General features: G+C 69.3%; 57 protein-coding genes and 1 riboswitch (2 of these 58 running past the window's edge). Of the genes, 27 read left to right on the top strand and 30 right to left on the bottom strand.

Features of this window, described 5'->3' with window-relative positions; genetic code table 11:
• Both ACFWYW_RS39275 and ACFWYW_RS39270 read right to left on the bottom strand, forming a co-directional pair.
• Window positions 1-580, bottom strand: the 5' portion of a protein-coding gene (locus ACFWYW_RS39275; RefSeq protein ID WP_379616249.1) for a DUF1365 family protein. Its footprint begins 38 nt before the window's first position; only the first 580 of its 618 coding nucleotides appear in the window; the start codon lies at window positions 578-580; its stop codon lies beyond the left edge, outside the window.
• Window positions 577-1,782 (bottom strand): NAD(P)/FAD-dependent oxidoreductase, encoded by a 1,206-nt coding sequence (locus ACFWYW_RS39270; protein WP_379616251.1) that lies wholly within the window; start codon window positions 1,780-1,782, stop codon window positions 577-579. The genes ACFWYW_RS39275 and ACFWYW_RS39270 overlap by 4 nt, the downstream gene beginning before the upstream one ends.
• Before the next feature lie 306 nt (window positions 1,783-2,088).
• On the opposite strand from ACFWYW_RS39270, the gene ACFWYW_RS39265 reads away from it, so the two are divergent.
• The 3 genes from ACFWYW_RS39265 to ACFWYW_RS39255 all read left to right on the top strand — a co-directional run bounded on the left by ACFWYW_RS39265 (window position 2,089) and on the right by ACFWYW_RS39255 (window position 4,794).
• Window positions 2,089-3,108 carry a hypothetical protein gene (locus ACFWYW_RS39265; protein WP_379616253.1) on the top strand — a complete coding sequence of 340 codons (1,020 nt, stop codon included), beginning with the start codon at window positions 2,089-2,091 and terminating at the stop codon, window positions 3,106-3,108.
• A 4-nt stretch (window positions 3,109-3,112) separates the two neighbouring features.
• Complete coding sequence (locus ACFWYW_RS39260) at window positions 3,113-3,523, top strand: MarR family winged helix-turn-helix transcriptional regulator (protein WP_379616255.1); 411 nt, start codon at window positions 3,113-3,115, stop codon at window positions 3,521-3,523.
• A gap of 452 nt (window positions 3,524-3,975) precedes the next feature.
• Window positions 3,976-4,794 (top strand): methyltransferase domain-containing protein, encoded by an 819-nt coding sequence (locus tag ACFWYW_RS39255; protein WP_379616257.1) that lies wholly within the window; start codon window positions 3,976-3,978, stop codon window positions 4,792-4,794.
• Between the two features lie 231 nt (window positions 4,795-5,025).
• Here the strand turns inward: ACFWYW_RS39255 and ACFWYW_RS39250 are convergent, their stop codons facing one another.
• The 5 genes from ACFWYW_RS39250 to ACFWYW_RS39230 all read right to left on the bottom strand — a co-directional run bounded on the left by ACFWYW_RS39250 (window position 5,026) and on the right by ACFWYW_RS39230 (window position 9,548).
• A complete protein-coding gene (locus ACFWYW_RS39250; RefSeq protein ID WP_379616259.1) occupies window positions 5,026-5,232 on the bottom strand; it encodes a hypothetical protein in 207 nt (68 codons plus the stop codon).
• A gap of 61 nt (window positions 5,233-5,293) precedes the next feature.
• Window positions 5,294-6,112: a histidine kinase gene (locus ACFWYW_RS39245; protein ID WP_379641211.1), complete on the bottom strand. Its 819-nt coding sequence runs from the start codon at window positions 6,110-6,112 to the stop codon at window positions 5,294-5,296.
• Between the two features lie 231 nt (window positions 6,113-6,343).
• Window positions 6,344-7,207: an SAM-dependent methyltransferase gene (locus ACFWYW_RS39240; protein ID WP_379616263.1), complete on the bottom strand. Its 864-nt coding sequence runs from the start codon at window positions 7,205-7,207 to the stop codon at window positions 6,344-6,346.
• Window positions 7,204-8,856 carry an FAD-dependent monooxygenase gene (locus ACFWYW_RS39235; protein ID WP_379616265.1) on the bottom strand — a complete coding sequence of 551 codons (1,653 nt, stop codon included), beginning with the start codon at window positions 8,854-8,856 and terminating at the stop codon, window positions 7,204-7,206. Before ACFWYW_RS39235 ends, ACFWYW_RS39240 begins: the two co-directional genes overlap by 4 nt.
• 83 nt (window positions 8,857-8,939) lie before the next feature.
• Window positions 8,940-9,548, bottom strand: a complete 609-nt coding sequence (locus ACFWYW_RS39230; protein WP_379616267.1) for a TetR/AcrR family transcriptional regulator — start codon at window positions 9,546-9,548, stop codon at window positions 8,940-8,942.
• 95 nt (window positions 9,549-9,643) lie between these two features.
• Between ACFWYW_RS39230 and ACFWYW_RS39225 the strand changes: the two genes are divergently transcribed.
• The 4 genes from ACFWYW_RS39225 to ACFWYW_RS39210 all read left to right on the top strand — a co-directional run bounded on the left by ACFWYW_RS39225 (window position 9,644) and on the right by ACFWYW_RS39210 (window position 12,426).
• Entirely contained in the window at window positions 9,644-10,012 is a 369-nt protein-coding gene (locus ACFWYW_RS39225) for a DoxX family protein (RefSeq protein WP_379616269.1), read from the top strand.
• Between the two features lie 110 nt (window positions 10,013-10,122).
• Window positions 10,123-10,389, top strand: coding sequence for a hypothetical protein (locus ACFWYW_RS39220; protein ID WP_379616271.1), 267 nt, complete (start codon window positions 10,123-10,125; stop codon window positions 10,387-10,389).
• 65 nt (window positions 10,390-10,454) lie between these two features.
• Window positions 10,455-11,615, top strand: a complete 1,161-nt coding sequence (locus ACFWYW_RS39215; RefSeq protein WP_379616273.1) for a DUF418 domain-containing protein — start codon at window positions 10,455-10,457, stop codon at window positions 11,613-11,615.
• A 226-nt stretch (window positions 11,616-11,841) separates the two neighbouring features.
• Window positions 11,842-12,426, top strand: coding sequence for a GyrI-like domain-containing protein (locus ACFWYW_RS39210; RefSeq protein WP_379616275.1), 585 nt, complete (start codon window positions 11,842-11,844; stop codon window positions 12,424-12,426).
• Window positions 12,427-12,541: 115 nt separating this feature from the next.
• Here ACFWYW_RS39210 and ACFWYW_RS39205 read toward each other — a convergent pair whose 3' ends face one another.
• From ACFWYW_RS39205 to ACFWYW_RS39190, 4 genes are all read right to left on the bottom strand, one after another.
• Complete coding sequence (locus ACFWYW_RS39205) at window positions 12,542-13,744, bottom strand: cytochrome P450 (protein ID WP_379616277.1); 1,203 nt, start codon at window positions 13,742-13,744, stop codon at window positions 12,542-12,544.
• Between the two features lie 247 nt (window positions 13,745-13,991).
• The gene (locus ACFWYW_RS39200; RefSeq protein WP_379616279.1) at window positions 13,992-14,531 is read right to left on the bottom strand and encodes a TetR/AcrR family transcriptional regulator; all 540 of its coding nucleotides are present in this window, start codon (window positions 14,529-14,531) and stop codon (window positions 13,992-13,994) included.
• A 325-nt stretch (window positions 14,532-14,856) separates the two neighbouring features.
• Window positions 14,857-15,771, bottom strand: a complete 915-nt coding sequence (locus ACFWYW_RS39195; RefSeq protein ID WP_379616281.1) for a D-alanyl-D-alanine carboxypeptidase family protein — start codon at window positions 15,769-15,771, stop codon at window positions 14,857-14,859.
• Between the two features lie 12 nt (window positions 15,772-15,783).
• Window positions 15,784-15,927: riboswitch (cyclic di-AMP (ydaO/yuaA leader) on the bottom strand.
• A 142-nt stretch (window positions 15,928-16,069) separates the two neighbouring features.
• Window positions 16,070-16,681 (bottom strand): TetR/AcrR family transcriptional regulator, encoded by a 612-nt coding sequence (locus tag ACFWYW_RS39190; RefSeq protein WP_379616283.1) that lies wholly within the window; start codon window positions 16,679-16,681, stop codon window positions 16,070-16,072.
• Between the two features lie 104 nt (window positions 16,682-16,785).
• Between ACFWYW_RS39190 and ACFWYW_RS39185 the strand changes: the two genes are divergently transcribed.
• Entirely contained in the window at window positions 16,786-18,309 is a 1,524-nt protein-coding gene (locus tag ACFWYW_RS39185) for a tannase/feruloyl esterase family alpha/beta hydrolase (RefSeq protein WP_379616454.1), read from the top strand.
• Window positions 18,310-18,478: 169 nt separating this feature from the next.
• A complete protein-coding gene (locus ACFWYW_RS39180) occupies window positions 18,479-18,829 on the top strand; it encodes a hypothetical protein (protein WP_379616285.1) in 351 nt (116 codons plus the stop codon).
• Window positions 18,830-18,847: 18 nt separating this feature from the next.
• On the opposite strand, the gene ACFWYW_RS39175 is transcribed toward ACFWYW_RS39180, so the two are convergent.
• Entirely contained in the window at window positions 18,848-19,822 is a 975-nt protein-coding gene (locus ACFWYW_RS39175) for an SMP-30/gluconolactonase/LRE family protein (protein WP_379616287.1), read from the bottom strand.
• Between the two features lie 105 nt (window positions 19,823-19,927).
• Between ACFWYW_RS39175 and ACFWYW_RS39170 the strand changes: the two genes are divergently transcribed.
• Window positions 19,928-20,371 carry a MarR family winged helix-turn-helix transcriptional regulator gene (locus ACFWYW_RS39170; RefSeq protein ID WP_379616289.1) on the top strand — a complete coding sequence of 148 codons (444 nt, stop codon included), beginning with the start codon at window positions 19,928-19,930 and terminating at the stop codon, window positions 20,369-20,371.
• 63 nt (window positions 20,372-20,434) lie between these two features.
• Here ACFWYW_RS39170 and ACFWYW_RS39165 read toward each other — a convergent pair whose 3' ends face one another.
• A complete protein-coding gene (locus ACFWYW_RS39165; protein WP_379616291.1) occupies window positions 20,435-21,625 on the bottom strand; it encodes a hypothetical protein in 1,191 nt (396 codons plus the stop codon).
• 270 nt (window positions 21,626-21,895) lie between these two features.
• Between ACFWYW_RS39165 and ACFWYW_RS39160 the strand changes: the two genes are divergently transcribed.
• Window positions 21,896-22,231: a hypothetical protein gene (locus tag ACFWYW_RS39160; RefSeq protein ID WP_379616293.1), complete on the top strand. Its 336-nt coding sequence runs from the start codon at window positions 21,896-21,898 to the stop codon at window positions 22,229-22,231.
• A gap of 292 nt (window positions 22,232-22,523) precedes the next feature.
• Here the strand turns inward: ACFWYW_RS39160 and ACFWYW_RS39155 are convergent, their stop codons facing one another.
• The 3 genes from ACFWYW_RS39155 to ACFWYW_RS39145 all read right to left on the bottom strand — a co-directional run bounded on the left by ACFWYW_RS39155 (window position 22,524) and on the right by ACFWYW_RS39145 (window position 25,682).
• Window positions 22,524-24,014 (bottom strand): hypothetical protein, encoded by a 1,491-nt coding sequence (locus tag ACFWYW_RS39155; protein WP_379616294.1) that lies wholly within the window; start codon window positions 24,012-24,014, stop codon window positions 22,524-22,526.
• Window positions 24,015-24,261: 247 nt separating this feature from the next.
• Entirely contained in the window at window positions 24,262-25,170 is a 909-nt protein-coding gene (locus ACFWYW_RS39150; protein ID WP_379616296.1) for a hypothetical protein, read from the bottom strand.
• A gap of 161 nt (window positions 25,171-25,331) precedes the next feature.
• Window positions 25,332-25,682 carry a VOC family protein gene (locus ACFWYW_RS39145; protein ID WP_379616298.1) on the bottom strand — a complete coding sequence of 117 codons (351 nt, stop codon included), beginning with the start codon at window positions 25,680-25,682 and terminating at the stop codon, window positions 25,332-25,334.
• 57 nt (window positions 25,683-25,739) lie between these two features.
• On the opposite strand from ACFWYW_RS39145, the gene ACFWYW_RS39140 reads away from it, so the two are divergent.
• Both ACFWYW_RS39140 and ACFWYW_RS39135 read left to right on the top strand, forming a co-directional pair.
• Entirely contained in the window at window positions 25,740-26,270 is a 531-nt protein-coding gene (locus tag ACFWYW_RS39140; RefSeq protein WP_379616300.1) for a helix-turn-helix domain-containing protein, read from the top strand.
• Window positions 26,271-26,369: 99 nt separating this feature from the next.
• Window positions 26,370-27,347, top strand: coding sequence for a TAXI family TRAP transporter solute-binding subunit (locus tag ACFWYW_RS39135; RefSeq protein WP_379616302.1), 978 nt, complete (start codon window positions 26,370-26,372; stop codon window positions 27,345-27,347).
• 11 nt (window positions 27,348-27,358) lie between these two features.
• Here ACFWYW_RS39135 and ACFWYW_RS39130 read toward each other — a convergent pair whose 3' ends face one another.
• The gene (locus ACFWYW_RS39130; RefSeq protein WP_379616304.1) at window positions 27,359-28,774 is read right to left on the bottom strand and encodes an ATP-binding protein; all 1,416 of its coding nucleotides are present in this window, start codon (window positions 28,772-28,774) and stop codon (window positions 27,359-27,361) included.
• A 6-nt stretch (window positions 28,775-28,780) separates the two neighbouring features.
• Window positions 28,781-29,443, bottom strand: a complete 663-nt coding sequence (locus ACFWYW_RS39125; RefSeq protein ID WP_379616306.1) for a response regulator transcription factor — start codon at window positions 29,441-29,443, stop codon at window positions 28,781-28,783.
• A 144-nt stretch (window positions 29,444-29,587) separates the two neighbouring features.
• Here ACFWYW_RS39125 and ACFWYW_RS39120 point away from each other — a divergent pair, with 144 nt between their 5' ends.
• From ACFWYW_RS39120 to ACFWYW_RS39105, 4 genes are all read left to right on the top strand, one after another.
• Complete coding sequence (locus ACFWYW_RS39120) at window positions 29,588-30,589, top strand: tripartite tricarboxylate transporter substrate-binding protein (protein WP_379616308.1); 1,002 nt, start codon at window positions 29,588-29,590, stop codon at window positions 30,587-30,589.
• A gap of 1 nt (window position 30,590) precedes the next feature.
• The gene (locus ACFWYW_RS39115) at window positions 30,591-31,052 is read left to right on the top strand and encodes a tripartite tricarboxylate transporter TctB family protein (protein WP_379616311.1); all 462 of its coding nucleotides are present in this window, start codon (window positions 30,591-30,593) and stop codon (window positions 31,050-31,052) included.
• A 1-nt stretch (window position 31,053) separates the two neighbouring features.
• Complete coding sequence (locus ACFWYW_RS39110; protein ID WP_379616313.1) at window positions 31,054-32,559, top strand: tripartite tricarboxylate transporter permease; 1,506 nt, start codon at window positions 31,054-31,056, stop codon at window positions 32,557-32,559.
• A 207-nt stretch (window positions 32,560-32,766) separates the two neighbouring features.
• Window positions 32,767-33,588 carry a hypothetical protein gene (locus ACFWYW_RS39105; RefSeq protein WP_379616315.1) on the top strand — a complete coding sequence of 274 codons (822 nt, stop codon included), beginning with the start codon at window positions 32,767-32,769 and terminating at the stop codon, window positions 33,586-33,588.
• A 411-nt stretch (window positions 33,589-33,999) separates the two neighbouring features.
• Here ACFWYW_RS39105 and ACFWYW_RS39100 read toward each other — a convergent pair whose 3' ends face one another.
• Window positions 34,000-34,569: a DUF6506 family protein gene (locus ACFWYW_RS39100; protein ID WP_379616317.1), complete on the bottom strand. Its 570-nt coding sequence runs from the start codon at window positions 34,567-34,569 to the stop codon at window positions 34,000-34,002.
• A gap of 84 nt (window positions 34,570-34,653) precedes the next feature.
• Window positions 34,654-35,043: a hypothetical protein gene (locus ACFWYW_RS39095; RefSeq protein ID WP_379616319.1), complete on the bottom strand. Its 390-nt coding sequence runs from the start codon at window positions 35,041-35,043 to the stop codon at window positions 34,654-34,656.
• A gap of 113 nt (window positions 35,044-35,156) precedes the next feature.
• On the opposite strand from ACFWYW_RS39095, the gene ACFWYW_RS39090 reads away from it, so the two are divergent.
• Window positions 35,157-35,675: an SMI1/KNR4 family protein gene (locus ACFWYW_RS39090; protein WP_379616321.1), complete on the top strand. Its 519-nt coding sequence runs from the start codon at window positions 35,157-35,159 to the stop codon at window positions 35,673-35,675.
• A complete protein-coding gene (locus tag ACFWYW_RS39085) occupies window positions 35,672-36,211 on the top strand; it encodes a transposase (RefSeq protein ID WP_379641219.1) in 540 nt (179 codons plus the stop codon). Before ACFWYW_RS39090 ends, ACFWYW_RS39085 begins: the two co-directional genes overlap by 4 nt.
• Window positions 36,212-36,371: 160 nt before the next feature.
• Here the strand turns inward: ACFWYW_RS39085 and ACFWYW_RS39080 are convergent, their stop codons facing one another.
• Together ACFWYW_RS39080 and ACFWYW_RS39075 are read right to left on the bottom strand one after the other, a co-directional pair.
• Window positions 36,372-36,995: a response regulator transcription factor gene (locus ACFWYW_RS39080; protein ID WP_379616323.1), complete on the bottom strand. Its 624-nt coding sequence runs from the start codon at window positions 36,993-36,995 to the stop codon at window positions 36,372-36,374.
• Complete coding sequence (locus ACFWYW_RS39075) at window positions 36,992-38,194, bottom strand: sensor histidine kinase (protein ID WP_379641209.1); 1,203 nt, start codon at window positions 38,192-38,194, stop codon at window positions 36,992-36,994. The genes ACFWYW_RS39080 and ACFWYW_RS39075 overlap by 4 nt, the downstream gene beginning before the upstream one ends.
• Before the next feature lie 147 nt (window positions 38,195-38,341).
• Here ACFWYW_RS39075 and ACFWYW_RS39070 point away from each other — a divergent pair, with 147 nt between their 5' ends.
• Both ACFWYW_RS39070 and ACFWYW_RS39065 read left to right on the top strand, forming a co-directional pair.
• Window positions 38,342-39,409 carry an FtsX-like permease family protein gene (locus tag ACFWYW_RS39070; protein ID WP_379616327.1) on the top strand — a complete coding sequence of 356 codons (1,068 nt, stop codon included), beginning with the start codon at window positions 38,342-38,344 and terminating at the stop codon, window positions 39,407-39,409.
• Complete coding sequence (locus tag ACFWYW_RS39065) at window positions 39,406-40,092, top strand: ABC transporter ATP-binding protein (protein WP_379616329.1); 687 nt, start codon at window positions 39,406-39,408, stop codon at window positions 40,090-40,092. The genes ACFWYW_RS39070 and ACFWYW_RS39065 overlap by 4 nt, the downstream gene beginning before the upstream one ends.
• 72 nt (window positions 40,093-40,164) lie before the next feature.
• Here the strand turns inward: ACFWYW_RS39065 and ACFWYW_RS39060 are convergent, their stop codons facing one another.
• On the bottom strand, window positions 40,165-40,311 hold the full coding sequence (locus ACFWYW_RS39060; RefSeq protein ID WP_379616331.1) for a hypothetical protein: 147 nt from the start codon (window positions 40,309-40,311) through the stop codon (window positions 40,165-40,167).
• 99 nt (window positions 40,312-40,410) lie between these two features.
• Here ACFWYW_RS39060 and ACFWYW_RS39055 point away from each other — a divergent pair, with 99 nt between their 5' ends.
• From ACFWYW_RS39055 to ACFWYW_RS39040, 4 genes are all read left to right on the top strand, one after another.
• Window positions 40,411-41,052 (top strand): histidine phosphatase family protein, encoded by a 642-nt coding sequence (locus ACFWYW_RS39055; protein ID WP_379616333.1) that lies wholly within the window; start codon window positions 40,411-40,413, stop codon window positions 41,050-41,052.
• A 93-nt stretch (window positions 41,053-41,145) separates the two neighbouring features.
• Complete coding sequence (locus tag ACFWYW_RS39050; protein WP_379616335.1) at window positions 41,146-41,274, top strand: hypothetical protein; 129 nt, start codon at window positions 41,146-41,148, stop codon at window positions 41,272-41,274.
• 441 nt (window positions 41,275-41,715) lie between these two features.
• Window positions 41,716-42,576: a S1 family peptidase gene (locus ACFWYW_RS39045; protein WP_379616337.1), complete on the top strand. Its 861-nt coding sequence runs from the start codon at window positions 41,716-41,718 to the stop codon at window positions 42,574-42,576.
• 160 nt (window positions 42,577-42,736) lie between these two features.
• A complete protein-coding gene (locus ACFWYW_RS39040) occupies window positions 42,737-43,762 on the top strand; it encodes an NAD(P)/FAD-dependent oxidoreductase (protein WP_379616339.1) in 1,026 nt (341 codons plus the stop codon).
• A gap of 169 nt (window positions 43,763-43,931) precedes the next feature.
• Here ACFWYW_RS39040 and ACFWYW_RS39035 read toward each other — a convergent pair whose 3' ends face one another.
• Complete coding sequence (locus ACFWYW_RS39035; RefSeq protein WP_379616341.1) at window positions 43,932-44,594, bottom strand: response regulator; 663 nt, start codon at window positions 44,592-44,594, stop codon at window positions 43,932-43,934.
• On the bottom strand, window positions 44,591-45,886 hold the full coding sequence (locus ACFWYW_RS39030) for a sensor histidine kinase (RefSeq protein ID WP_379616343.1): 1,296 nt from the start codon (window positions 45,884-45,886) through the stop codon (window positions 44,591-44,593). Before ACFWYW_RS39030 ends, ACFWYW_RS39035 begins: the two co-directional genes overlap by 4 nt.
• Window positions 45,887-45,999: 113 nt before the next feature.
• Here ACFWYW_RS39030 and ACFWYW_RS39025 point away from each other — a divergent pair, with 113 nt between their 5' ends.
• The gene (locus tag ACFWYW_RS39025; protein ID WP_379616345.1) at window positions 46,000-47,400 is read left to right on the top strand and encodes a S41 family peptidase; all 1,401 of its coding nucleotides are present in this window, start codon (window positions 46,000-46,002) and stop codon (window positions 47,398-47,400) included.
• A 120-nt stretch (window positions 47,401-47,520) separates the two neighbouring features.
• On the top strand, window positions 47,521-48,198 hold the full coding sequence (locus ACFWYW_RS39020) for a DUF998 domain-containing protein (protein WP_379616347.1): 678 nt from the start codon (window positions 47,521-47,523) through the stop codon (window positions 48,196-48,198).
• Between the two features lie 114 nt (window positions 48,199-48,312).
• Here the strand turns inward: ACFWYW_RS39020 and ACFWYW_RS39015 are convergent, their stop codons facing one another.
• From ACFWYW_RS39015 to ACFWYW_RS38995, 5 genes are all read right to left on the bottom strand, one after another.
• Entirely contained in the window at window positions 48,313-50,121 is a 1,809-nt protein-coding gene (locus ACFWYW_RS39015) for an ABC transporter ATP-binding protein (protein ID WP_379616349.1), read from the bottom strand.
• Complete coding sequence (locus ACFWYW_RS39010; RefSeq protein ID WP_379616351.1) at window positions 50,122-51,885, bottom strand: ABC transporter ATP-binding protein; 1,764 nt, start codon at window positions 51,883-51,885, stop codon at window positions 50,122-50,124.
• Window positions 51,886-52,198: 313 nt separating this feature from the next.
• Window positions 52,199-53,671: a protein kinase gene (locus ACFWYW_RS39005; RefSeq protein ID WP_379616353.1), complete on the bottom strand. Its 1,473-nt coding sequence runs from the start codon at window positions 53,669-53,671 to the stop codon at window positions 52,199-52,201.
• A 188-nt stretch (window positions 53,672-53,859) separates the two neighbouring features.
• Entirely contained in the window at window positions 53,860-54,675 is an 816-nt protein-coding gene (locus tag ACFWYW_RS39000) for a siderophore-interacting protein (RefSeq protein WP_379616355.1), read from the bottom strand.
• 73 nt (window positions 54,676-54,748) lie between these two features.
• A protein-coding gene (locus ACFWYW_RS38995; RefSeq protein WP_379616357.1) for an alpha/beta hydrolase crosses the window boundary here: on the bottom strand, window positions 54,749-55,015 show its 3' end. It continues 702 nt past the right edge of the window; 267 of the gene's 969 nt are visible here — the last part of the coding sequence; its start codon lies beyond the right edge, outside the window; it ends in the stop codon at window positions 54,749-54,751.

The raw sequence follows: 55,015 nt of genomic DNA, 5'->3' as shown, positions 1-55,015 counted from the left end.
GCAGATACAGGCCGATCCCCTGGCGGCGGATGCGAACGCTGGTGAAGATCGGCGCCAGGATGTGCCGCGCCTTCATGGCCGCCACCCTGCGTCCGCGCACACTGGCTGCGAAAGGCGGCCTGCCCTGCCGGTGCAGGGTGACCGTCAAACAGAGCCGCTCATCGGGGATCGGCAGATCGATGCGGTAGAAGCCGTCCACCCCGTTGAAAGGCGAGACGCGAAAGTCCTTGGCGACCTCGCGTGCGCCGGGCCGCAGAAGGTAGCGGTGGCGCCCACCGTAGGTGTTGCGCACCTCGGCGACCGTGGCCGCGAGCCGTCCACCGAAAAAGCACCAATGCACCCGCAAGGGGTCGAAGGCCCAGCCCAGCAGCCGGTGGTGGGCCAGGGTCAGCACCCGGTCGGCGGCCAGCTCGTGGCTGGCCAGGAACGCGTCGAGGTCACCGCGGCCCGCGGGCGGCGCGACCGGCGACCTGCGCGGCCAATCATCGGCGTCGACCAGGCACAACGCGGTGCGGTAGCGGAAGGCGTTGCGCACCGGCTCGGCCCTGGCATGGGTGATCACACACTCGTAGAGGATCACCAGTCACCGCCCAGCGCCTGAGCGGCCAGCAGCCCGGAGCGGCAGCCGTCCTCGTGGAAGCCCCAGCCGTGATACGCGCCGGCGAAGGCGATCCGAGCGTCGTTGAGCGAGGGCAGCCGCCGCTGCGCGGCGACCGACTCGGGGGTGTAGGCGGGGTGTTCGTAGACCGTGCGCGCGATCTGGTGGTGTTCGGCGATGGGTTCACCCAGGCTGACCAGGTACGGCTGGCCCTGCAGCCGGTTCATGTCATAACTCACCCGCACGCCTGGCGTAGCGCCGGATCGGCAGTCCATGCGCAGGTTCCAGGAAGCCCGGGCGTTCACGGCCGTGGGAAGGACCGTGGTGTCGGTGTGCAGAACGGCTTCATTGCGCGAGTAGGTGAAGGCGCCGAGCACCTCGCGCTCGGCGGGTGTCGGCTCGGCCAGCAGGCGCAGCGCCTGGTCGGGATGGGTGGCCACGACCGCGGCCGCGAAGGTGTGCCTGCCGTCGGCGACCAATTCCACGCCCTCGCCCGAACGGCGCAGCCCACGCACCAGGCAGCTCGTCCGCACGGCCGACAGCTGCTTGGCAATGTGCTCGACATAAGTGCGCGAACCACCGGCAACGGTGCGCCAGCGCGGGGAGCCGCCCACCGACAGCATGCCGTGGTTACGGAGGAAGGCGAACAAGTAGCGGGCGGGATAGTGCCGGGCCATGGCCGGTGCACACGACCAGACCGCCGAGATGAGCGGCGTCAGGTAGTGCGCGTCGAAGTAGGGAGAAAAGCCTGCGGCGAACGCGGCGACCGTTCGCTCGTTTCTCGCCGCCAGCTCCCGGCGCGCCGCACGGTGGAAACGCGGCACTTCGCTGAGCATGCGCAAGTACGGCAGCCGGAGGCGGGGCTGGGCGAGCAACCCTGTCAACCCCCTGCCGCCCGCGTACTCCAGCCCGCACCCGGCGCACGAAACGGACAGGCTCATCTCCGATTCGCGAGTCTGCACGCCGAGCTCGCTGAGCAGCCGCGTCAGCAGCGGATAGGTCCGGCGGTTGTGCACGATGAAGCCGCTGTCCACGGCGCCGGTCGGAACGTCGTGGGTATGGGCGTGGCCGCCGAGCCGCTCGTCGGCTTCAAAAAGAGTCACGTCGTGCTCGCGTTGCAGCACGTAGGCCGCAGTGAGACCGGCGATGCCGCTGCCGATCACCGCGATCCTGCGTCGTTCCATGATCACTTCCTCAGAAGTCCGGGCGAGGGCGGACGTTGACCTGGGATGGCCGGCTGGGGGGGGACGAAGGCGGCCCCAACATCGGGCTCGTCCGGGAATGCGGGCGCGGGCGGACCCCGATCTCTGCTGACATCCGCGTTTCCTGCTCCGGGGCCGAGCAGCCCCACCCTGCGTGAGCGGACGCGCAGGTCCTGGTCGAACGGCACGACAAAGGCCTTCACATACGCCTATTCGGAGCCAACAGGCCGGCGGTTGCCTTCCAGGAGGAATTTGTTCAGCAGGCTGAGCATCCGCATAATACTCAGCATGCTGAACAATTGGGGTGTGGGCCGGATTCTCGCCGTGGGCGTGCTGGCCGGCGCGGTCACCACCGCCCTGGTCTGGCTGCTCGGCCAGCGCCTGCACGGCGTCACGCTCCTGCCCGACCAGGGTGTGTCCTGGTACTACTGGAAGCTGCCCGAGCCGACCCTGTGGACCCGGCTGTCGGCGTGGCTCCCCTACGCGGCCCACCAGCTCGCCCTGTGGGCCCTCATCTACTACGCGCAAACCAGGGTGCGCCGCTACACGCGCGGCCTGCATCCGGTGAACGTGGTGGCACTCGGCGTCAACGCCGCCTTCATCGCCCTGCACATGGCCCAGACGCAACTGTTCTACGACGGCCTGGCCCAGGACGTGTCCATCTTCAGTTCCCAGGGATCGGTGATCTTGCTGCTGGTGGTCGTCCTGCTCATGGAGAACCACCGACGCGGCATGTTCTTCGGCAAACCGGCCCCGATCGGCGCCCAGGTGGTGCGGTTCGCTCGCCGCTACCACGGCTACCTGTTCAGCTGGGCAGCCGTCTACACCTTCTGGTACCACCCCATGGAGGCCACCAGCGGCCACCTGATCGGCTTCTTCTACATGTTCCTGTTGCTCCTTCAGGGCAGCCTGTTCCTCACCCGCGCCCACACCAACCGGTGGTGGACCCTCACCCTGGAACTGGCCGTCGCCGTCCACGGCACACTCGTCGCCGTCATGACCAGCGGACCGGACGGGGCATGGCCGATGTTCCTGTTCGGTTTCCTCGGTGTTTTCGTCATCACCCAGATGCACGGCGTGGGTCTGACGCGCGGGCTGCGCTGGTCGCTGGGGCTGGCCTACGCCTTCAGCTCCCTCCTGGTGTACGGCTTGCGCCACGACCTGTCCGGCGTGCTGGCCGTGGGCCGGATCCCAGCGATCGAATACCTCGTAGTGGCCGTGCTCGCCGGGATGATCTGGCTCGGAGTGTCGATCGCGAAGAGGCTGCGATCCCCTGAGCCGGTTCACGATCGCGAGGTGGGACAATGAGCGGGTGGCCGACATCGACTCCTGGCCCACCGGCCGGCTGCTGTCGGTGGCCGCGCGCCTGGTGGAGGGGCGCTTCCATGACTTCCTCGCCGCCCACGGACTGACCCACGCCGGCCTGATCGCCCTGCATCACCTGGCCGAAGGGCCGCTCACCCAGCGTGAACTGGCGGGGCTGTGCCGCGTGACCGACCAGACGATGAGCCGGACGATCGAGCACCTGCGGCGCACCGGCTACGTCGCCAAGCAGGCAGACCAGCGCGACCGGCGGCGCGTCTCGGTAACCATCACCGAGGCAGGCACCGCGACCCTGGCACTCGCCCACGAGGCCGAACACACCTCGGATCAGCTGCTCGGCGCCGTAGACGACTACGAGCAGTTCAGACAGCAGTTGATCAAACTAATCGCCATCGCCTGAGCAGACAGCACCGGTCCGCATTCACCTCTGGTGACTTGCCACAACCTGGAGGCCGGCACGCTGGACGCCTACATCGCCGTGCGGCCGCTGGTGCTGCACTGGCTCATTGACCTGCACAACCGCGAAGACGAGCACGGCGCCACCAGCCCCCGCCATCTCTGGTACCGACCACCTGCTGCACACGTACTAGGGGCCACACACAGCCACTGTGCAGGATCGGACGATCCATCTGGGCAGAGGGCGAGTGCGCACGGTGGCGACGAGAAATAGGGCACCCAGGCTTTGGAAGCTTGAGGGCAGCGGCCGGGGAGGGCGGTGGAGGTTTCATTGCAAGTTGGGGAGGTTGGCGGACAAGGTGAAACTCGCCCGCCCCGGACTGCGATCAACGGTACGAGAGTGTGTCCCGGCTCAGCATCCGTCGCTGCGCCGACCGTGATCTCAGGAGGCGTGCCATGACCTTGGTCGACAATCCGTTCAGCCCGTCGGCGATGCGCGACAGACTGTCCTGCGTTCGCCGGCCCCCCGTGACGCTGGGGGCGCCGCTGCTGCTCGGGCTTCTCGCGACGAGCGCACCGCTCACGGCCTACGAAAGCGCCGTCGTCGCCGAAGAGGCCATGATGATGAGCGGTGGCTTCCTGGTACGGCTGCGCGGATGGCGTCGCTGGCTGGCACGGATGCTGTACGACTGGCGCTTTGGTGTCAGCACCACCGAGTTCGTCGACCTTGGCGATTTCGGGCTTGAGCATCCTGAACGCGTCTACTATTCCCCCGCCCACTGGGGCACCCTGCGCCGAGCCCTGCCCATCCGAGACATCGACGAGCGCGACGTTTTCCTCGACCTGGGCTCCGGTAAAGGCAGAATGGTTCTGGAGGCCGCCAGCCGATACGCCTTCAAGCGGGTGATCGGCGTCGAGCTCTCACCCGACCTCACCGACATCGCACGCACCAACCTGGACACGACCACCCTCACACTGCAGGCTCATGAGATCGAACTGGTGCACTCGGACGTCCTGGACTACGCCATCCCCGACGACGTCAGCGTGGTATTCCTCAACAACCCGTTCACAGGCGAGATCTTCGCCTCCGTCATGAAACAACTGATCGCCTCCGCCGACAGGCACCCACGCCCCATCACCCTGATCTACTTCAACCCCGTTGAGGAGCCCTACCTTCTGGCCACCGGCAGATTCCACCACGTCCGCACAACCATCCCTCGGTGGCGATCACCCGACGGCATATTCGGCACCACCCGCGTATACACATTGACCTAAAGACGCAAGCCCTTCCGAAGCCTGCACAAGCTCAATCGAGCTCGACGGACGGGACGTGCCAGGCAGGAAGGTGGACCTGGCCCGGATGACTACCGACCGCGTCCCCCACGCGGTGTGGCAAGGGCTGTTCGGCCAGGCTGATGCGCGAGCCAGGCTCAGAGCTTGCAGAAAATCATCTTGTTCGGAGTGGCGCCTGTGCTCGTGGCATAGGTGGTGAGGTCGGCGGCGGTGTCAAGGAGCGGACAGATCGCCCCCCACCACGCGCAGCACCGACTCCGCGGCGAACCAGAGATCGTGCACCGAATCGGCGGACCGTACGTCATCAGAGGCGACCCCTGGTCCCACCCACCACAACGCGATCCGCCCGCCCGGATGGGCCAGCGCGAAGGAGCGCCCGTCCGGGCTCACGTTGCGGTCGCCGGCACCACGAGTCTGCATGCGTGATGTCACCCACTACGGCCCGAAAGTCTGGCGAGCCGTCCGGCTTGAGGGTGGCGGGTCAAATGCCCCGACGCAGACCTATGGCCTGCAGAACGGCGTCGGCTCCAGCGCCCCCGCCCAGACAGCGGCCAACCTGCCCACGACCAGCACGCCGTTGACGGTCACCACCGCCATCACGGCCCAACCAGTCGAGCATGTCAAGGTCGCCGACGAGCTCGCCCGGCCACCACGTAAAGCAATCCGTTGAGAGCGGTGATGGCCGCGTCGGCTGCGAGGGAGCGTTTGAGCAAGCGTGTCCGGATGGTGTCGGCGTCGGCGTGCTTGAGCGCGTTGGTGGCCGCATCACAGACCACCAGGTACGCCACGTCTCGACCTGCGGCGGTAGTCGTGTGGCGGGCACGTTGAGCGTGACGGGCACGGGCATGCGGCCGGTCAGCTCGGCCAGCGCCGCCCGCAGGCCGTGCCTGCTCAGCACTTCGTGCGTGTTGCCCTTGACCAGCGCGCGTAGCTCGTCGATCGCAGCCGCCAGCCCGGCTGCCGCATCGGTGAGGACTAGTTGCGCCGCAGGGTCGCCCAGGTCCCGCTGCGCCATCCGCAGGTCGAAGGCGAGCGCGAGCAGCCGTCCCTGGACGCCGTCGTGCAGATCGCGTTCGAGACGCAGGATGTCCTGGGCCCTCACCCCGGGGCCTGCTCTTGTCCACACTCTGGCCAGCGAGGCGCGCGACATGGCTCTGACCGGATCTATGCGCAGCACCAAGGCACGCCGCTTCAGCGGGGCCACCACCAGGGTAGCGAGTACCACGGGCAGGACGGCCCCACCCGCCAGCTCCGCGCCAAGCACCGCACTGGCGGCCACGACGACCAGCCCGAACAACACACCGACGACCCCGCCCAGGACGGCCACCAGCCGCGGGGCCGCCGCGGCGGCCCCCGGGTCGAAGCGCCACGACCGCGAAGGACGGGCCCAGCGGGAACGGCCCGCAGAACGCCACCACCAGCATCGCCTCCCCGGCCGTCACCGACATGATCCCGAACGCGGCGGTTGGTGTTGAGGCAAGGGTCGGACTCGGTCTCGATGGCTGGCCTGTCGAGGTCCTCTTTAGCGACGTTACGGGAGGTGTGCCGTGGCCAGCCAGCCGCGGCCGGCGTCGGCGCGGGCGGGATCGAACGCGGGTGGAATCGGGCGTTCGCAGGCCGCCGCGGCCTCGGCGATGTCGGTCACGGTGGGTTGCCAGCCGCGGCGGGTAAGCCAGGCATTGAGGTTCTCGGTGGGGCCGCCGCGCCACAGGTCGACGAGCTCGGCGGAGATGTCCGCGCGGGCGCCGCGGAGCAGTTCGGAGTCTTTCATGTGGTCCAGGGCGAGCATGCTTGCCGGGGCGGAGAGGGTGGTGATCTGGTCGAGGAGCAGGTCGGCGGCTTCGGGCGGGAGCGCGTACAGGATGCCCTCGGCCAGCCAGGCGGCCGGCCGCCGCGGATCGAAGCCGGACTCCGTCAGCGCGCGCGGCCAATCCTGGCGCAGGTCGGTGGCCACCTCGACGCGATGGCACGCGGCGGTCGCGCCGCGGCCGTCGAGTACGGCTGCCTTGAATGCGAGTACGTCGGCGAAGTCCAGCTCGAAGACCTTGGTGCCGGGCGGCCAGGTGAGCCGGAACGCGCGGGTATCCATGCCGCACGCCAGCAGGACCACCTGCTCGCATCCTCGTCCGGCGGCATCCAGTAGCGCGCGATCGAGGAACTGGGTGCGAATGGCGACCTGCTCGGCCATGATCTGCAGGAAACGTGCGGTCGCCGGAGAAGGCCCGGCGGCCCAAGGGGTGTACGCCGGATCGACGGCCTGGAGGAAGTGCTGCGCGTAGGGGTCGTCGAACAGCCGGTCCGGTCGGCTGCTTTCCTGGGCGCGCAGGAGTGCCACGCCCAAGGCGGTCGCGCCGATTCCGGCCAGGCTTTTAGGGGCGGTCGGTTCTTGTGTCACGGGGTGTCCAGCTCCTCGTCTTGTCGGCAGGCGGCGCCCAGGGCGCGGAAGTAGTCGTTCACGGGTGTGAGGTCGACGTTGTCGCCGCGGAAGCCGACGTACTTGTCCGGGCGGATCAGGTACAGGCTGGGCCGGCGCACGCCGTAACGGTTGTGCGCCTCGCTGCGCAGGTCGGCGAAGACTCCGTCCAGGGGGTCGTGCGGCAGGTGGCCGCGGGTGATGACATGGACCTCGCCGTGCCCGGCCATCGCCTCGCGTGCGGGGGCCTGCCAGGCGGCCAGGGTGGCGGAGTCCGTCTCGTTTGCCGCGAACAAGATGAGGTGGTGGTCCGGCGTCCGCAGGATGTGGCGGAGCGCCACCGGTCCCTCATGGTTCTCGACGTAGGCGTCTCGTACCAGCTCGCCGGCTTCGGGTCCGGTGCCGGCGACGTCGCTCCACGCTCTGGCTGGTGATTCGTGCCAGCGTTCGAAGACGAGGGGGCTGTCGCGGTAGTGGACGAGGTGTTCGCCGAAGGCGTTAGACAGCCGTTGCTGCACGGGATTGAGCCGGCCGAACAGGCGCAGCGCGTGCCGCCTGGCCCTGCGGGCGACCAGCGTGCTGCCGGTGGCGATCTTCGTGGTGGCCGAGGTCGCCTCGACCACGGCCTTGATCACGGGCCGGCGTTCGGCCTGATAGCTGTCCAGCAGGGACTCCTCGGCGCGCCCGGCGACGACGAGCGCGAGTTTCCAGCCCAGGTTGTAGGCGTCCTGCATGCCCGTGTTCATGCCCTGACCGCCCACCGGGCTGTGGCTGTGCGCGGCGTCGCCGGCCAGGAGGATCCGGCCCTGGCGAAGCCGGTCGGCCAGGCTCTCGCGGGCCACGAACGACGAACTCCACTGCAGATCGTGTACGCGGGGGTCCAGGGGTGTGCGTTCGGCGACGTAGGCGGCGAAGTCGTCCAGTCCTGGAGTTGGTGGCGGCTGGTCGTCCGGCGTGCTGGCCAGGATGCGCCAGTAGCCCCCGATCATGGGGAAGACGGCCACGAGGCCGGACCTGTCAAAGTAGACATGGAAGCGGTCGCGCGTGAGCGGCCAGTCCACGGCGACGTCGCCCAGGATGAACCCCCGCTTCAGGTCGGCCGTCTGCCGGGTGATTCCCGCCGTCTCACGTACGGTGCTGTGGGCGCCGTCGGCGCCGATCAGCCACCCGGTTTCGCACTGTTCGCCGCGTCCGTCCTCGTGAGTGAGTTCCACGCCGACGCACTTTTCGCCGGCCCGCAGCCCGACCAGACGGGTGCCCCATTCGACGGTGACCCCTAGCTCCTGCGCGCGCTCGCGCAGCAGCGCGACCGTCTGCCACTGCGGGATGCACAGGTCCAGCGGGAACGGGGAGTCGACGGCTGTCACGTCCATCTCGGCCAGAGCCGTCGTACCCTGGTAGAAGTTCAGCGTGTGCAGGGGAACGCCTCGTTCGATGGCGGCCTGGGCCAGCCCGAGATCGTCCAGCATCTCCAGCGATCTGGCCACGATCGACACCGCCCGGCTCTCCCGGTGGTCGGCGCGCCCGGCGTCGATGATCCGTGGGATCACTCCCCGCCGTGCCAGGTCGATGGCCAGCACCAGGCCGGTCGGCCCCGCGCCGACGATGAGAACGTCCGCTTTCGTGGTCACAAACCCACCCTCTTAGAACGAATGATCGTTCTTTTTAGAAGAGCACGATTGCGCGGTGACCGTCAAGAGCGAATATTCGTTCTCTATTGAACGGCTTGCGCGGGCGCCGACATCAGGGCTCGCATGCCGTTCCTGAAGGCCACCGAATCCGCGTAGCCGTACACCGCGCGGCGCACCAGGAACCCGTCGACCAGAGCCATCAGCACATCGGCCACGTGCTCGGCAGGGACGTCAGCGGGAAGCAGCCCGCTCTGCTGATGCCGCGCCACGAGGCCGCCGACCACACCGCGGGCCTCCGCCATGACCTCCTTCAGCTTCGTGCCCAGCGACGGCGATCGCAGCGCCTCCGACCAGACCTGAACCAGCAACTGGGCCGACTCCTGCGATCCGGACAGCGGCGGGCGCTCGACCCCCAGCACCAGATCGACGATGTTGTCCAGATCCGGCGGCCGCGCGCCGTCGTCCGCCTCGAACGCCGACGCGACCTCGGCCAGAGCCTCGGCCGCGGTCGCCGCGATGATGTCATCCTTGCTCTTGAAATAGCGATAGACGGCCCCGGCCGACAACTCGGCCTCGGTCAGCACGTCCTGCATGGACGTGGCATGGAAGCCGTTGCGGATGAAGCAGTGCCGGGCGGCGTCCAGGATCTGGCGGCGGCGGGCTTCGAGGTGCTCCTTGGGCATGCGTGCCATGGGGTCCAACGTAGAACGAACGTTCGCCCTTGACAAACTCGCTCTTCCAAGAATAGAGAAGGAACGTTCGCTTTTTTTCTATGAAAGGTTGTGCCATGTCGTTTGCCGCCAACACCTTGAGCGCGCTGGTCGCTCTCGTCTTCCTGCTTGCCGGTGCACAAAAGGTCCGGCTCCAGCCTTCGGTGACAGCCAACCTGGTGAGACTAGGGGTCGGCCCGACGATGACCCGATCGATCGGCACCCTGGAAATCGCCGGCGCGCTCGGGCTCGCCGCCGGCCTCTGGTTCAAGCCGCTCGCCGTCGCGGCTGCGGCCGGTCTCACGCTGCTGTTGATCGGCGCCGTGGGATTCCACCTCCGCGCCCGCGACTTCGCGCACCGGCGCCACCGCTCCCACGCCGTGGCGCCCGTGGTACTGGCCGTGGTCACCACAACAACCATGGCCTTGTTGCTCACGACTTCATGAGCGAAGAGCGCGGTGACAGCGCCTGTGCCCGCTGTGATCCTTCTCCCATCCACTTGACTGTAGCGGCACTACAAAAACATTCTTGTAGTCGGACTACAAAATGAGGTGCGATGGACAGACGCGAAAGCAGCAAGGTGTGCGCCCTAGTCGCCGCAGGCAAGGAGGTGCTTTCCGCGCCGGCGAGGCTCCGGTTCGGCGGCGACGGGTTCGCCGTGACCGTCACCTCGGGCGCCGCCGCACTGCCCGTCCGCGACCTGCCCGCACTACCACCCGGCGTCCGGCACATCGAACACCTGGTGAACCAGGTCGCGTCCCTGACCGAACTCGCCATCGGCAGGTTCGATCTCCCCCTAGACGATGTAAGAGAAGGCCGTTGACGCCCACCAGCCTGCCGGTCCGGCCATTCGCGCGAGTGCCGGCTCCCGACCTCGCCAGAGGAGCCATGCTCCTGCTCATCGCCATCGCCAACACCCCCTGGTACCTGTGGGGCAGGCAACTACGCCCCAGCACCATCCATCCGCCGGGCGGCTCGACGCTGGATCGGGGTGTCCAGGTGGCGAGCATCGTCGCGGTGGATTTCCGCGTCTACCCGATGTTCGCCTTCCTTTTCGGGTACGGCATGGTGCAGCTCCTGACCCGTCAGCAGGCGGCCGGGCAGGATCGGCTGAGCGTGCTGGCACAGTTGCGACGCCGCGGCTTGTGGCTCCTGGTGTTCGGGTTCGCCCATGCCGCGTTGTTGTGGCAGGGCGACATCCTGGGCGCATACGGCCTGGCAGGCATCCTTCTCGCCAGGCTCTTCCTCCACCGCGCCGACCGCACGCTTCTGACCTGGGCGGTGATCGGCGCCGCGCTGCTGGTACTGGCGACCGCCGCCGCAATCGCGGCGGCATACGCGGCACCCGTGGCGCCTGAGATCATCACGTACCTGCCCCTCGGCGCCGCCCCGGCCGGTCAGAGCGACCCGTTCGCCGCAGTCGCGGACCGTCTTGCCTTCTGGCCGGTCGTCACCCTCGGCCAGGGACTCTTCGCTCTGGCCCTGCCCATCTCCATGGTGCTCGGCTTCTGGGCCGCCCGGCTACGGATTCTGGAAGAGCCGGGCCGGCACCTTCCGTTGCTCCGGCGGGTCGCGGTCATCGGCGTGGCAACGGGCTTGCTGGGCGGACTCCCCCACGCCGCGGCGGTCATGGGATGGCTGACGGTCCCGCACGGGTCGATGTTCGTCTTCGAGGTCACCCAGATGACCACAGGACTTCCCGCCGGGCTCGGGTACGCGGCGCTCTTCGGCTTGCTCGGGCACCGGATCACCGGGCGGAGTCCTGGGCTGGTCGCCACAGTCGTCACCGCTGTTGGGAAGCGATCGCTGTCCGCCTATCTCGCCCAGTCGCTCCTCTGCGCTCCCGTGCTCGCCGCATGGGGTCTCGGCCTCGGTGCCCACCTGCACAGTGCCGCCATGGCCGGCTACGCCGTAGGCGTATGGCTGATCACGGCAGCGGGAGCGTGGGCCCTGGAGCGGCGCAAGCTCCCAGGGCCAGCCGAGATCGTACTGCGCCGGCTCACCGCCCCCCGAACCTCGGCGCCTGGGAAACCCGGAACCTCCCGGTGACCGAGCAGTACGCCGCCCGCGGACGGCTGGACTCTCCCACATGGGGAGGCTCCACGCTGGGGGCATGGACGAGGAGCTGTTGCCGATCGGGTCTCACCGTCAGCGCGCGGGCGCTGCTGTCCTGGCGCGCTGAGCGTCGCTCTCTTGTCGGCGAGTTCGATCCGCGAGGTGCAGGTGTCCGACCCGGCAACCACCCCGTCCGACTGATGATTCCTTTGGAGGAGCTATGACACCGCAATTGGTCCACCGCGACCCCGTCACCTGCCTCAACGTCACCGGCATGGGCGAGCCCGGCGGCGCCGAGCACGTCTCGGCCATCGGCGCCCTGTACGCCGTGGCCTCCGTCATGGGCGGCCCCGCAGGCCCGCTGGAGGGCCGTTGGTGGGTGGAGGACACCTCTCGGCCGCCACTGGAGGTGCCGCGCGATCAGTGGCGGTGGCACCTGCTGCTGCCGCTGCCCGACGTACCCAAGCCGGGGGTGGCCGAAGCGGCCCGTGAGCAGGCACGCGCATCCGGCGCAGCCGTCGACCGCGTCCAGGTTGTCACCTTCGCCGAGGGCGAGTGCGTGGAGCTGCTCCACGAAGGGCCCTACAGCGAAGAGAAGGCGTCACTCGACGTGATGGACGCCTACATGGACGAGCACGGTCTGGTGCGCAACGGCCTGCACCACGAGATCTACCTGACCGATTTCACCGACCCTGAGCCCAGGACGATGCTCAGGCAGCCGGTGGCACGCCCTCCAAAGGGTCAGCACCGCCAGTATGGCCAGGTCCACTGTCCGGTCAACCCCGTGGCGCAACACGTGACCTGATCAACGCTCCTGATCTTGATGTCCTCTGGCACGGGAGTGAGGTCTTGCTGCGGAGCGGGGCTCAGATACTCCTGGACCCATCGGACACGGGCCATGGCCTCAGGGTTATGTCCTGCTACCAGGTGACCGGGAGTTCGTGGACACCGTAGACGACGGCGTCGGTCTTGAAGGCAATCTCCTCTGTCGGTACGGCCAGCCGCAGCGTGGGGATGCGGCGGAACAGCGTGTCGAAGACGATCTGCAGTTCCATCCGGGCCAGGTTCTGGCCGAGACACTGGTGGGGACCGAATCCGAAGGCGAGGTGGTGGCGGGCGCCGCGCTCGATGTCCAGTTTGGCCGGGTCCTTGAATGCCACCGGGTCCCATCCGGCCGACAGGGTCGAGACGACGACGCCCTCGCCGGCCTTGATGCTCACTCCGCCGATCCGCACGTCCTCGGTGGCCACCCGGGCGGTGACCCCGTCGACGATGCTGAAATAGCGCAGCAGCTCCTCCACGGCTGTGGGTGTCTTGTCCGGATCGGCGGTGATCAGGGCTAGTTGCTCCGGATGGGTGAGCAGTGCGAGCACGCCGAGCGAGATCATGTTCGCGGTGGTCTCGTGTCCGGCGGTCAGCAGCAGGAAGGCCAGGCTGACCAGGCTCGTGTGGTCGACGGCGCCGCCTTCCTGGCGTTGCCGGGCGATCTGCCGGCTGAGCAGGTCGTCGCCGGGTTCGGACTCTTTGCGGGTGACCAGGTCGTCGAAGTAGGCACGCAGGTCGGCGAAGGCTTGCGGGCGGTCTTCCAGCGCGGTCGCGCTCACCATCGCGGCGGTGCGGTTCTGGAAGAAGTCATGGTCGGTGTAGGGGACGCCGAGCAGTTCGCAGATCACCAGGGACGGCACCGGCAGGGACAGCGCCTGGACCAGGTCGATCGGGTGCCGGTCGGCGGTGAGCATGTTGTCGATGAAGTGGTCGACGATGTCCTGGATGTGCGGGCGCAGCGCGGCCAGTCGTTTCGCGGTGAACTCGCTGATCACCGGGCGGCGGGCCGCGGAGTGTTCTGCGCCGTCCATGCCGAGCATCACCGGCGGCTGGATGCGCACCATTTGCAGGGTCGCCGCGTCGAGGGCGTAGAGCGGGTAGCCGTCGGTACGCCGATCGGCGGAGAAGCGGGGGTTGGCGAGAACGGCACGGGCCGCCTCCTGACCGGCCACCCACCACGCCTCGCCGCCACTGGTCAGGCGGACCTTGCTGATCGGGCCTTGTTCGCGCAGCCGTTCGTAGGCGGCCGGCGGGGCGAACGGGCACCCACGCTCAACCGGCACAGCGCTGTTCGTCATAAGGACCTCCTGGCTAACTATTTGGCTGAGCATGTTCGGGGACAGCCGGCGTTCATCGCAGGGGGGAGGGGGGTGATGCGGGCCACCTTGTCGGCGCCGACGATCGGCCGCGGCGAGGTCCCTGGACGTCCCTGGTCATGTCCATGGTGACCAGCAGGAGGCTCGGTAAAGGGCTTGGTCGCCATCATGCGGTCCTTCCGGGGTGTGTGGCTGGCCCCGGCCGGTACGGCTCATGCGAGCAGTGGGATCAGTTCTCCGGTTCGATCAGTGCGTTCAGCCGGTTCCGCAGGGCTTTCGCGACCGGCGTGGGCAAAGGGGTGCCGCTCATGGCCTGTTGCAGCCACAGCCCGTCGACGGCCAGCCGAGCCAGGAGCAGGTCGATGTCGTGGGGTTCGGCCGAGGTGGGCAGCGGGGCCCAGCGGCGGATGAGCTCGTTCCACACCGTGGCGAGGTCGGGAACGGAGGCCGACTCGAGCATGAACGCCAGGTCCGCCTTGCCCGACTGGCTGTCCGCGCCCACCCGCACATAGGCCGCCACGACCTCTCGCACCGACGCCTCCGCCGGCGGTTTGCCCAGCTCGGCGGCGAGCCACGTCTCCCAGGCGTCGGTCAGTTGCTTCTGGATCGCCAGCAGCAGCTCGTGCCGCGTCCGGAAGTGGTACATCAGCCCGCCCTTGGTGACGCCCGCCTCCTCGGCCGCCGACTCCAGCGTCAGGCCGGTGATGCCGTCGCGTTCCGCCACGCGGATCGCGGCGTTCAGGATCTGGTTCCGCTGGCTTGGTCGCACCCCGTAACTCTACCGTCCAGAAGGCACAGTTATGGGGACATGCCCGAGTCGCCGTGCGCGTGCTCGGAGCACCCATGTCTCTCATGGGACTGGGGGAATCGGGTTGGTGAACATGAACGTCCCTTCGCCATTCTGCGTGGCACACCCGGCGGGAAGGCAGCTCGCCTCGAATGAGGAAACTATACCATCCAGAAGGTATAGTAACTCATCGCTGGGGTCCGTGCCGGGGCGCGAGCTCCGGAAGTTCACGAGGGCCCGTCGGCGGCGACGCTCAGCGCGGCGTGTACGGCAATGCCGTCGGAGCCGACCGTGTTGACGGGCCTGGTCAGGGTTGTCCGCCGACCGCCCAGTCGAGCAGCCTCTGAGCGGTCTGGAAGCGGCGGGTGGAGCTGGTCTCCCCGAGAATGACGCCGGCCAGTTGCCGGCCTTCACGGTCCGCGGCGAAGGAGAGCGTGTAGCCGGCGGCCCGGGTGTAGCCGGTCTTCAGACCAACGGCGCCCGGCTTGCCGAGGAGCCGATTCGTATTCCGCCAGGAGTAGGCGCGGTGCTCCGCCGTCGCGGCCACCGAGCGATACCGGCTGGAGGCGACCTTCTTGAGCGCCTGGACGCCCAGCGCGGCCTGGGCCAGCCGCGCCTGGTCGCGTGCGGTGGAGTAGCCGCCTCCGTTGGTGGGCATCCCGTCGGCGTTGACGTAGCGCGTGTCCCGCATACCGAGCTCGCGAGCAGTGAGGTTCATCTTCGCGGTGAACGCGTCGACGCCCGGACCGTACACGCGGGCGAGCGTGTGGGCGGCGTCCGCGCCGGAAGGCAGCATCAGGGCGTACAGCAGGTTCTCCACGGTCAGCCGGTCTCCGGCGCGCAGGCCGGCCACCGAGGCACCGCCCTTCGAGGCGTAGCGAACATCCCCAGAGGTGACCTTGAGGACGTCACCCGGCTTGGCCTCCTTCAGCACGGTGTAGGCGGTCATCACCTTGGTGAGGCTGGCCACGGGCATCCGAAGATCGGCCTTCTTGCTGAAGTAGACCTTGCCGGTCTTGGTGTCGATCACGTGAGCCGCACGGCCGAGCACCGTGGGGGCGTGCGCCGCGACGTCTTGAACGTGGGAGCGGGACTCCGGCGAGTCGTCGGGCCCGACCGGAGGGGTGGCCCGCGCGGCGGTGGCGCAGGCGGTCATGGCAACGGCGGTGGCGGCGAGGCCGAGCAGCGCGCGGTTCAGCCGGTTCTTGAGATCGGTGGGCATGAAGGACTTTGCTCCTTGCTTCCATGCCGCCTACCGGGTTAGCTGACGGGTTCGGGCTGGGAAGTGCCCTACGGTCGCGGCTGAGCGAGCGTCCGATTCACCCCGATGAAGATTGGGTCCCCGGCTCCGTGGAAACGGATTCGGCGGCCGGACGTCGTCCTGCGGATTCCCCAGGAGACGCACGGTCCGGGCAATGAAACGGCAACGAACCCGTCTAGGGCCCGTCACGCAATGCCCGAGACCCTACCAAAAAGTACATATCGTGCAAACAGTACATTTCCGGCTGCGGTTGGAGGACTCACGACGGGCGGGACAGACCAAGCACGATCAGGTCGAACAGCTCCTGGAACGCCTCCGCGTTCGTCCGGCCGAGATGCTCGAGCACCTCGGGATCCTGCAGCCGGTCCAGGGCGGCGTAGATCACCTCCGCCACGAGGCGCGCGTCCGTTTCGCGGAACGCACCGCTGTCTATGCCCTCCTGGATGAGCGCGGCGGCGATGGACGTGGCGAACCGGTAGTGCTCCTCGAACAGCCGGCGGATTCCCGGCTGCCCGGCGACATCGACCGAGAACGCCCGAGCCGCGCGGGTCAGCGCCGTGCTCGCCGCGGACATGTAGGCGTGGACTCGCCCGAGCGGCTCGTCCATCGCCCTCGCCTGGGCCATCGCCTGACGGCCGACGCGCTGCAGAAGCCGGTCGACGACGAGCGCGACGAGTTCGTCCTTGCTGGGCGCCAGCTCGTAGAGGGTACGCCGCGAGCAGTGCAGCCGGGCGGCGAGCTCCTGAATCGTCAGCCGGCGAAAACCCTCCCGAAGGAAGATCTCCTCCAGCTCGGCGAGCACGTTCTCCTGCCGGCTGGTGAAGGAACGCCCGAGCGAGAGGGCGACGGGCGGTCGAGGATATCCGGTCATGCCTGCACTTTCAGGGTACTGTCTAGGGTACCAGGTACTCGAAGATAGTACCCTCTGTGTGTGGAGGCGGAATGCGCCGACCCAGCCGAACCCACGTGAGCATCATGTCGTGCCTGCCGCTGGCCGCCGCGCTCGTCGCGGTCAGCGATCCCGTACGGGCGGACGCCGACCGATGCGCGGCCCTGATGAACGCGACCGTGACCGACACGACGATCACGCGAGCCAGGACGGTGACCGCGACGACATCGGTACCGGAGCACTGCCTGGTCGACGCCTATGTCACCACGCCAGGTGACGCGACGGTGCCCAGCAACCAGGTGAACTTCCGCTTGGGCCTGCCGACCGCGTGGAACTCGGACTTCTACTTCCAGGGTGTGGGCGGGCTCGCCGGGCACATCGTTCCGTTCGACGAGGGACTGAGACGCGGCTACGCCTCGGCCGCCACCGACACCGGACATCAAGGCGCGAGCCCGTTAGGCCACCCCGAACTCGACGGCAGGTGGGCGCTCGGCAACCGGCCCAAGCAGATCGACTACGCCTACCGGGGCGTCCACGTCAGCACGGTCGCGGCCAAGGCGATCACCGCGATCCACTACGGGCGCGACACGCGCAAGGCCATCTTCAACGGGTGCTCCAACGGGGGACGGCAAGGCCTCATGGAGGTCCAGCGCTACCCCGCGGACTATGACGGGGTGATCGCCGAAGGCCCGGCGTTCGCCGCGGGCGACACGTTCCTGCGCTGGATCTCGCAGGCACAGGCACAACTGGCCACATCCGGGTCCTGGCTGTCGCCCGAGACGCTGCCGATCCTCTCGGCGGAATCGCTGAAGCGGGGCGATGCCCGGGACGGGCTGACCGACGGCCTGGTCGCCGATCCGCGCAAGGCGGCCGTCAACCCCGGCCGGCTCGTCGGCCCCGGCAAGCTGACCCGGGCCCAGGCCGCCGCCGCACGGACCATCTATCGCGGACCCGGGCCGCTCCGGGGACATCCCGCCGGACACGAGGAGATGTGGCGTTCCTACATCACCGGCTCGGCGGCCCCTCAGATGGGACCCGACGGCAAGCTCGTCTTCCCTTTCAGCCTGGCCGCACCGTTGTCGTACACGTTCACCAACGAGTTCCTGCGGTACTTCCTGTTCGGCGATCCGAGCTATGACCTCACCAGGTTCGACCTCGCCAAAGATCGGCGGGCCGTCGAGCGGCTACGCGCGCTGCTCGACGCGACCGACCCCGACCTCACGGCCTACGAGGCCCGGGGCGGCAAGCTGCTCATGGTGCACGGCTGGTCCGACCCCGCCCTGAGCGGTGCGGCCCCGGTCGCCTACCACAAGGAGGTCGTCGCCGAGATGGGCGCGGCGCGTACCGCCGGCTTCTTCCGCCTGTTCATGGCGCCGGGGATGGGGCATTGCGCGGGCGGGCCAGGACCGAACACGTTCGACGCGCTCACGGCGATGGAACAGTGGATCAACCGGGGCACGGCGCCCACCTCCATCATCGCGACCAACCCGACGAGCGGCCGCAGCCGGCCCCTGTGCCCGCACCCTGCCGTCGCGCGCTACAAGGGCTCGGGCAGCATCGAGGACGCCGCGAACTTCACCTGCGGATCCCCGCCACGGGCCTCCGTGTAGCCGAGCGGCATCGCCTGCGGCTCGCAGGTGCGCACGCCAGCGCGAGGGCACGACCCACCACCTTCGCTTCAAGGTCATTTACACGGACGGTATCGACGTGAGAGCGTTCAGTGATGAAAGGGCTGGTGTTCAGCCCATCATGTGCCCGCCTTCCGAAAGGTCGTCTGTCGTGCGTCTGCGCCAGAGCGCTGTTGCCCTCGCCGGAGTACTCGCCCTCTCAACCATCACCGCCGGTCCCGCCGGCGCCGCCACCGGCCAGTTCCAGTACACCTTCGTCGGCTTGGACGGGACACCCCAGAGGGCGGTGCTCGACGATCCGCGGGGCGGCGAGTGCATCACCCTGCCCGAGGTCGCCGATCCCGGCGCGAGCGAGCCCGCGCATTCGCCACGCAACCGGACCGACGCCGCCGCCACGGTATTCACCGAGCCCGGTTGCGAGGGTGACTACTTCACCCTGCGGCCGTACACGGGCAGGGGCTCGGAGAGGTTGAAGCTGCGTTCAGTGGTGTTCTCCCGCTGAGTGCAACCACAGGTTCCGTCAGAGACCGTGAACCGAGGCGATGGTGAAGGGGCGTTGTGGCACGCCAGGTCCGAGTGGGCCGCCCTTGTCGAACTGGGATCGGACCACGTGGAGGCTGCCGCGCAGCCGTACCAGAGTCGTGGGAAGTTGAAGGGCGGCATCGGCCACCCGGCGCTCCATCCGCGCCTGCGTGCCGTCCTCCCGCAGCCGCCATCTGCTGATGGCGTTGCTGACGTTGTGCACGACCCAGAGCGTGCCCGACCGCAACTCCAGGCCGTCGGCGTGCGTCATGTCGGCGCCTTTCAACGAGACCCTGCGGATGGCACCTGTTGCAGGGTCGAGCCGGTAGAGGTCGCCACCGGTCATGTCGGCGGTCAGCAGGTATCGGCCTGTGGGGTCCGCGGCGATGCCGTTGAGCGTGTAGGCGTTCGGCGCGTGCGGGTCAAGGACCCCGCTCAGGTCGAAGTGCGGACGCAGAGCCGATGGCCGCTCCCCCGCGTCGTCCACCTGCTCGCGGGTGACGCGGTAGACGACGGCACGCACGCTGTCGGTGAGATAGGCCGTGCCGTCCCGGGTTATCGCCAGATCGTTGACGAACCTGCCGCCCGTGCCGGACACCTCGAAGCGGGCCAGTAGCGCGCGGCTCCGCGTGTCGTAGACCATCACCCCTGAGGTCGAGTCGATGACCCACAGCCGGCCGAACCGGTCGACCTCCAGGCCGTTGGCGGTACGGCGGCCGTCGGCGCCGGCGGGTATGAACGTTCGCGCCACCCGTCGCCCGGGCGTCATCTGGAAGATCGTCCCGTCCGCGAAGGACCCGGCGTAGAGGTGTCCCGTGCGGGGATCGGCGGTGATGCCCTCCGGATAGACGGACCGGCCGGGCAACTCGTAGGCCGCGGCGATGCGTACCTTCGGCGCGAGGGCTTCCGCGGGCGCCGCGGAACCCAGGAAGGCGACCGCCGCCGCGGCGAGCATGATGCTGGTGGCTCTCACAGGCCATCTCCTTGCTAGAGATCTACCTTCAATTAGAGCTCTAACCATAATTAGAGCTCTAATGAGAGTCAATGTTCTCATCATGCCGCCCCTAGCATGGGGCCCATGACCTCCATGCCCGTCTCCGACCGCCTGGGCTCCTACCTGAAGCGGGCCGAGCAGGAGCTCAACGGAGCCAAGCACGCCGCGCTGAAACCCGTTGGGCTGACCGTGCCGCAGTACGCCGCTCTGTTGTTCCTGTCCGAGAGTCCCGGCATGTCGGCCGCGGCCCTGGCGAGAGCGTGTGCCGTAACGCCTCCCACGATGAACACCGTGCTGAAGAACCTGCAGGACAACGGCCTCATCCTGCGTACGCCACACCCGTGGCACAAGAACATCCTCGAGACCCGGCTCACCGACAAGGGGCAAGACGTGCTGGCCCAGGCTGACGCACGGGCCATCCGCGTCGAGCGCGGCCTGGCGGATCAGTTCACGGAGGCGGAAAGGGAAACGCTGACGGCCCTCCTGGAGCGGTGTATCGGCTTCCTGCAATCCGCGCGCACGATGTAGTGGCCCGGTCGGCTGCCCGCTTGGCCGTGGGTTGGTGACCCGCGCACCGCACGGGCTGGGGTGTCATGAGGTCCGCGTGAGCTCTTTCACCACGGTTTCGGCGATGGCGCGGCTGTAGCGGATGACGCCGGGCGAGCGTCCCAGACAGGCTCCGGTGGCGGTGGTTTCCAGGCAGAGGGAGATCGGGTCGTAGTCCGGGTGGAACTTGGCCAGCCCGCCCATGAGCTTGGGGTTGGTGCACAGGTCGTGGCGGCGTTCCTCGTCGTTGCAGATCATCCAGGCCAGCCACTCATAGCGGCCGTTCGGTTTCTGCTCGAAGGGGTGTACGGCCCAGCTCACCTGCCTGCCGGCGTCCGCGGTCACGCCGCCGGTGCGGTCGGCCACCTGCTGGTAGATCTGCTCGTTCAGCCTCTGCGCGCGCCCGGGGTCGTCCCTGTCCGGTCCCTGCAGGACCCAGACGACCTTTGGGGGTACGGCGGAGCCTGCGATGACCTCGGCCACCCGGGTGGCGCAGTCCTTCGAGCTCGTCCAGAACTGCAGGACGACCAGCCGGGGGCGAGCCTGCTTCAGCAGCCGGGGCAGGTCCTTCAGGATGTCGCAGGGCTGGGCGTTCTTTGTGGTCACGGTGGTCACCGCGCCCTTGCCTGTGGCGTGGATGAAGTAGGTGAGCGCGGCCGCGGTCTCGGTGGCGATCGAGTCGCCGGCGTACAGGACGGCGGCAGCGCCGGAGGCCGGGTCAGGCGGGTTGCGTAATTGGGCGTCGGTGGGCGGGTCCAGGACCGACACCGGGTTGGGGGCCGGAGTGGCGGCCCGGGTGAGGGTGGGCGACGGAACGTTCGGGTCGATGTCCCCGCCGGCTCGCAGGATCAGCCAACCGACCACCAGGGCCAGGAACATGGCCGTGACCAGCGCTCTACGCTCGATGACGCGTCGGGCCGCGGTGTGATCCGGATCGGGTGCCTCGACGCTCGCGGCGGCGATGGCGCGCCGTACCGCGAGCCAGTCGGCCAGCGTGTCGCCGGCGCCGCAGGCCCGGACGAACGCGGCCAGCAGATGCTCGGCGGGCAGGCGGCCCTGATCAAGCGCGGAGGCGATGCTGGTGCGCGGCAGGGAGTCTCCGGCGGCGGCCGCGCGCTTCTCCAGTTGCCGGTAGCTCAGCCCTGACCAGGCCTTCAGGCGCAACATCGCCAACGCGAACTCGGCCGGCGTGGCCGCATCGTCCGGGCCGGGTGGAGTGTGCGTCCCCACAGTCACGGGAGCATTGTGCCAAGTGCCGCGCGGCCCCGACAGCATGGTCCGCGCTCTCGCGTGAGCTCCGGGCCATCTCTCTTGGTCTGGCCGATGGCGGCGGCTTCCCGGCCCACGCCGTGAAGCTATGGCAGGCCGTTCAGAGCACAGGGGTGTCCTGGACTGTCCCGACCACCGCGACCACTCGTTTTGCCCTCTGCGGCGGTGCTTGGCTGGCCATCACGCACCCCCTCAACGTGTGGGGACATCACTCTCGGAGGAGCAATGCGCACATCAATGCTCATCGTTGCCGGCGCCATAGCCGCGCCCCTGCTGGCCACAGGTCCCGGCATCGCACACGCCGCATCTGCCGCCCCGGCCGCGTCCCACGCGGCCATCCTCTTCCCGCTGCACCGGACCGCCAACGTCCCGCGGTGTATTGCCGCATGGTCAAGCCACAGCGCCTTGTCGAGATCGATCCACGTCAAGAACAACTGCGGCCGCGCGTACAAGATCAAGATCGACTGGAGGGGTGTTTCCGACAGCGGCTGCTGGCACCTGTCCCGGGGAGAACAAGAAAAGAGTTCCAAGTCCAAGTTCCTCGCCACGTCTGCGTTGGTCAAGCGCTGTTGATCAGCTTCCCCACCTCATCGCCGCCTCCAGTGGCTGGCTATGGTGCGCATCCACCTGGCCAGCCACGGCGACGGCCCAGCCGTGCGGACGCCGGCCGCGCTCGCAGCCTCGGCGCCGAGCCCGACTCACTGGCGGCGGCGACCCGCGCTGGTCCGCCGAGCAGATGGATCGCCGCCACGGTCCCCTCCGTGGTACTCGTCCAGCCGGCGGTCGTGGGCCGCTCCGGCGCCGAGCTTCGACCTGCCGTCGTCCATGAAGGCCGTCGAGGCCCTTCGAAACGGGCGTCTCCATGTCAGAGGAGGAATGGATCCACCCGCCACGCGTAGTGCTCGGGCAGGTGGAAGTCGGCCAAAGGGATCACTTGGCTGGTAGGGGATGTGCTGCGCGACGTGACCTGTCCCAGCCGCTTCTGGCACAGCGCGGTCGGGGGCTGCTGGAAGGCGATGGTGGTGTAGCCCTGTTTGCGCAGCTCGAAGCAGAGCGCCTTGATCACTCGGTCGGACAGTTGCGAATGGTGGCGGAGTTCGACCAGGTGGATGTAGCGGAGCTCGCAGGTGTCGGGGGTGGGATGGCCGAGAACGGCGCCGATGATGCCGAACAGTTCACGCCGGTGGTCCTGATCGAGGACCAGCAGCAGGCGCTGCTTGCCGGCGCCGGTGTCCTGGAAGATCTTTCGGCGTAGCTCTTCGACGCTGTGCGCGCCGGTCAGCTCGGTCACCAGCGGTTCGTCGTAGTCCTCGTAGTCGCGGACGCGATCGGCCCAGCGCAGGTGGAGGTCCAGGTACTCCTCGTGTACGCACGGCATCATCCACCAGTGCCTACGGGTGCAGCCGGGGTCCCAGTGGTAGGCGTAGTGGATGAGCGAGGCGGCGAGGTCGGGGTGGGCGCCGGCCCAGACATCGTCGAAGACGTAACAGGCCCGGTAGCCGATGGAGTCCGTGTGCAGGGCCATCTGCGCGAGATGCTCGCCGACCTGGATGAGGGTCTGCTCGGGCCGGCGACCCTCGTTGAGGGTAAGGGCGCTCAGGTCTTCGAGCGCCGCCTGGTGGGCCTGATCGTGCGGCTCTGGGAAGTCTCTGGCGTCGCCCGCGAAACGGTTGAGGCGTTCAAGGGCAGGTGCGATGCCGTTTTCGTCCGGGGCTACCAAGGCTCTGAGGTCGAGGAGGTGGCCGGGCCAGACGTCCCGATCGTCAACGGGCCGGCGCAGTGCCGCGCCGAACTCAGGCAGCCGCACACCGGGGAAGACGTAAGTCCGATCCCAGCCCATGGTGTCATGCCTGGCCTCCAGGGATGTGAACAGGACGTAGGTGGCGCCAACATCGCCGGCTGCCGGAGTGGCAAGCTCCACGCAGGGGAAGGGCGCGACGAACGGTACCGGGCCCGGAGCGGCGGCGTCAGGCAACGGCCAGGACGGGTGGAGGGGGTAGGCCCACCGGTCCGGCCGCTCATCGACGTGGGTGTCGTCGACGAAGTAGAACGCCTCCTCCAGAATCATGCCCATGCTGCTGATGCGGATGCTGTGGGCGTCGATGTGCAGTTCGCTGTCGGCCCACAGCTGCATCCGAATCCGGCGGCGTAGTTCGATGATGTCCTCGGGAGGGGCGTCGCCGCATTCCCTCAGCCGTTCCAACTTGTGGGGTGCGTCGTTCAGGTCCGCATGTGCGAGCTCGAGGCCATTCGGCTCCCATAAGCGACGAAACCACTCAAAGACCGTTATGCCGGGCACATGCTGGACTCTCTTGCACAGCGGCCCGGCTTCCCAGTCGCGATGAACGAAGTACATCAGGCTCCATCGGGTCGTCGACGGCGGACATGCGGACCAGTTCGGCTGGTCGGCGGGCGCCTCGCCGAGCAGCGGCCGTCCAGGGCCGGCGGGTCTTTGCCCACCTCGATCGCCTCCTAGATTGCCAGCCACACTCGAACCGAGCTGATCGTTGATCCTCTCAGCCCTCAAGGGGCCAGAAGTCGAAGGTGAACGCCTCGAGTTCCTCGCGGTGGTGGGCGCGCCCGGCTTCCACGAGCTCAAGGGCTCACCTCCTCTCCGTCCAGGATTCGTAGGCGTTGTCGCCAGGGAGTACCCAGACCGCCGCATCGGGCCGCTCGATCTCCTTCAGCAGTTTCACCGCGCCCGTCTTCGGCCGGACCTGGTGGACCGCCACTCCCGTCGCGGTCTTCGATCGCACGACCAGCCGCCCCGCTCGGTCGAAGTCGATGTCGTCGACGTACTGCCCGCGCGGCAGTTTCACACTCACCACGGCACCCGCGCGGCCCGTGCCCAGGTTCAGCATGCGTACCTTGCGGTACTTGCTCCCCTTGCCGACCAGGACGGCAGAGGTGGTGTAATCCCCCGCCAGCGCGCTCGGCGCCAGCCGCGTCTTCAGCCGCAGGCGGGACCGCAGCGCCCGGTCGAACACGACCACGCGCTCCCCGCCCAGCAGCATCCGCTTGCTGTCCGGGCTGAACCCGGCCAGGCCCCACACGTCGGTCTTCCCCGGCAGCCACATGGCCTTGCGCTTGCGCAGGTCCGCGAAGACGCCCAGGCCTGGTCCCGAGGTTCCGGTGACCACATAGCTGCCGTCATAGGACACGAACGGCCACTCCTCACCGATGGCGTACGCCATGATGTCCTTGGCGACCACCCGCTCCTTGCCGCGCACGGTCCGCTCCACGAACAGGCCGTCCTTCTTCCGGTAGTAGAAGATGTGCCGCCCGTCCCCGCTGATCAGGAACGGCGCGCGGGACCCCTCGTTGACCGCGTCCTTGGGCGCTACGGCGAGCGCCTCCGGCACCTCCACCACGTTCCCACTGGTCAGCACCACTTCCCAGGTCTGCGTCCACTGCGCGTAGGCGATGGTGACCGGTGTTTCAGCGGCAGCGGGCTGGGCGGTCGCCGTTAATCCGGTGAGGGTAAGCGCCGCGAGTGACGTACGAAATCGCATGGTTCATGAGATGCCGGCAGCGCGGGAGAAGTTGCGTACGCGGACCAGATCCTGAAGACGCGCCAACCACGAAGGGCGCCCTTCCAGAGATGGCCGAGGGCTCCGCGCGCGACGGTCAGGCCAGCCCGGCCTCGCGGCGACGGGCTGGCCGTCCGGTCGTCTTACGGGGCGCCCTGCTCGGCCGACTGGTCCATGACGAGGATGGTCGCGCCGCCCGGGTCCTTGTAGGTGGCCTGGAAGCCGCCGGGGATCTCCGCGGGCGGCTCGACGACCGCCAGCGTCTCCGAGCGGGCGGCGTGGAAGGCCTGGACGCTGTCGACGACGAACACCGGCGAGACCGGGGCGTTCGGGTCGTGGGTGTCGAGCATGATCTGCGTTCCGCCGTCCGGCAGCGCCAGGGCGACGGTCGAGTCGCCCTCGCGCCACTGCTCGGTGAAACCGAGGCTGTCGCGGTACAGGGCGAGCGAGGCCTTCAGATCAGAGGTCGGGACGAACAGGAACTCGAGCTTCATCGTGATTCCTTCTGATCGTAACTAGATTTGTTCTCAGCATAACGGCATTATGGCGGTGTGCGCGAATGGATCCCGGTATCAACCTCCCCCAAGGGCCGACTCGTCCTCGCTGCGGTCAAGGAGTTCGGAGCGCGGCCTTTCGACGAGGTCACGGTCCAGGATCTGGCGGCCGCGGCGAAGGTGACGACAGGCACCATCTACCACCACTTCGGCAACAAGCTCGGGCTGTACGCGTTTGTGCGGCAGGACGTCGAACGGCGCCTGCTGGATCGGATGGAAGGCGCCATGGCGGCCGCGGGAGCGACCTCGGATCACTCAGCGGCGGTGACCGCCGCGATGCTGATCGGGCTGGACTTCGCCGTCGGTGCGAACTTTCTCCGCATCCTGGCGGACCCTCCCCCAGAAGCAGGCGACGACCGGCTCGCCGAACTGCTCAGCCACGGCACCGCCCCGCCGGCGCCCCTTCTCGGCCGTGTACTCGCGGCAGCCTGGCGCGCCGCCCTGACGGCGATCGCCGAAGGCGCGCAACCGGAGCAAGCCCGCGCCGCCCTCGCCACCATCAGGGTGAACGGACCCGGCAGCGCATGAGGCCCGGCACGGCATCGACCTGGACACCGCCGAGAGCGAGGCCGACGAGATGAACGCCTACCTATCGCCTGTCGTCATAGACGTCCCTATCATCTCGCCATGGTGTCGAATGCGGTGCCCCGGCTCAGCCGGCGGGCGGTGCTCGTGGCCGCCGCCGGGCTGCTGGCCGGGTGCGCCGGGTGCTCCGGGTGCGCCGCGGGCACGGAGGCCGACGAGGTACGGCTGCGCCTGGCGACGGGCCCGGCCGGGGCGGTGTACCGGCGGATCGGCGGCGCGCTGGCCGAGCACGTCTCGCAGCAGGTGCCGGGCGTGACCATGACCACGGTGCCGAGCGGTGCGTCCACCGACAACATCCGGATGTTGCGCACCGGGGAGGTCCACCTCGGGTTGTCCAGCCTCGACGCGCTCATCACCACCGACGGCGGCGCGCCCCCGGGGCTGTCGGCGGTCTGCCGGCTCTACGACAGTCATCTGCATCTCGTGGTCATGGCCGGATCGCCGATCAGGGCGCTGCGCGACCTCGTGGGCAAGCGGGTCTCCCTGGGTGCGCGTGACTCGGGCACGGAGTTCACCTCGCGGCGGGTGCTGGAGCTGAGCCGGGTCGCGGCGGAGGCGCGGCTCCTGAGCCAGGCGGAGTCGGCGGCGGCCCTGCGGGACGGGGCGATCGACGCGATGTTCTCGCTGACCGGGGTCCCGACTCCGGCGATCACGGAGCTGGCGCTGCGGCACCGGGTGCGGCTGATCCCTCTCGACTCGCAGGTGGACGCGCTCTTCACCGCCTATCCCGGCCCATACAGCCCGGGGACCGTCCCGGCGACCGCCTACGCGGGGGTCCCGGCGACACCCGCTATCGCCGTGCCGAACGTGTTGCTCGTGCGCGACGACGTGGCCGCCGATCTGGTGTACGCCATCGCCGACACGATCTTCACGCACACCCGGGCGATCACCGGGGGCGGGGGCTCCGGTCCCGAGGCGGTGCCGGAGGCGTGGCACATCAACGTGCGTACCGGGATCTCCACCGGCCCGGTGCCCCTGCACCCGGGCGGGGCCGCGTGGTTCCGCGACCGTAAGCACTGACCGGTTGCCGTCTATCCGGCCTCGTCCGGTACGGCGGGCAGCGTGATCACCGTCGCGAAGCCGTACCCCCGGCCGTGGGTGGAACCGTCGGGACGCGGCAGCCCGTCCTCGATGCGCAGCCCGCCCCCGGCCGCGACGACCAGGTCGGCGCAGATCGCCAGGCCCAGCCCGGTTCCAGGGATGTTCTGGTGCCGGGGTGAGCGCCAGAAGCGCCGCAACGCCTGGGACCGTTCGGGCTCGTCCATGCCCTGGCCGTCGTCGCGGACGGCGATCGTGATCACCTCGTCGCGGGCGCGGGCGGAGACTTCCACGAGGCCCGCGTCCGACAGCCGCAGCGCGTTGCTGACCAGCTCGTCCAGGATGCTGCCCAGCCCGCCGGAGGGTTCCAGGACCCGCAGGCCCGGCGGCACGTCGACCGACAGCCGTTGCCCCGCCGTACCCGTCAGTGCCCGCCAGCGCTCCACCCGGGTGGCCAGGACCTCGTCGAGGTCGACGGGCGAAGCCGTACGGATGCTCTCCATGCGGGCGCTGGCCTGCAGCGAGTTGAGTAGGTCCTGCATCGCCTTGGCCTCGTCGACGGCCATGTCGTAGACCGGCCGCCCCTCCGCCCGGAGATACGGCTCGATGCTCTCCACCGCCAGGCGCAGGCTGGTCAGGGGGTTGCGCAGCTGGTGGGAGGCGTCGGAGACGAACGCCCGTTGCCGCCTGACCGCGTTCTCGACCGCGTCCATCATCGTGTTGAACGAGCCGGCGAGGCGCCGCAGCTCCATCGGGCCCGCCTCGGCGTCCGCCCGGATCGTGAGATCGCCCTGGGAGATGCGCGAGCTGGCCGCGTCCAGCTCGCGCACGGGCCGCAGCACCCACGCCGACACCGGCCAGGCGACGGCCACCAGGCCGATGAGCGGCAGCAGTCCGAGTCCGGCCAGCTGGGCCCAGCGGACGAGGATGCGGTGCCTGGTTTTCGACAGGTCCGAAATGGTGACGACCGCGCCGACGACCTCGCTGTCGCGGCCCACCGGCTCGGCGACGACCAGGGCGGCGTCGTCCCACGGCGCCCACTCGCCCGACGGCTCCGAGCGTGTGCCCGCCAGCGCCGCCGTCACGATCCCGGGCAGGGCCGGCTGGGCCCGCGCCGCCTCCAGGTAGGCGCCCGACGGCCCCAGCAGCACCGCGCCCGAGGTGTCGATCACGGCGGCCCGGATGCCGTAGAGCTCGTGGTAGGTGGCGAGTTCCTGCTGCAGCGCCTGCGTCCGGCCCGTCGACAGCGCGGCGTCGGCCAGCGAGGCGAAGCGGCCCGCGTCGTTGAGCCGGTCGACGTAGGTCTCCTGCATCTCCCGCTCGGCCACCGTGACGCTGAGCGGCGCCCCGAGCGCCACGACGAGCAGTACCGCGAGGGGTACCAGGACGACCAGCAGGCGGCGGTGCACGGCGGGTCAGGCCTGGACCCGGTAGCCGACCCCGTGGACCGTCCGGATGGGGACCGCCGGACCGAGTTTGTGGCGGACCGCGGCGATGTGGGTGTCCAGGGTACGGCTGGAGGCCTCCCAGGCCGCGCCCCAGACCTGGTCGAGGATGGTCTCGCGGCTGACCACGTTCGGCGCCCGGCGGGCCAGCAGCAGGAGTAACTCGAACTCCTTGCGGGTCAGCGCCATGGGCACGCCGTCGACGCTCACCTCCCTGGTGCCCAGGACGATCCGCAGCGGGCCCAGTACCAGCGGCTCGTCCGGGTGGCTCAGCGACCGGGCGACCCTGGTGCGCCGCAGGACGGCGTCGATCCTGGCCAGCAGCTCGGGGACCCCGAACGGCTTGACGATGTAGTCGTCCGCGCCTGCGCGCAGCCCGCGTACCCGCTCATGCTCCTCGGAGCGTGCCGTCACCGCGATGACCGCGGTCTCCGGACGGTCGCGCAGCTTGCGGATCACGTCGAGCCCGTCGCCGTCGGGCAGCCCCAGGTCGACGAGGACCACATCGGCCGGATCAGCCTGTACGGCTTCCGCCGCGGTGGCGATCCGGCTGACGTCGAACCCCGACTGAGTCAGTACGGTCACCAGCGCCCGAGCCACGCGGTCGTCATCCTCGATGATGGTGATCCGCATGAAGGCGGATTGTAGGCGTATGTCCGATGCTTGTGTCACCCCCGAATTTCTTGGGATTCTTTTGACACCATCCGCGCTCTCGCCATCCCAGACTTAGGCCGCGCACTACGACACCTGCGCCTGCCCTGCCGAGGAGGCCGCGATATGCCTACGACCAGCACAATACGGATGATCGCCGCGATCTGCGTCCTGTCCCTCACCGCCGCCTGTGGCGCAGGCGGGAGCGCGGGCGGCGGCGGAGGCTACCCGGAGCAGAACATCACCATCGTGGTCCCGTTCAGCGCGGGCGGCCCCACCGACACCGTCACCCGCATGATCGCCGAGCCGATGGCCGCCAAGCTCGGCGCCAAGATCGTCGTCCAGAACGTCGAGGGCGCGGGCGGCACCGTCGGCGCGGACGAGGTCGCCAACGCCAACCCCGACGGCTACACCGTGCTGATGCACCACATCGGCATGTCCACGGCCCCGGCCCTCTACGCCAACCTCGGCTTCAAGCCGCTGGAGAGCTTCGAGATGATCGGCCTGGTCACCGAGGTGCCCATGACGATCGTCGCGAGCAAGAACTTCGCGCCCAAGACGCTGCAGGAACTGGTGACCTACGTGAAGGCGAACGCCGCCAAGGTCACCCTGGCCAACGCCGGCGTCGGGGCCGCCTCCCACCTGTGTGGCCTGCTGTTCCAGACGGCCGCCGGGGTCAAGCTGCAGGAGGTCCCGTACAAGGGCACGGGGCCCGCGCTGACCGACCTGGTCGGGGGCCAGGTCGACTTCATGTGCGACCAGACGACCAACACCAGCGGCCAGATCAAGGCCGGCGAGGTCAAGGCCTACGCGGTCACCACGCCCGAGCGGGTCAAGAGCCTGCCCGACCTGCCCACCACCGCCGAGGCGGGCCTGCCCGGCCTCAAGGTGAGCGTCTGGCACGGCCTGTACGCGCCCAAGGGCACACCACAGGACGTCGTGCAGAAGCTGACGGAGGCGTTGAAGATCGCACTGGCCGACCAGAAGGTCATCGACCAGATGGCCAAGCTCGGCACAGAGCCGGTCAAGGCCGCGGACGCCACCCCGCAGGCGCACCGCGCCAAGCTGCAGGAGCAGCTCGGCATCTGGGCCAAGGTCATCGCCGACGCAGGGGTCAAGGCCTCCTGAGGTGAAGCGCAGCCGATCCTTTCCCGACGTCCTCGCCGGGGGAATCTTCGTCCTGATCGGCGGCGCGTTCGCCGCGGGGTCGCTCGGCTACGAGCTGGGCACCCCGCTGCGGATGGGCCCCGGCGCCTTCCCGCTGCTGGCGGGGTTGATCGTCGCCGCCTTGGGCCTGGCGATCGTCGTCAAGGGCCTGGTGGCGGGCGAGGTGATCGCGTTCGGGCCGATCCCGTGGCGGGCCGTCGCCGCTATCACCGCCGCGCTCGTCTTCTTCGGGCTCACGGTCCGCGGCCTCGGCTTCGTCCCGGCCTCGGCCGTGACCGTCCTGCTGACGACGCTGGCCAGCACCCGCGTACGCCCGCTCACGGCCGTGGCGGTGACGGCCGGGCTGACCGCGGCGGCCACCCTCATCTTCGTCGTCGGACTGCGGCTGCGGATCCCTCTGATCGGCCCGTGGCTGGGAATGTGACATGGACCTCCTCGACAATCTCGCCCTGGGCTTCTCGACCGCCCTGCTGATCCAGAACGTCGTCTACTGCTTCGTCGGCGTCCTGCTCGGCACCGCGGTCGGCGTCCTGCCCGGCATCGGGCCGACGGCGACGGTGGCGATGCTGCTGCCGATCACCTTCAGCTTCGAGCCGGTCACGGCGCTGATCATGCTGGCGGGCATCTACTACGGCGCGCAGTACGGCGGCTCGACCACGGCCATCCTGATCAACCTGCCCGGCGAGTCATCGGCGGCGGTTACCGCCCTCGACGGCCACGAGATGGCCCGCCAGGGCCGGGCGGGCGCGGCGCTGGCGGCGGCCGCGGTCGGCTCCTTCATCGCCGGGACCGTGGCGACCGTGGCGCTGGCCGTCGCAGCCCCTCCCCTGGCCCGCGTCGCGTTGCAGTTCGGGCCCGCCGAGTACTTCTCGCTCGTGCTCCTCGGCCTCGTCGTCTCGATCTCGCTGGCACGCGGCTCGGCGCTGAAGGCCCTGGCGATGATCGCGCTGGGCGTGCTGCTCGGCACGGTCGGGCAGGACATCTACACCGGCACCCCGCGTTTCACCTTCGACCAGCGTGAGCTGTTCGGCGGCATCGACTTCGTATCGGTCGCGGTGGGCATGTTCGGCGTCGCGGAGATCCTGCGCAACCTGGAGAACGAGCACGCCCGCACCGCCATCGCCGCCCGGGTGCGCAACCTCTGGCCCACCCGAGAGGACCGCCGCCGGATCATCGGCCCGATCCTGCGCGGCACCGGGCTCGGCGCCGCGCTCGGCGTGCTCCCCGGCGGCGGTCACGTACTGGCTTCGTTCACCTCATACGCCGTCGAGAAGCGCGTCTCGAAGCGCAGGCAGGAGTTCGGCCACGGCGCGATCGAGGGGGTCGCCGGTCCCGAGTCGGCGAACAACGCCGCGGCGCAGACCTCCTTCATCCCGCTCCTCACCCTCGGCCTGCCCGCTCACCCGGTGATGGCGCTGATGGTCGGCGCGTTCATCGTCCACGGCATCACCCCCGGACCGAACGTCATCACCGACGAGCCGGCGCTGTTCTGGGGCCTGATCGCCTCGATGTGGATCGGCAACGTGCTGCTGGTGCTGCTCAACCTGCCGTTGATCGGCATCTGGGTACGCATGTTGCGCATCCCCTACCAGGTGCTCTTCCCGATGATCATCCTGTTCGCGGCGATCGGGACCTACTCCCTGGGGTTCAACGCCTACGACGTCTACGCGATCGTCTTCTTCGGGCTCCTGGGGTACGTCCTGATCAAGTGCGGCTGCGAGCCGGCGCCGCTGCTGCTCGGGTTCGTGCTCGGACCGCTGATCGAGGAGAACCTGCGCCGGGCGCTGATCATCTCGCGTGGCGACGCGACCGTCTTCCTGACCCGGCCGATCTCGGCGGTACTGCTGGGGCTGGCCGTGGCGGCCCTGGTCATCGCGGCGCTCCCGGCGATCCGGCGGCGTCGCGAGATCGTGTTCACCGAGGAGGACTGACCCCATCGCTGGTCCCGCACGGGCAGGCGCGCGCGACCGCCCAGCCGTCCAGGGCTCAAAGGCCACCGGATCTCAGGGCTGGACCGGTTGCGCAAGAGCCCGACGGATGTGCCCGTCATCGCGACGGACAGGCCAAGAACGCTCCCGTACCCGCTTGCCTCGTGGACACCCGCCCACCAGAATGTCGTTCTAGAAAGGGGGTCGGACATGAAGGCAGCACGCGTCGCCTGGCGCCGCCTCGAACCGGTGCACGGCATGATCTACTTCGTCCCCGAGGCCCATGACCGCTATGCCGCGCTGGGCCTGAAGGACCGGGCCGGCTACTTCGCCTCCCGCTCGGCGCCGTTCGGGCGAGCGTCCGCGGAACTGGTCATCGCCACCTTCTACAACTTCAACCCCGACCTGGTACGGCGCGCCGTACCGGCGGCATGGGACATCACCACCCCCGACAAAATCCTCGACGCCCGCCGCGAAGCCGCGGCCGCGGCCCTGCACAGGGCCGGAATCCACGAGCAGCCGACCATGCCGGAAACGCTCGCCCTGGCCAAAAGAGCGGCCGAGGCGGCGTGCGAGCATCCGCACGGCCGCCCGCTGTTCGCCGCGCATGCCACGCTGCCCTGGCCGGACGAACCGATCGAGCAGCTATGGCACGCCCAGACGTTGCTGCGCGAATTCCGCGGCGACGGCCACGTGGCGACCCTGCTCACCGAGGGCATCGGCCCGCTGGAGGCGCTGGTCCTGCACGCCGCCAGCGGCACGGTCCCGCCGGTGTTCCTCAAGGTCAGCCGCGCCTGGCCGGAGCAGGAGTGGGCGGCGGCCGAGCAGCGGCTGCGTGAGCGCGGCCTGGTCGAGGGCGAGGAGCTCAGCGAGCAGGGCAGAGCGTTGCGCAAGCACATCGAAGATCGCACAGACGAACTCGCGCTGCCCGCCTACGCCGCGCTGGGCGAGCACGGCTGCGAACGGCTAGCGGAGATCTCCCGGCCCTTGGGCAGAGCCGTGGTGGATCAAGGCCTGCTGAACCTCGGCTGACCGCCGACTCCCGAGCACCCTGTTCCTCCCCTGATCACCTCGGGCAACGGGCCGGACGAACCACCACGGCAGCAGGCCGCCGCGCGGACGGGTCCAGGCGTGCGCGGCCCGCTGCCGACCGGGACAGGGCTGCCCACCAGAGCCGGAGACGCACTGGCCGAACAAGCCCCGCCGGCCTTACCGGCGTGCTGATCGCCGCTGCGGCATTCATGTGGCGGCGCGCCCGGCGCCGCCGGTCCGTGGCCGCCGGAAGCTGCGGCTGCGAGGACTTCCGCCGGGACCGGCGAGCCCACCAAGCTGTGGACTCGCGGCGGAACCAACCCGGCGAACCTCGCCTACCAACCGGCTGTGGATGCTGAACGAGGCGCCCCGCCAAGCGGGTGGTCTACCACTGGCCACACAGACCCTTTCTCAGAACGCGCTCATGCCCACGGGAACCCCGGCCTCGACGGCCGCACGGATGACCGGCTCGGCGTCGTCCGGACGGCGCCCGCCGTACACCTCGATGAGCTGCAGCTCACCGGCCATGGCGGCGGCCGCCGCGGCGGCGCCGGCGAGGTCGGGAACCCCCAGCAACGTCGTGCGCCCGCCCTCGTCCCGATGCCGCACCACACGGTCGGACTCGGGATCGGCGCCCGGGTGCACGATGAGGAACGCCTCCGCCAGTACCTCGCCCGCCTCGAACCGCGCCTTGTAGTCGGCGACGGACGCCAGCGACTCGAACCCGTAATAGATCGCCCCGACCGGGACACGCTCCCCCAGGACCCGGCGCGCCTCGGCATGCCACACGGCCCCGAACCCGCCGCACAGCTCGAACCGGTCCACACCCTCATCGGCCAGCCGCTTCACCAGACCGGCCAGCCGCCCGGGCTCCGGTACGGCGCGGACTCTGGTCCGGCCGTGCTCGTTCTCGATCACCAGGACGTCGGCCAGCGGGTCGGCGCCCACCTCTTCATAAATGATCACTCGGTTTTCGCTCATGAGTTTAGTCTGCAACCTCAACCAATATCGAGGTCAACCACTCCGACTGGCGGCCTTCGCCGCACGTCACCCCCTTGGGCGGCCTCAAGAACCGCCAGCGCCCGGAGCCGTGCCATGTCTGTCGGTGGCAGCGGCACGTTCGCTCACCGCTGACGGCCCTAGACTCGCAACGGCTTTCTCGGCGATCGCCGCCACGGCACGCTCCTTGGCGAGGCGGGCAAGGGCTTTCGTCGCGATCACGTGGCGCGGGTCGGCTTGGCCCCGGTAGGGATTCGGAAGTTCGCACGACACGATGGCGATCAGCGGGTCGATGATCAACGGATCGTCGAGGTTCGCGAGAGTCGTGACCGCCGCGAGCGCGACTGCACGGTCCTCGTCAAAGGCGAGTGAGGCCAGCCGCACAATCCCGGCGGTCGTGGCGCATCGCGACAGCCGGACAAGTACGGTCGAACCAATCTCAAGAGAATGCAGCAAGGGGCTGGCCCATGGGTCCGGGGACCTCCATGATATGCCCCAGACGGAGGACGGACCGATTACCGAGGAGACGCACTCGATGCACTTCAGGAACCATAATCAACTGCACTGGAATGACGAGCGGCAGGGCTGAGTTGATGATGAACGCTGTCGAAGCGAGTGAGCGATTGATCGAGTTGGTTCGCGGGAACGATGACATAGTGAATCACGCCGACGGTTGTGACGCAGGGGTGATTGCCGCCGCCGAGAGTGCCCTGGATGTGGCTTTTCCTCCCTCGTACCGCCGCCTGGTCGAAGAGTTCGGGACCTGGGACATCGCTGGCGAGGAATTCCTCGGCGTATACCAGACGCCCGCACTAGGGGTAAAACTGTTGGGGTCAGTGGCTGAAACCATAGATACTCGCAGTCAATATGGACTGCCATCTGATCTGATCGTTGTGATGTTCGATGGAATGGGTGGCCTGGTCGTCCTCGACTCCTCTCATGCGAATCAGGAAGGCGAGTTCCCCGTCCTCGTCTGGAATCCCGGAGTTGTAGACCGCAAAAATATGGAGAAGCTCGGGGATGATTTCGGATCCTTTGCGCTCTCTCTGTGTCAGCGGGCCGTAGAGCGCTGGCGGGAGTCTGACTGAATCTGAAGCCGTACGCGAGCGACTTATCCGATGAGCGGTGGGCATTGATCGAGCCGATGCTCACGGCGTGGAGGACCGCCCATCCCTCGGTCAGCGGCCACCAGGGCAGATACGGGTTGTGCGAGATCGTTAACGCGCTGCTGCAACAGAGCAGGACCGGGTGTCAGCGGAACTTGCTGCCCCATGACCTGCCTCCTCGGAGGGCGGTGTTCTACCGCTACGCAGGTGGCGTGAGGATGGCACGGACAAGACCATCCACGACCTGCCGCGCTTTCAGGTGCGGGAGGATGAAGGGGAGATCAGCCGACCCGAGCCTGGTGGTGCTCGACACCCAAAGCGTGCGTACCGCGACCACGACCGGCAAGGACGCGGCCAAGCAGATGCCCGGCCATGGGCATCCTGCGGCACCTTTTGTGCCTCCCAGGTCTATCTGGCCGGGAAGGACCTGCTCGCGGTCCAAGCCGTCCCCGGGCACCCATCAAGGAGGCCTGGATCGCGGGCCAGCAACGCGTCGCCTGGAGGGACTTCGGCGATGAAGTGGAATCTGCGGCTGGCCGTGCCAACCGCGGCAGCTGCAGGGCTCTCTCCTGGTGGTAGGCCACGATCACGCGCTGCTGTTGCTATAGCGGTGCGCGGAATGGCGAGCTCAGCTGCTCGGTATGGGGGATCTGGCCGGGGCTTGCAGGTGGCTTCCGCTTATGGCGGGCGGATGAGGCCTCGCTTGGAGGCGGCGGCGACGGCGGCGGTGCGGGAGTCGACGCCGAGTTTGGTGTAGATGCGCACCAGGTGGGTCTTGACGGTGGTCTCGCTGAGGAACATGGCCTTGCTGATCTGCCGGTTGGACAGGCCCGTCGCGACGTGGCCGAGAACCTCCAGTTCGCGGGGGGAGAGTGTGGTGTCGGGGGTGCGGACCCGGCCCAGCAGGCGTGAGGCGACGCTCGGTGCCAGGGCGCTGGCTCCGGCGGCCGCCGAGCGGATGGCGGCGTGCAGGGCGTCCGATGGGGCGTCTTTCAGCAGGTAGCCGGTCGCGCCCGCCTCGATGGCGGCCACGATGTCGGCGTCGGTGTCGAAGGTGGTCAGCACCAGGACCCGGGGGCCGTTCAGCGCGACGATCTGCCGGGTCGCCTCGCTGCCGTGCATGCCTGGCCCGAGTTGGAGGTCCATCAGCACGACGTCGGGCGCGAGCGTGCGGGCGAGCTCGACGCCGTCTTCCGCGGTGGCGGCCTCGCCGATGAGTTCGAAGTCGGGCTGTCCGGTCAGCATGGCGCGGATGCCGGAGCGGACGACGGGGTGGTCGTCGACCAGGATGAGCCGGATCATGCTCCCTCCCCGCGGGGCAGAGGCAGGGTGGCGACGACGGCTGTGCCGTCCCCGGGAGACGACTCCACGGTCAGGGTGCCCCCGAGGGTGCTCACGCGCTCGCGCATGGCCCGCAGGCCGTATCCGGTGCCCGTCGCCTGTCCGGCGGGATCGCTCGGGTCGAAGCCGTGGCCGTCGTCGTAGACGTCCAGCATGACCATGTCGTCCAGGTAGGTGAGGGTCACGGCGGCATGTTCGGCTCCGGCGTGGCGGCTGACGTTGCCCAGCGCGCCCTGGGCGACGCGCAGCAGCGTGACGTCGTAGTCGGCGGGCAGCGGGAGTGGGGTGCCCGAGACCTCGAAGCGCACCGTGGTGCGGGTGCCGGCCACGGCCGTGTCGCTGATCCTGCGCAGCGCCGCGACCAGCGAGGAGTGTTGAAGGGCGGGCGGGGCCAGGTCCCGCACGAAGTTGCGCGCCTCCTCCAGGTTCTCCTTCGCCGCCGCCTCCGCCTCGATGATGCGGTGCTCCGCCTCCCCCGGATCGTTGGCGAGGTCGCGGCGGGCGGCGCGCAGCAGCAGGATGATGCTGGACATGCCCTGCGCGAGGGTGTCGTGGATGTCGCGGGCCAGGCGTTCGCGTTCGGCCAGGCGGGCGGCGTCGCTCTCCGCCTCGACCAGTTTGCCGCGGGTACGGACCAGGTCGTCGATGAGCAGGCGGCGTTCCTCACTCTCGGCGTAGAGCGCCTTGTAGACCATCGCCATGAGGGTGGCCACGGCGGCGCCGATCGTCGGCCCGATGATCTGCGCGGGACTCAGCCGGCCCGCATGCCAGGCGGCCGCCACGATGGCGGCGATGGTCAGCACCGCCACCCCGGGCAACGCCACGCTCAGTGGTAGAAGGTGGAGGTAGGCGAAGAAGAGCGGGAAGGCCAGCCAGACGAACTGCGGCGCGGCAACGGCCAGCGCCGCCCACCCGAGTGTGATCACCCCCAGCCAAAGGCGCCCCAGCCGCAGGTGCGTCCGCCCGCCGTAGTGCGGCAATCGCCCTTCGATGAGGATGCCCGCCGCGTACAGGACGCCGAGCAGTGTCCCCCCGATCGCCGGCAGGGCCTGACCCTGCCGAGCGACGCCGAGCACCGCGATCACCAGGAGAATCGCGAAGGTGCCGTGGATCGCCCAGCGAAGCAGCCGCAGAGCGGGCGGGAACAGATAGTCAGACATTTCTCACTCAGCGTACGCAGTGGCGATCGCCTGCCGCGTCGTTCAAAAGAAGTATTCCGGACCGACCGAGTGCACGATGTGCGGGAACCCCGGTGACCAGCAGGCTGCGGCAGTCAGATTCCACTTCGTCCGAAATGGGGGCGCGCCGTGTTCGTGGCGCTCAGAGACCTGCGCTTCGCCAAGGGACGGTTCGCCCTGATGGGCACCGTTGTCTTTCTCATCACCCTCCTGGTCACCATGCTGTCCGGCCTGACCGCCGGGCTGGCGCAGGAGAACATCTCGGCGGTGGAGAACCTGCCCGCCGATCACCTCGTCTTCGACAGCGGTGAGGAGCCCGCCTTCGCCGACAGCGGCATCACCGACGCCACGTGGCGGGACTGGCAGCACGTGCCGGGCGTCACCGCTGAGCGGCTCGGCGTCTCCATGTCGAGGCTCGCCTACGGCGACGGTCAGAGCGCGGGGGTGGCCCTGTTCGGCGTCAAGCCCGGCGGCGAACTCGCCGCCGGGCGTCCGGTGGACGCCGGCAAGGTCGTCCTGTCCGCAGCGCTCGCAGCAGACAGCGGGCTGAAGGCCGGCGACATCGTACAGATCTCCGGCAAGGACTTCGCCGTCGCCGCGACCGGGGGCGAGGCCTCCTACAGCCACGCCCCGCTCGCCTGGATCAGCATCGGCGACTGGGAACGGATGGGCCGCCAGACCGGCGCCGACACGGTGGCCACCGTCCTGGCTCTTCGTACCAGCGGCGCCCCTGACCTGGCCGCGGCCGACACCAAGCTCGCCACCACGACGGTCGCGCTGGCACAGGCGCCCGCCGCGATCGGCTCCTTCTCCTCCGAGAACGGCTCGCTCCAGCTCATGCGCGGCTTCCTGTTCGCGATCTCGGCCCTGGTCATCGGCGCGTTCTTCACCGTGTGGACGATCCAGCGGCGCGGCGACGTCGCCGTCCTGAAGGCGCTCGGCGCGAGCTCCGGCTACCTGCTGCGCGACGCGCTCGCCCAGGCCGTCATCGTACTGCTGGCCGGGGCGGGCATCGGCGGCGCGCTCGGCGCGGCCCTCGGCGCGCTCGCCGAGGGCACCGTCCCGTTCGTGCTGTCGGTGACCACCACCGTCGTACCGGTGGCGGTGATGATCCTGCTCGGCGCTGCCGGCGCCGCGCTGGCCATCCGCAAAATCACCTCCGTCGACCCGCTGATCGCCCTGGGAGCCTCCCGATGACCCTCGAACTCACCGACATCGTCCTGACCTACCCCGACGGGGACCACACACTGACCGCGCTCGACCACGTCAGCCTGACCGTCGGACCCGGCGAGTTCGCCGCCGTCGTCGGCCCGTCCGGCTCGGGCAAGTCCAGCCTGCTCGCCGTCGCCGCCACCCTCATCACCCCCGCCTCCGGCACCGTCACCATCGCCGGCCAGGACCTCTCCCAAGCCGGACAGGCCCAACGCACCAAGGTGCGCCGCGACCACATCGGAATCGTGTTCCAGCAGCCGAACCTGCTGCCCTCCCTCACCGCGCTCGATCAACTCCTGGTCATGGCGCACCTGGCCGGACAATCCCCCCGCGCGGCCGGCGTACGGGCCCGGGAACTGCTCCTGGCCATGCACCTCGCGGGCAAGGAGCACAAGCGCCCGCACCAGCTCTCCGGCGGCGAACGGCAGCGCGTCAACATCGCCCGCGCGCTGATGAACGCGCCCGATGTCCTCCTGGTCGACGAGCCCACCAGCGCGCTCGACCACCACCGCGGCGAGCAGATCGTCTCGCTGCTGGCCGAGCTCACCAAGCGCAACAACCTGGCCACCATCATGGTCACGCACGACCTGGCCACCCTGGCGATGGTCGACACCGCCTTGACCATGACCGACGGCAAACTCACCGAGGAAGCAGTACCGGTCCCCTGACCGCGGCCCATCCGGCGGCGAGCTTCCCAAGCCCCGGTAGTACCCGCAACGAGTCGCCGGGTGCGGCGGCGTCTACCGTGCCGATCGCCGGAGCCCACGGCGGACGGCCAGCTCGTAGGCGGACATCGGCAGGCCGGGGCGCGGCTCTGCCTCCACCAGCTCGCGCATGACGATGGACAGCAGCATCCAGTCGTTGCGAACGATCGACTTCGCCCTCACCGCACCAAGCAAACGCCTTCCCCTTCATCCAACGGGGTTTCACCCTGGCCCGATGAGGCGTGTGCGTCGCTCTTGTGAATCGCTCTTAAGATCACTCGCATGCGCACCATTTACGTTGTCACTCATCCGGAGGCGACGCACCACGTCGAGGGGGTCGTCGGCGGCTGGCATGATTCGCAGCTGACGCCAGCGGGCCTCCGCGCGGCGGCCTCCATTGCCCAGGCGCTGCGGGCCGAGGTTCCGGACGGCGTCGATGTGGAGCTGTTCTCCTCGGATCTGCGGCGCACCCGGCAAACGGCCGAGAAGGTTGCCGAACTGTTCGGCGTGAAACCGATCCTGGATCGCAGGCTGCGGGAGAAGTCCTACGGAGAGGCGGGGGGAAGGCCACAGGAGTGGCTGGACCAGCGATTCGTCCCGCCGCCGGCTGTCGGGGAGCGGTTGGAACATGACGAGGGTGTGGAGGGCGCCGAGACCAAGGCGGCGTGGGCGCAGCGCATCTACGCGGCCATGGACGAGGTCGTGCAGCGCCCCTGCGAACACCAGATCATCGTGACGCACGGTGGCTCCCTGACACTCGTCGTGGCTTCGTGGATCAAGATGCCGATCAAGGCGGTCGGCCATGCCAGTTTCCGGGCGCCATCCGGCAGCATCACCACGCTGCGCGAAGACGACTTCTTCCATAACCGCCAGGTCGTCAGCCTCGGTGACACCCGCCATCTCGACCCCGCCAAAGATGGCTGACCTCAACCAGGCCCCCTTCGACGGCCAGTGATGGGCTCCCGCTGAGCACAAGCTTTCTTGGTTCAGGCGCCTGTATCCGTCGCCCCAGACGAGATGCCCCGCCTGGCCAGCTTCCGGGATCGCCTGGCGGAAGCCAAGGAGCATGGGCGGCTCGGCGAAGTCGTCGCGAGCGAGGCCAGCCTCATCGCCGCCGACCAGAAACTGGCCAGATGCAGCACCTGATGGGCGTCCGGAGCCTTCGCGCGAGGAGTTCATGCGGGCCAGCCCCCGCCGGCCCAAGCATGGCGGGCCGTTCGACTTGTCCGGCCCGGCCACTTGGTCCGCGACCGCGGTCACCACCGTGACCGACACCAGCCACTACGGCAAAGCCGCCCGGCTGGGCGGGCAGCCCCTACGGCCGGCGCGGCCCCCTCACCTACGCCCAAGTCCAACCTGAGCTGGTAGCGCAGGCCCTTGTCGATGTCACCAAACAGGGGGTGGTCACGAGTCTCGATGAGGGAGGTGCGCCACTCATCCTCATTCTCGCCCGGTCACAAGCATGATCGCTTACGTCGGTTCCAACGAAAATCGCAGGTAGCCTGGCACCGCGGGCATGTTGACCTGGCAGAACGCCGCGCGAAGCGTCGGGGCCCCCGCACGCACCTCTCGACCGACTGGAGACCTGTGTTCAAGGCAACCGGCAGACGATCAGTGGTGCTCGCCACCCTCATGGCCGCCGGGCTCGCGCTGACCACCGCGACCACGGCCGCGGCGAGCACCGGCCGCCCCGCGATCATCGGTGGAAAGGCCGCGACGGAGACCTACTCGTTCATGGTCTCGTTCCAGCTGCGGAAACTACCCGAGCACCACTGCGGCGGTTCCCTCATCGCCCCGGACTGGGTCGTCACCGCCGCCCACTGCAAGGGACTCATGAAGCCCGGCAAGACGCAGGTGCGGATCGGCTCACTCGAGCGTGACACAGGCGGAACTCGCACCAGCGTCAAGCGCGTCATCACCCATCCCAACCAGGACAAGCCCGGCATGCGCGGGGAACCCAAGGACGACATCCTGCTGGTCCAGCTGGATCGGCCGGTAGACCTCGAGCCCATCCGCATCGCCGACGGCCCAGGCCGGGTAGGCGAGCCGAGCCGCGTCATCGGCTGGGGCATGACCTGCGACGACTCCGACGATCCGACCTGCTCGAACGGTGCACGGCAGTTGCAGGAACTCGACACCGTACGCGTACCCGACACGCGGTGCTCTTCCCTCAACCGAGGCGAGGAGCTGTGCACCGGTGAGCTCAACGGGCGTGCTGCCAGCGCCTGCAACGGCGACTCAGGCGGTCCACAGATCCGCAAGGTCGGCGGCCGGTGGGAGCTGGTCGGAGCCACCTCGCGCGACGGCGACGACATGGCGGACCGCACGAACGGCGACGCCGGCTGCTCCACCAACCCCAGGGGTGGGCCAGGAGTCGGCATCTGGACCGACGTGACCCACTACCGTTCCTGGATCACCGACACCATCAGGGCACACAGCGCCTCCTGACCATTGCGGTCAGGCGCCGATGGCGTAGGGGCTGGTAGTGGAGGCCCTCCGCCCAGCCACGCCCTATTCCCCAAAGAAACCGCCTGACCGCTGGCTATCCGGGTGGCATGGTGGCCGATATCCGGTGTCGCGGCAGTGCCTCACCTGCTAGAACCCTGGCATGGATGATCGTGGCATCGTCGTGGTTGGCGCCGGCATCATCGGGGCGTCATTGGCCTACCACCTGGCCGGGCGCGGCCGACCCGTCACGTTGATCGATGCAGGCCTGCCGGGTTCGGGCGTCACCCGCGCTTCTTTCGCCTGGATCGGACGATCGGTCGCCGGCGACTCGCCCTCGGCGCCGCTGCGCTCCCTCGCGCTGGAGGAGTACCGGCGGCTGGAGACGGAGCTTCCCGAACTGTCGGTCCGCTGGTCGGGTTCACTCAGCTGGGACGGCTTCGACGAGACCCCGGGACCGCGCACGGAGGATGTCGCAGCGCTGGAACCGCACCTGCTCGATCCCCCGGCCGTGGCCGTTCACCGCCCGGAAGATGCGGCGTTCGACCCCGTCGCGGTGACCGATCTCCTGGTCGCCGCCGCACGCGACCGGGGCGCGCGGTTGCTGACGGGGGTACTGGCGACTGCCCTCGACCACCAGGCGGGCACGGTGAGCGGTATCCGGACGACCGCCGGAGACGTTCCCGCTGAGACCGTCGTCTTGGCCGCCGGTACCGGCACGGTTGCCCTGTGCTCCGGGATCGGCATCACCCTGCCCATCGAGCCGTCGCCCGCCGTCCTCGTCCGGTTGCGCGCAGCGCCGGGCCTGGTCCGAACGATCGTCGCGACGCCGTCGCTGGAGGTCCGGCAGCTCGACGACGGTACGGTCCTGGCCCCCATGGCCTACAGCGGCGAGACGGACCAGGCCGCGCTGCTCGAGACCGCCGAGCGTGTCCGCGACCGGTTCGCCGCTTCCTTCGCCGGAGCCGCCGGCACGAAGGTTGCCTCCGTCGAGATCGGCTGGCGCCCGATGCCTGCCGACGGGGAACCGGTCATCGGCCGGCCTGGCGGCACCCGGGGTCTGTACGTCACCGTGATGCACTCGGCGATCACCCTGGCCGCCGCCACCGGCCGCCTCGCCGCTACCGAAATCCTCACCGGCTCACCAGCCCCCGAGCTCGCCGGCTGCCGGCCAGACCGGTTCCACTGACTCCCTCAGCGACAACCTGGCCGTGCGAATATTGCGCTCTGGCGGCCACCTGGCACCTCATCGGCTCCCTCGCCCTACCCCATGAGCGGCAAACCGACTGGCGAGAGACCCTGGCGACCTAGAGAGGGCCGCGGACCCACGCACACAGCCCTGCGATTTCGGACGCCGCCTACCAGGTTCCCGCTCTGACCAGGCCGCACTCATAGGCGAACACCACCGCCTGGACACGATCGCGCAACTCCAGCTTGGCCAGAATGCGGCTCACATGCCCCTTGACCGTTCCCTCGGTGAGGAAGAGCCGACCGGCGATCTCGGCGTTGGACAGGCCGCGGGCGATCAGTTCGAGCACCTCCCGTTCCCGCTCGGTCAAGCTGCGCAGTTCAAGGTCGGAACGAGGCATAGGGTCCGCGTTCGTGCCGATGTGGCGTTCGATGAGGCGCTTGGTCACGGCGGGCGCCACGATGGCGTCGCCTCGGGCCACCGCACGTATCGCCGAGAGCAGGTCGGGGGCGAGGGTGTCCTTGAGGATGAAGCCGCTGGCGCCGGCCCGCAGCGCCGCGTAGACGTACTCGTCGAGGTCGAAGGTGGTCAGGATGAGGATGCGCGGCTGATCGAAGCGGGCGCGGACCAGGTTTGTGGCTTCGACGCCGTCGACGTCGGGCATCCGGATGTCCATCAGCACCACGTCCGGCCTGGTCTCGGCGACCAGTGGCACCACGTGGCCGCCGTCGGCCGCCTCGCCGACCACGGCCATGTCCTCGGCGTTGTCCAGGATCATCCGCAGGCCGGCGCGGAGCAGGGCCTGATCGTCGACGAGGAGCACTCTTATCATGCCGGGCCTCCGTCAAAAGGCAGTCGAGCGTGTACGGCGAAGCCGTCCGGCCCGGGTCCGGCACTGATCGAGCCGCCCAGCACCCACACGCGCTCGCGCATCCCGCGCAGCCCGTTGCCCGCGTTCCCCGGCTGCCGGGCGGTCAGGCCGTCGTCGCTCACCACGACGATCAGTTCGCGTTCGCCGTAGGTGAGGTCCACGCGCGCCCGCGCGCCGCGCCCGGCATGCTTCATCGTGTTGGTCAGCGCCTCCTGGACGATCCGATATCCCGCGAGGTCGACCGCGGTCGGCAGCGGCTTCGGCGAGCCGCTGACGTGCAGTTCGACGGGGGTGCCGGACGCGCGTACCTTGTCGACGAGGTGAGGTAGCCGGACAAGTCCTGCGACGGGGTGCGTCGAGGGCGGTCCGGTGGCGGCCAGGACATGCCGCATGTCGGCCAGCGAGGCGCGGCCCGTCTCGACGATCGTGTCAAGGGCGGCGATCGTGTCCTGCGGGCGCCTGGCGAACGCGGCCGCGCCGCCTTGCGCCTGCATGACGATCACCGACAGGCCGTGGGCGACCACGTCGTGCAGTTCACGGGTGATCCGGCCGCGCTCGGCGGCCGCGGACAGGGCCGCCTGCTGGTCGCGCTCGCGTTCGAGGTCATGGGCGCGCGCGGTGAGCTCGTCCAGGTAGTCGCGGCGGTGGCGGGCTCCCGCTCCCATCGCCCATGCGGCCACCAGCACGGGGAGAAGGATGGGGAACCCGCCCCAGTCCGTCGGCCCGATCGGCGGCCGGTCCTGCTCGTCGGGAGCCGGCACGGCCTGCGGCTTGCCGAGTGGCAGCCGCACGACGAGTTCGGCCTCGGCTCCGGGCGACTCGCCGACGGACCAGCCGTCCGGCCGGCCGTCCAGCGCCACGTACGCCGACCATCCCGTCGCCACGAGCAACGTGGCGCCGGACAGGGCGAGCGACAACGTGCGGCGATGAAGCTGCGCGACGGCGTGGAGCGTGATCGGGACGGCCAGGTCCGCCGGCGTCGGCCCGGCGATCACGGCCATGTGCGCCACGGTCGCGAGGCAGGCGGCGGCAAGCGCGGTGACCGGCCATCGGCGGCGGACCGCCACGGCCACCACGCAGACCGCGGTCGCGGTCCACCAGATCGTCAGCGCGGCGGGCCACTCCCCGTCCACCGGCAAGCCGGCGCCTCTGCGCACGCTGGTGCCCGCATCGTTCAGCACGATCGTGGCGATCAGCAGGGCAACGGCCAGGCCGCCATCCTGGATCGCCGGCTTGCGCAGAAGAGTGTCCATATGGTCGCGAGCCTAGGAGCTGAGACGTAGGGCGCCCATATGCCGCAGGTCAGGGTTCAGATCATGACCGTGGTCAGATGCGCGACCGGCGCGGCTCCTTCCAGCCTTGGCGCATGAACCTACGCTCACTCCTCGCGGCGGCCCTCGTGCCCCTGGTCACCCTTGGCTGCGCGGGAACGCCGGCCCCGGCCGTAGCGGCGCCGTGCGCGCCCGCCCCCATGGGCGAGTCACCTCCGCTCAGCCCGACCACCACCGGCACGCTCGCCCAGGCCTACCACTGCATCCTCGCCAAGTACGCCGGCGGCCCCGTCCTGAACCATCAGGTGCTGCTGACCGCGGCCTTCGCCGGGCTCACCCAGGAGCTCCAGCGCCGGGGCAAGGACCAGCCGGATGCCATGCTGCCCCCGCTGGCCGGCGACCGTACCGCCGACTGGACGACCTTCAGCACCGTCTACCAGCGGATCGCCGACAGGCTGCCCAGCGACCCCGACCTGCGCCAAGCCCTCGCGGCGGCCACGATGAGGGCCATGGTCTCCGCCCTCCACGACAACCACGCCGCCTGGGTACGCGAGGAACCGGGCCCGGCTCCGGTAAAGGAGAAGGGTGGGATGATCGAGTTCGGCACGGGCATCGCCGGCCACTCACCAGCCGAGGACGACCCGGCCGGCGCGCCACCGCTGTTCATCACCATGGTGCGAACCGGGAGCCCGGCCGCCCGGCTGGGCGTGCGGCCCGGCGACGTCATCCGCACCGTCAACGGAACCCCGGCGCTGACGGACGGGATCCTGTCGCGTAAGACGGTGAACGTCCTCATCGGCGATCCGGCCACGAAGGCGCCGGTACGGCTGACGCTGCACCGGCCCGCCACCGGCCGCACCTGGTCCGTGACGATCAAGCCCGCCGCCTACGAGGGATCGCCGCTGGGCTTCTCCAAGCGGCTGAAGGACGGCGTCGCCTACGTCAAACTGGCCGGCTTCCTCCCCGGTGGCGAGAAAAGGGTCTTCGACGACATCGCACGCATGCGCGACGAAGGCCCGCTGCGCGGCGTCGTCCTCGACCTGCGCGGGAACGGCGGCGGCTTCCCCGGCACAGCCGTCAAACTGGTGAGCGCCTTCGCCCACGGCAAGACCATCGGCTACCTGTGCGACGCGAGGAACACCTGTCAGCCCAAGGTCACCGACGACACGGTCCCCTTGCTGAACCTGCCGCTCGTCGTCCTGACCGACCGGGGCTGCGCGTCGGCGTGCGACGCCTTCAGCGCCGCGGTCAAGGACCTCGGCCTGGGCACGCTCGTCGGCACCCGCACGGCGGGAATCGTCTCCGGTCCTGCCGGCGGCTTCCTCCTCGACGACGGCAGCGTTCTGGAACTGCCCATGCGGTACGGCCTCGGCCCGAACAAGGAGATCATCAACACGATCGGCGTCCCACCGGACCACCACGCCCCTCTCACCGCAAAGGACCTCTCCAACGGCCGCGACCCCGGCCTCACCAAGGCGCTCAGCTTGCTGCCCTGACAGCGACCTGATCCCGTGGCCGATGCCGGCCGGCACCACGTTGATCCCGTACCAAAGTAGGGCCGCTCCAGCTCTTAGTGCGCTGTCCGCCGATGCCCCGCTCCGAGTCGAATCAGTGGCATGGCCCTTTCCACTCGCGCTCTCCTGCGCTGCGGCAGTCTCGGAGTACCCGCCTTCCTCGTCCTGTTTCACGCCGACATGCTGACCCGTAGCGGTTTCGACATCCTCGTGCACGGCCCGAGCCAGTTGATGACCGGAGACCGGGGATGGCTGCAGATCGGCAACTTCGTCGTCACCGGGCTGCTGCTGATCGCCTTCGCCGCCGGGGTCCGCCGCACGCTGCCCGCCTCCCGCTGGGCTCCCGGGCTCATCGCCGCGTACGGCGTCGCCATGATCTGCACCGGCGTCTTCGTCACCGATCCCCAGAAGGGCTACCCGCCCGGAACACCACAGGACGCCCTTCCCGACGTCACCTTCCCGGCGAGCTGGCACGAACAGTTGCACACGGTGTCGGTCTTCACGCTGTACCTCGCGGCGACCGCCGCCTGCTGCGTGCTGGCCCGCACCTTCGCCCAGAGACCCGGAGGGCGGCCCTGGGCGCTCGCCATGCTCGGCTTCGCCGTGGCCGCACCCGGCGTCCTGGTGACCGGCACACTGATCATGCCGCACTCCTCGATCGACTGGGTGTTCTCCCGCCTGGTCATCCCGCTCGGCTGGTGCTGGGCGTGGCTGGCGGCGCTGTACCTGCTCCGCCAGGCCGCACGCAGCGCCGCACACGAGCCGACGCCAACCCGCTAACCCATGGTGATCGTCCTGCATCACCGCCGCACCAAAGAGGCGCACCACGGGACGACACAGGCCGCGCTCGGATGACCTCGAGCTGATCCGTGTCGTCGTCAGTGCGGTGGCCGGCTAATTGACGGTGACGAAGCCGGTGCCGGGGCGGTAGTTGGGCGACTGGTGCCTGAAGTAGGTGTTGTACACCTCGCAGTAGCGCCCGCCCTTGGCCAGCAGTGTGGAGTGATCGCCCTGCTCCACGATCCGGCCGTGGTCGAGCACGATGATCCTGTCCACGTGCTCGATCGTGGACAACCGGTGCGCGATCACGATGGAGGTCCGGCCGGCCAGCACGGTGTCGAGTCCGTCCTGGATCTGCGCCTCGGTCAGCGGGTCGACGCTGGCCGTCGCCTCGTCCAGGACGACGATCGCGGGGTTCTGGATGAGGAGCCTGGCCAGGGCCACGAGCTGGCGCTGGCCCATGGACAGGGATCTGCCGTGTTCGCCGACGTCGCTGGCCAGGCCGTCGGGCAGCGTCTCGATCCAGTCGCCGCCTCCCACACCGATGGCCGCCTCCAGCACCTCCTCGTCCGTGGCCTCTGGGCGCGGATAGCGGATGTTGTCGGCGACCGTACCGCTGAACAGGAACGGCAGTTGCGGCACCGCCCCGATCTGCCGGCGGTAGGCCGGGAGGTCGAGGGTCCTGATGTCGCGGCCGTCGATGAGGAGGGTGCCGTCCTGGAACTCGTAGAAGCGGGTGATGAGCTTGCTCAGCGTGGACTTGCCCGCCCCCGTGTGGCCGACCAGCGCCACGGTCTGCCCGGCCTCGATCGTGAGGCTGAAGTCCTGAAGGACCGGGACCTCGGCGGAGTAGCCGAAGCTCACGTCACTGAACTCGATCCGCCCCGCCAGCCTGCCGACCGGCTGCGCGTCGGTCTGTACCACTCGCGGGGGCGCGTCGATCAGTGCGAACACCCGCTCGGCCGCCGTCAGGCCCTGCTGGAACTGTGACCAGAAGGCGGCGATCGAGGTCAGCGGGAACCAGAAGAACGCGATGGCCTGCAGGAACAGATACCAGTCACCGGCCGACAACCCGCCGTCCACCACCGACCTGCCGCCGACCAGGACCAGCCCCACCTCTGCCAGTCCGGCGATGAGGAACAGCAGCGGAAAGATGCTGGAGAAGACGAAGCCCTGGCGCAGGTTCACCGCGTAGCTCTGCTCGTTGATCGGACGGAACTCGTCGTAGACCCGCTGCTCCTGGCGGAAGTTCTTGGCGACGGCGATCCCGCCCATGGTCTCGTTGAGGTTGGCGTTGACCCGGCTCATCGAGCGCTGGGCCCGGCGCGTGGTGGTGCGCGCGATCCGCCGGAACTGCAGCGCGCACAGGATCACGATCGGCGCGATGACCAGCGTCAGCAGGGCGAGCGGAGCGCTGCGCGTGAACAGCAGCGCGGTGACGAAGCCGACGACCAGCACCTGGCTGAGCAGGTCCATGCTGAGGCCGACGACGTTGGCGAAGTCGTCGGTGTCGGAGGTGACCCGGCTGACGATCCGCCCGGACGGGTTCTCGTCGTAGAACGACATGTCCCGCTCCAGGACCGCGTCGAAGGCGTCCTCGCGCAGGTTGAGCACCACGTCGCCGGTGGCCTTGGCGTTGAACCACTGCCGGACGAAGCTGAACGCCCAGCCGAGGGCGCCCGCGAGCAGGATGCCTCCGGCCAGTGCCCAGATGTTGCCGCCCGCGACGATCCTGTCGATGCCCGAACTGCTCATCAGAGGTACGGCCGCCTGTGCCGCGGAGCCGAGCACGACCATCAGGGCGACCAGGAGCATCGCCCATCGTTTGGGCCAGAAGTAGCGCAGGATACGGCGGAGCAGGTCGCGGTCGCTGTAGGCGCGGTCGTAGTCTTCGGCCTCCAGGCCGTCCATCAGGAAACCCATCTAGACGGGCACCTCCACCTCGTCGTAGTGGGAGAAGATCCGGCGATAGAGCGGGCTTCGGCCGAGCAGCTCGTGGTGGGTGCCGAAGTCGACCGCCTCGCCCCGCCGGAGCAGCAGGACCTTGTCGGCCCAGCGGATCTGGGCGAGCCGGTGCGTGATCAGCAGCGTGGTCCGGCCGGACTGGATGCGTTCGATCGCCTGCTGGATCAGGTCCTCGGTGCCGGAGTCGATGGCGCTGGTCGAGTCGTCGAGGATCAGGATGGCCGGGTCGGTGAGCAGGGCGCGGGCGATGGCCAGGCGCTGGCGCTGGCCGCCGGACAGCGTGACGCCGCGCTCGCCGATCACGGTGTCGTAGCCGTCCTCGAGCTCGGCGATGAACTCCGCGGCCTGCGCGTCGGCCGCCGCGGCCTCGATGGCCTCGCGGCTGGCCTGCTGGCCCAGGCCGAAGGCGATGTTCTCGGCCACCGGACGGGAGAACAGCACGATGTCCTGCTCGATGGTGGAGATCTGCGAGCGCAGCGAGTCGAGGTTCCAGTCGCGCACGTCGACGCCGTCGACCTGGATCCTCCCGGAGTCGACGTCGAAGGTCCTGGAGACGAGCTTGGTCAGCGTGCTCTTGCCCGAGCCGGTTTCGCCGACGATGGCCACCGTTTCGCCGGGCCGTACCGTGAAGGACAGGTTTTTCAGGACCTGTGCGCCCGCGTAACCGAACGAGACGTCCTCGAACACGACCTCGCCGCGCATCGCAGCCGTGTGGCCGTCGGCGTGCTGGTCGAGCTCCGTCTCGGCGTTCATGATCTCCAGGATGCGGCGCGCGCCCACCAAGCCCAGCTGGACCAGTGAGAACGTGAACGTCGACACGTTCGTCGGGAAGTGCAGCAGGCCCATCAGGCCCATGAACGCGATCAGCTGGCCGAGGGTGAGGGCACCTGTGGAGTGCAGGTGGACGCCGTGCCACAGGGCCCCCGCCATGGCCACGGCGAGCAGCAGGGTCGGCAGGTAGCGGGCGCGGACCAGGCCCTCGCGGACGAACAGGTCGCGGTAGGTCCGGGCGTTGCGCCGGAACCTGAGCCGCTCGCCGCCTTCCTGCGCGGTCACCTTGATGACCTCCATGCCGCGCACGGCCTCGCTCAGCCCGGCGTTCAGCGTGCCGAACCTCTCGCGCATCCCGGTCGCGACCGGATTGAGCTGCCGCATGTAGTGCCACAGCGAGAAGCCGAAGGCGACCATGAAGATCGCGGGCACGAGCAGCAGCCGCGGGTCGATGAACGCGATGAACACCAGCGGGATGACGGCCTGGGCGCCGGAGTCGACGATCATGTCGAGGCCGGGCGCGACCAGCATGCGCAGTTGCCTGATGTCGTTGGCCGCGCGGGCCATCAGATCGCCGACGCGCTGGCGGTTGTGGAAGGTCTGACTCTTGCCGAGCAGGCTCACGTACAGCTCGTCGCGGGTGTCGCGGTTGAGCCGGTTGGCGAGCAGCTCGCTGCTCAGGCGGGCGCAGAAGTCGAGCAGGCCGCGCACCGCGACGACGCCCAGCAGCACCAGGGCGATCGGGAGCACGTCCTGCCGGGCGAGGACGGCGTCGAAGGCGTCACCGACCAGGCCGGGGATGGCCGCGTTGAGCACCACCATCGCGACCGCTCCGACCAGGGACCCGGTCAGGTACAGCGGCTGGCGGCGCAGGTGCGACCAGATCCAGCGGGCCGGGCCCCGCCGATCATGGCGCGCCCCTGGGACCGTGAACTCCGCCCGTGTTGTCACGCTGTTCCCTTCGCCAAGCACGCCGGCGACTGTTGTATCAAATTCGACCGACAGTTCGGAATCGGTTATCCGGGCACCGGATCGGGATTCGGCCCGCACGGGAACGGCCGACGCCCACTGTTCCCGGCCGCGGCGCAGGGCGCTCGAGATCAGCCCGGTGCCGATGTGCCCGGTCAGGGACAGCCTCCGCTGCTCAGAGCCGGGGCAACACCTGCCGGAGCGGGCCGGCCTCCCCGACGAGACACCGGTGCACGAGCGCCGGGCGGCAACCCCGGCCGCGACCTGCACCGTGGGGTTGAGCAGGGCCGCGGGGTCAGGTGGTGGTCGGGGTGGAGGTGAGAGTGGGAGTCAGGGGCGGGGAGGTGGTGGGGGTGGGGGATTCCTCGCCCGGCCCCTCCTGGGGGATCGTGGTGATGCTGGTCGAGGGCACCGGGCAGTCCCGCTTGGCCGCGTTCCCCCGCTTGCGGCCCGCCGGGTTCACGCAGTCGTCGTCCTCCGACGGCTCAGGGAGGAACGTTCCCGGGGGCGGGCTGCCCGAGGAGTGGCGGTGGGACGACGGGGTCGGGACGGCGCTGGGGCTGAGGGTGCGGGTCAGCGTGACGGCCGGGCTGGACGGGGGTGTGGTGATCGGGGCCGGTACTCCGGAGGCCGGGCCGGTGGTGGGGCGCACGGTGGAGCCCGCCGACCCGTGCGGCTGCACGATCGGGAGGTCGGGAATGACGGAACTGCCGGAGAAGCCGAGGCTGCCCTGGTTCCCCGCGGCCACGACGGTGATCGCCGCGATCGAGACCGTGGCCAGTGCCGCGAAGCTGGCGTGGGACAAGTGGGCCCCGGCCCGGGCCCGGCGGCGTTTGGGGGTCTCGCCGGTGGGGGGCGGCGCGAGCCGTACCCTGCCTGCTCCCGGAGGGTAGGGCACGGGCGTCCAGAGCTCGTCCAGGACGTCACCCACGGCGGCGCGCAGGTCCCAGGGGTCGCCGACGCCGCCCGCGGCGAGCAGCGCGCGCAGCAGGTCGGCGGCGCGGGGGCGGTCGGCGGGCTCCTTGGCCAGGGCCGCCTCCACCGCGGGCCGCAGCATGGCGGGGACGGCGTCCAGGCGGGGCGGTTCCAGCAGGATGCGGCGGGTGAGCACGTCGGTCTCGCCGCGGCCGAACGGGTGGTGGGCGGTCGCGGCGAAGGCGACCAGGCAACCCCATGAGAAGACGTCCGACGCCGGTACGGCCGCGCCCCCCGTCAGCCGTTCGGGCGCCACCCACCCGGGACTGCCCATGACCTGCCCGGCCTGCGTGTGGGCGGCGAGGGTGTCGACGTCGCGGGCGATGCCGAAGTCGATGACGCGCGGCCCCTTCGTGGACAGCAGCACGTTGCCCGGCTTCAGGTCCCGGTGGACGAAACCGGCGTCGTGCACCGCGACGAGCGCGGCGGCCACGCCGAGGGCGACGCCGTACGCCAGATCGGGGGTGAGCGGCCCGCGGGCCACGACGACCTGCGAGAGCGCGGGCCCCGGGATGTACTCGGTGACGAGGTAGGGCCGGTCGCGGTCGGTGCCGTCCTCGACGACGGCGGCGGTGCAGAACGGCACCACCCGCCGCGAGAACGCGACCTCCTCGGCGAACCGCGCCCGCAGCGTCTGGTCGCCCAGGTGCGTCGCGTGCGGGGTCTTGAGCGCGACGAGCCCGCCGCGGGGGTGTTCGGCGAGGTAGACGACGCCCATGCCGCCCGTGCCGAGCCGGCCCAGGAGAAGGTATCGGCCGATGATGACCGGGTCGCCCACCGTCAGCGGTCGCACGCCTGGAGGCATGTCGCTCGCACCACGCGCCATCCGGATCTCGCCTCTCCTGTCTGGGACCTGGCAAGCACACTGTGGCCCCATCGGGCGGAGGGTTTCCGCATGGTTTTCCCAAGGGGTATCGCGCGTAAGGCGGGTGTTACCTTTCGGTTAGTAAGGGGTGTGACTGGACGGCCTGAAGTGGCGTTTTACGACGACAGCTCCTTGGCCTCCTCGGCCTCGACCGCCTGGTTCCAGTCTCGCTTGACCGCCCGCCAGCCCTCGTCGTCGACGCCGAGCCGCCAGTAGCCGGAGATCGACAACCGCTCCAGGGGTACGCCGCGCTCGACCCGCAGGTGGCGCCGGAGCTCCTTGACGAAACCGGCCTCGCCGTGGACGAACGCGTGCACGTCGCCCTCGGGGAACTCCAGCCCCCGCACCGCCTCGACCAGCAGTTGCCCGACCGGCCGATCGCCGCGGTAGAGCCAGGTGACCGGGCGCTCCATCTTCTGCTCCTCGACCGGCCCGTCGATCTCGACGAACACGTGCGCCACGGCGTCCTCCGGCAACGCCTCCAGGGCGGCGGCGATCGCGGGCAGCGCGCTCTCGTCGCCGACGAGCAGGTGCCAGGCGGCGGCCGGGTCGGGGGTGTAGCCGCCGCCGGGGCCGAGCATGTAGAGGGTGTCGCCGGGCTTGGCGGCGGCCGCCCAGGGACCGGCCAGTCCCTCGTCGCCGTGGTGCACGAAGTCGATCGTCAGCTCCAGCGTGTCGGGGTCCCAGGCGCGCACGGTGTAGGTGCGCAGCCTCGGCCAGTGCTCGCGGGGCATCTCCTCACGACAGGTCTGCACGCTGAACGGCTCCGGATACTCCACGCCCTCATGGCGGAAGACGAGCTTCACGTAGTGGTCGGTCAGCCCGGAGGTGGCGAAGCCGCGCAGGCTCTCCCCGCCCACCACCACGCGGATCATGTGCGGCGTCAGCTGCTCGGTCCGCAGCACGGTCGCCTTGTGCTCGCTCTTCGACATCCGGGCCCCATTCCCCCTCGGGAGCTTAGTTAGGTATACCTAACCTACACCCCGCGCCAGGAGCGATGGGCCGTCAGGCGGCATCTTCGAGGAAAGTCCGCCCCCGCACGTCGGCCAGGAACGCCGCCATGTGGCGGAACGCCAGCCGGGCCTCCGGCAGCACGTCGGCCAGGATGGGGAAGACGTGCGGCATCCGGGGCCACTCCTCGTAGCGCACCGGCACGCCCGCCCGGCGGGCCCTGACCGCGACCCGGCGGGCCTCGTCGCGCAGCACTTCGGTGGAGCCGGTGACGATCATCAGCGGCGGCAGGCCGGCGTAGTCGCCGTTCACCGGGGAGAC

The sequence above is a fragment of the Nonomuraea sp. NPDC059023 genome, assembly GCF_042740095.1.
Taxonomy (GTDB): Bacteria; Actinomycetota; Actinomycetes; order Streptosporangiales; family Streptosporangiaceae; genus Nonomuraea.
The sequence above is the reverse complement of the archived record's forward strand: the minus strand, read 5'-3'. Positions and strand labels throughout refer to the sequence as shown.

Excerpts from the sequence above, each read along its gene's own strand:
- ACFWYW_RS39270 (WP_379616251.1), bottom strand. The coding sequence starts at position 1,782 with ATGGAACGACGCAGGATCGCGGTGATCGGCAGCGGCATCGCCGGTCTC.
- ACFWYW_RS39265 (WP_379616253.1), top strand. The coding sequence starts at position 2,089 with ATGCTGAACAATTGGGGTGTGGGCCGGATTCTCGCCGTGGGCGTGCTG.
- ACFWYW_RS39255 (WP_379616257.1), top strand. The coding sequence starts at position 3,976 with ATGACCTTGGTCGACAATCCGTTCAGCCCGTCGGCGATGCGCGACAGA.
- ACFWYW_RS39250 (WP_379616259.1), bottom strand. The coding sequence starts at position 5,232 with ATGCAGACTCGTGGTGCCGGCGACCGCAACGTGAGCCCGGACGGGCGC.
- ACFWYW_RS39230 (WP_379616267.1), bottom strand. The coding sequence starts at position 9,548 with ATGGCACGCATGCCCAAGGAGCACCTCGAAGCCCGCCGCCGCCAGATC.
- ACFWYW_RS39225 (WP_379616269.1), top strand. The coding sequence starts at position 9,644 with ATGTCGTTTGCCGCCAACACCTTGAGCGCGCTGGTCGCTCTCGTCTTC.
- ACFWYW_RS39220 (WP_379616271.1), top strand. The coding sequence starts at position 10,123 with ATGGACAGACGCGAAAGCAGCAAGGTGTGCGCCCTAGTCGCCGCAGGC.
- ACFWYW_RS39215 (WP_379616273.1), top strand. The coding sequence starts at position 10,455 with ATGCTCCTGCTCATCGCCATCGCCAACACCCCCTGGTACCTGTGGGGC.
- ACFWYW_RS39210 (WP_379616275.1), top strand. The coding sequence starts at position 11,842 with ATGACACCGCAATTGGTCCACCGCGACCCCGTCACCTGCCTCAACGTC.
- ACFWYW_RS39205 (WP_379616277.1), bottom strand. The coding sequence starts at position 13,744 with ATGACGAACAGCGCTGTGCCGGTTGAGCGTGGGTGCCCGTTCGCCCCG.
- ACFWYW_RS39195 (WP_379616281.1), bottom strand. The coding sequence starts at position 15,771 with ATGCCCACCGATCTCAAGAACCGGCTGAACCGCGCGCTGCTCGGCCTC.
- ACFWYW_RS39190 (WP_379616283.1), bottom strand. The coding sequence starts at position 16,681 with ATGACCGGATATCCTCGACCGCCCGTCGCCCTCTCGCTCGGGCGTTCC.
- ACFWYW_RS39185 (WP_379616454.1), top strand. The coding sequence starts at position 16,786 with ATGTCGTGCCTGCCGCTGGCCGCCGCGCTCGTCGCGGTCAGCGATCCC.
- ACFWYW_RS39170 (WP_379616289.1), top strand. The coding sequence starts at position 19,928 with ATGACCTCCATGCCCGTCTCCGACCGCCTGGGCTCCTACCTGAAGCGG.
- ACFWYW_RS39160 (WP_379616293.1), top strand. The coding sequence starts at position 21,896 with ATGCTCATCGTTGCCGGCGCCATAGCCGCGCCCCTGCTGGCCACAGGT.
- ACFWYW_RS39155 (WP_379616294.1), bottom strand. The coding sequence starts at position 24,014 with ATGTACTTCGTTCATCGCGACTGGGAAGCCGGGCCGCTGTGCAAGAGA.
- ACFWYW_RS39150 (WP_379616296.1), bottom strand. The coding sequence starts at position 25,170 with ATGCGATTTCGTACGTCACTCGCGGCGCTTACCCTCACCGGATTAACG.
- ACFWYW_RS39145 (WP_379616298.1), bottom strand. The coding sequence starts at position 25,682 with ATGAAGCTCGAGTTCCTGTTCGTCCCGACCTCTGATCTGAAGGCCTCG.
- ACFWYW_RS39135 (WP_379616302.1), top strand. The coding sequence starts at position 26,370 with ATGGTGTCGAATGCGGTGCCCCGGCTCAGCCGGCGGGCGGTGCTCGTG.
- ACFWYW_RS39125 (WP_379616306.1), bottom strand. The coding sequence starts at position 29,443 with ATGCGGATCACCATCATCGAGGATGACGACCGCGTGGCTCGGGCGCTG.
- ACFWYW_RS39120 (WP_379616308.1), top strand. The coding sequence starts at position 29,588 with ATGCCTACGACCAGCACAATACGGATGATCGCCGCGATCTGCGTCCTG.
- ACFWYW_RS39110 (WP_379616313.1), top strand. The coding sequence starts at position 31,054 with ATGGACCTCCTCGACAATCTCGCCCTGGGCTTCTCGACCGCCCTGCTG.
- ACFWYW_RS39105 (WP_379616315.1), top strand. The coding sequence starts at position 32,767 with ATGAAGGCAGCACGCGTCGCCTGGCGCCGCCTCGAACCGGTGCACGGC.
- ACFWYW_RS39100 (WP_379616317.1), bottom strand. The coding sequence starts at position 34,569 with ATGAGCGAAAACCGAGTGATCATTTATGAAGAGGTGGGCGCCGACCCG.
- ACFWYW_RS39090 (WP_379616321.1), top strand. The coding sequence starts at position 35,157 with ATGACGAGCGGCAGGGCTGAGTTGATGATGAACGCTGTCGAAGCGAGT.
- ACFWYW_RS39080 (WP_379616323.1), bottom strand. The coding sequence starts at position 36,995 with ATGATCCGGCTCATCCTGGTCGACGACCACCCCGTCGTCCGCTCCGGC.
- ACFWYW_RS39075 (WP_379641209.1), bottom strand. The coding sequence starts at position 38,194 with ATGTCTGACTATCTGTTCCCGCCCGCTCTGCGGCTGCTTCGCTGGGCG.
- ACFWYW_RS39065 (WP_379616329.1), top strand. The coding sequence starts at position 39,406 with ATGACCCTCGAACTCACCGACATCGTCCTGACCTACCCCGACGGGGAC.
- ACFWYW_RS39055 (WP_379616333.1), top strand. The coding sequence starts at position 40,411 with ATGCGCACCATTTACGTTGTCACTCATCCGGAGGCGACGCACCACGTC.
- ACFWYW_RS39050 (WP_379616335.1), top strand. The coding sequence starts at position 41,146 with ATGCCCCGCCTGGCCAGCTTCCGGGATCGCCTGGCGGAAGCCAAGGAG.
- ACFWYW_RS39040 (WP_379616339.1), top strand. The coding sequence starts at position 42,737 with ATGGATGATCGTGGCATCGTCGTGGTTGGCGCCGGCATCATCGGGGCG.
- ACFWYW_RS39035 (WP_379616341.1), bottom strand. The coding sequence starts at position 44,594 with ATGATAAGAGTGCTCCTCGTCGACGATCAGGCCCTGCTCCGCGCCGGC.
- ACFWYW_RS39030 (WP_379616343.1), bottom strand. The coding sequence starts at position 45,886 with ATGGACACTCTTCTGCGCAAGCCGGCGATCCAGGATGGCGGCCTGGCC.
- ACFWYW_RS39025 (WP_379616345.1), top strand. The coding sequence starts at position 46,000 with ATGAACCTACGCTCACTCCTCGCGGCGGCCCTCGTGCCCCTGGTCACC.
- ACFWYW_RS39020 (WP_379616347.1), top strand. The coding sequence starts at position 47,521 with ATGGCCCTTTCCACTCGCGCTCTCCTGCGCTGCGGCAGTCTCGGAGTA.
- ACFWYW_RS39015 (WP_379616349.1), bottom strand. The coding sequence starts at position 50,121 with ATGGGTTTCCTGATGGACGGCCTGGAGGCCGAAGACTACGACCGCGCC.
- ACFWYW_RS39000 (WP_379616355.1), bottom strand. The coding sequence starts at position 54,675 with ATGTCGAAGAGCGAGCACAAGGCGACCGTGCTGCGGACCGAGCAGCTG.